Annotated in this window: 56 protein-coding genes (1 of these 56 cut by a window edge); 29 read left to right on the top strand and 27 right to left on the bottom strand. The window is 41.7% G+C overall.

Going from position 1 to position 57,671, the window contains the following annotated elements; genetic code table 11:
- Nucleotides 1-49: 49 nt before the first annotated feature.
- Nucleotides 50-685, bottom strand: a complete 636-nt coding sequence (locus ABWV45_RS09065) for a hypothetical protein (RefSeq protein ID WP_353350841.1) — start codon at nucleotides 683-685, stop codon at nucleotides 50-52.
- A gap of 145 nt (nucleotides 686-830) precedes the next feature.
- Between ABWV45_RS09065 and ABWV45_RS09060 the strand changes: the two genes are divergently transcribed.
- From ABWV45_RS09060 to ABWV45_RS09045, 4 genes are all read left to right on the top strand, one after another.
- Nucleotides 831-1,583, top strand: coding sequence for a GNAT family N-acetyltransferase (locus ABWV45_RS09060; protein WP_353350839.1), 753 nt, complete (start codon nucleotides 831-833; stop codon nucleotides 1,581-1,583).
- Nucleotides 1,584-1,595: 12 nt separating this feature from the next.
- Nucleotides 1,596-2,402, top strand: coding sequence for a lysophospholipid acyltransferase family protein (locus ABWV45_RS09055; protein WP_353350837.1), 807 nt, complete (start codon nucleotides 1,596-1,598; stop codon nucleotides 2,400-2,402).
- A gap of 107 nt (nucleotides 2,403-2,509) precedes the next feature.
- Nucleotides 2,510-2,770, top strand: coding sequence for a hotdog fold domain-containing protein (locus ABWV45_RS09050; RefSeq protein WP_353350835.1), 261 nt, complete (start codon nucleotides 2,510-2,512; stop codon nucleotides 2,768-2,770).
- A gap of 82 nt (nucleotides 2,771-2,852) precedes the next feature.
- Nucleotides 2,853-3,179: a hypothetical protein gene (locus tag ABWV45_RS09045; RefSeq protein ID WP_353350834.1), complete on the top strand. Its 327-nt coding sequence runs from the start codon at nucleotides 2,853-2,855 to the stop codon at nucleotides 3,177-3,179.
- 2 nt (nucleotides 3,180-3,181) lie between these two features.
- On the opposite strand, the gene ABWV45_RS09040 is transcribed toward ABWV45_RS09045, so the two are convergent.
- Nucleotides 3,182-4,081, bottom strand: coding sequence for a GGDEF domain-containing protein (locus ABWV45_RS09040; RefSeq protein ID WP_353350832.1), 900 nt, complete (start codon nucleotides 4,079-4,081; stop codon nucleotides 3,182-3,184).
- Nucleotides 4,082-4,283: 202 nt separating this feature from the next.
- On the opposite strand from ABWV45_RS09040, the gene ABWV45_RS09035 reads away from it, so the two are divergent.
- The 6 genes from ABWV45_RS09035 to cysK all read left to right on the top strand — a co-directional run bounded on the left by ABWV45_RS09035 (nucleotide 4,284) and on the right by cysK (nucleotide 10,363).
- Nucleotides 4,284-4,622, top strand: a complete 339-nt coding sequence (locus ABWV45_RS09035; RefSeq protein WP_353350830.1) for an SUI1 family translation initiation factor — start codon at nucleotides 4,284-4,286, stop codon at nucleotides 4,620-4,622.
- Between the two features lie 62 nt (nucleotides 4,623-4,684).
- Entirely contained in the window at nucleotides 4,685-5,032 is a 348-nt protein-coding gene (locus ABWV45_RS09030) for a hypothetical protein (protein ID WP_353350828.1), read from the top strand.
- A gap of 28 nt (nucleotides 5,033-5,060) precedes the next feature.
- Nucleotides 5,061-6,242 carry an acetate kinase gene (locus tag ABWV45_RS09025; protein ID WP_353350826.1) on the top strand — a complete coding sequence of 394 codons (1,182 nt, stop codon included), beginning with the start codon at nucleotides 5,061-5,063 and terminating at the stop codon, nucleotides 6,240-6,242.
- Nucleotides 6,243-6,271: 29 nt separating this feature from the next.
- Nucleotides 6,272-8,389, top strand: a complete 2,118-nt coding sequence (gene pta / locus ABWV45_RS09020) for a phosphate acetyltransferase (protein ID WP_353350824.1) — start codon at nucleotides 6,272-6,274, stop codon at nucleotides 8,387-8,389.
- Nucleotides 8,390-8,471: 82 nt separating this feature from the next.
- Nucleotides 8,472-9,386 (top strand): 1-acylglycerol-3-phosphate O-acyltransferase, YihG family, encoded by a 915-nt coding sequence (gene yihG, locus ABWV45_RS09015; RefSeq protein ID WP_353350822.1) that lies wholly within the window; start codon nucleotides 8,472-8,474, stop codon nucleotides 9,384-9,386.
- 14 nt (nucleotides 9,387-9,400) lie between these two features.
- Nucleotides 9,401-10,363, top strand: coding sequence for a cysteine synthase A (gene cysK / locus ABWV45_RS09010; RefSeq protein ID WP_353350820.1), 963 nt, complete (start codon nucleotides 9,401-9,403; stop codon nucleotides 10,361-10,363).
- A gap of 36 nt (nucleotides 10,364-10,399) precedes the next feature.
- On the opposite strand, the gene ABWV45_RS09005 is transcribed toward cysK, so the two are convergent.
- The gene (locus ABWV45_RS09005; protein ID WP_353350818.1) at nucleotides 10,400-11,413 is read right to left on the bottom strand and encodes a hypothetical protein; all 1,014 of its coding nucleotides are present in this window, start codon (nucleotides 11,411-11,413) and stop codon (nucleotides 10,400-10,402) included.
- Between the two features lie 2 nt (nucleotides 11,414-11,415).
- Entirely contained in the window at nucleotides 11,416-12,285 is an 870-nt protein-coding gene (locus ABWV45_RS09000; protein WP_353350816.1) for a cation diffusion facilitator family transporter, read from the bottom strand.
- Nucleotides 12,286-12,413: 128 nt separating this feature from the next.
- Here ABWV45_RS09000 and ABWV45_RS08995 point away from each other — a divergent pair, with 128 nt between their 5' ends.
- Entirely contained in the window at nucleotides 12,414-13,205 is a 792-nt protein-coding gene (locus tag ABWV45_RS08995) for a response regulator (RefSeq protein ID WP_353350814.1), read from the top strand.
- Between the two features lie 32 nt (nucleotides 13,206-13,237).
- Here the strand turns inward: ABWV45_RS08995 and ABWV45_RS08990 are convergent, their stop codons facing one another.
- From ABWV45_RS08990 to ABWV45_RS08980, 3 genes are read right to left on the bottom strand one after another with little or no spacing between them, the layout of a single operon-like run.
- Nucleotides 13,238-13,489, bottom strand: coding sequence for a hypothetical protein (locus tag ABWV45_RS08990; protein WP_353350812.1), 252 nt, complete (start codon nucleotides 13,487-13,489; stop codon nucleotides 13,238-13,240).
- A complete protein-coding gene (locus ABWV45_RS08985) occupies nucleotides 13,476-14,606 on the bottom strand; it encodes a 1-acyl-sn-glycerol-3-phosphate acyltransferase (RefSeq protein ID WP_353350810.1) in 1,131 nt (376 codons plus the stop codon). The genes ABWV45_RS08990 and ABWV45_RS08985 overlap by 14 nt, the downstream gene beginning before the upstream one ends.
- Nucleotides 14,603-15,106 (bottom strand): SEL1-like repeat protein, encoded by a 504-nt coding sequence (locus ABWV45_RS08980; protein WP_353350808.1) that lies wholly within the window; start codon nucleotides 15,104-15,106, stop codon nucleotides 14,603-14,605. Before ABWV45_RS08980 ends, ABWV45_RS08985 begins: the two co-directional genes overlap by 4 nt.
- Before the next feature lie 87 nt (nucleotides 15,107-15,193).
- On the opposite strand from ABWV45_RS08980, the gene ABWV45_RS08975 reads away from it, so the two are divergent.
- From ABWV45_RS08975 to ABWV45_RS08960, 4 genes are all read left to right on the top strand, one after another.
- Complete coding sequence (locus ABWV45_RS08975) at nucleotides 15,194-15,574, top strand: hypothetical protein (RefSeq protein ID WP_353350806.1); 381 nt, start codon at nucleotides 15,194-15,196, stop codon at nucleotides 15,572-15,574.
- A gap of 196 nt (nucleotides 15,575-15,770) precedes the next feature.
- Nucleotides 15,771-16,661 (top strand): diguanylate cyclase, encoded by an 891-nt coding sequence (locus ABWV45_RS08970; protein WP_353350804.1) that lies wholly within the window; start codon nucleotides 15,771-15,773, stop codon nucleotides 16,659-16,661.
- A 77-nt stretch (nucleotides 16,662-16,738) separates the two neighbouring features.
- On the top strand, nucleotides 16,739-17,008 hold the full coding sequence (locus tag ABWV45_RS08965) for a hypothetical protein (RefSeq protein ID WP_353350802.1): 270 nt from the start codon (nucleotides 16,739-16,741) through the stop codon (nucleotides 17,006-17,008).
- Nucleotides 17,009-17,017: 9 nt separating this feature from the next.
- Nucleotides 17,018-19,780: an insulinase family protein gene (locus ABWV45_RS08960; RefSeq protein ID WP_353350800.1), complete on the top strand. Its 2,763-nt coding sequence runs from the start codon at nucleotides 17,018-17,020 to the stop codon at nucleotides 19,778-19,780.
- Between the two features lie 205 nt (nucleotides 19,781-19,985).
- Here ABWV45_RS08960 and ABWV45_RS08955 read toward each other — a convergent pair whose 3' ends face one another.
- On the bottom strand, nucleotides 19,986-20,294 hold the full coding sequence (locus ABWV45_RS08955; protein ID WP_353350798.1) for a hypothetical protein: 309 nt from the start codon (nucleotides 20,292-20,294) through the stop codon (nucleotides 19,986-19,988).
- A 78-nt stretch (nucleotides 20,295-20,372) separates the two neighbouring features.
- A complete protein-coding gene (locus ABWV45_RS08950; RefSeq protein ID WP_353350796.1) occupies nucleotides 20,373-21,590 on the bottom strand; it encodes an argininosuccinate synthase in 1,218 nt (405 codons plus the stop codon).
- 168 nt (nucleotides 21,591-21,758) lie between these two features.
- Between ABWV45_RS08950 and ABWV45_RS08945 the strand changes: the two genes are divergently transcribed.
- Nucleotides 21,759-22,088: a hypothetical protein gene (locus tag ABWV45_RS08945; RefSeq protein ID WP_353350794.1), complete on the top strand. Its 330-nt coding sequence runs from the start codon at nucleotides 21,759-21,761 to the stop codon at nucleotides 22,086-22,088.
- A gap of 196 nt (nucleotides 22,089-22,284) precedes the next feature.
- On the opposite strand, the gene ABWV45_RS08940 is transcribed toward ABWV45_RS08945, so the two are convergent.
- Genes ABWV45_RS08940 through ABWV45_RS08930 form a run of 3 tightly spaced genes read right to left on the bottom strand, consistent with a single transcriptional unit; the run spans nucleotide 22,285 to nucleotide 26,174 of the window.
- A complete protein-coding gene (locus tag ABWV45_RS08940) occupies nucleotides 22,285-22,947 on the bottom strand; it encodes an alpha/beta hydrolase (RefSeq protein WP_353350793.1) in 663 nt (220 codons plus the stop codon).
- Nucleotides 22,948-22,956: 9 nt separating this feature from the next.
- A complete protein-coding gene (locus tag ABWV45_RS08935; protein ID WP_353350791.1) occupies nucleotides 22,957-25,467 on the bottom strand; it encodes an ABC transporter permease in 2,511 nt (836 codons plus the stop codon).
- A gap of 20 nt (nucleotides 25,468-25,487) precedes the next feature.
- Nucleotides 25,488-26,174, bottom strand: coding sequence for an ABC transporter ATP-binding protein (locus ABWV45_RS08930; protein ID WP_353350790.1), 687 nt, complete (start codon nucleotides 26,172-26,174; stop codon nucleotides 25,488-25,490).
- Nucleotides 26,175-26,388: 214 nt separating this feature from the next.
- Here ABWV45_RS08930 and ABWV45_RS08925 point away from each other — a divergent pair, with 214 nt between their 5' ends.
- The 3 genes from ABWV45_RS08925 (at nucleotide 26,389) to ABWV45_RS08915 (ending at nucleotide 28,374) form a co-directional block, all read left to right on the top strand.
- Nucleotides 26,389-27,513 (top strand): GGDEF domain-containing protein, encoded by a 1,125-nt coding sequence (locus tag ABWV45_RS08925; RefSeq protein ID WP_353350788.1) that lies wholly within the window; start codon nucleotides 26,389-26,391, stop codon nucleotides 27,511-27,513.
- Nucleotides 27,514-27,582: 69 nt separating this feature from the next.
- Nucleotides 27,583-27,957 (top strand): YkgJ family cysteine cluster protein, encoded by a 375-nt coding sequence (locus ABWV45_RS08920; protein WP_353350786.1) that lies wholly within the window; start codon nucleotides 27,583-27,585, stop codon nucleotides 27,955-27,957.
- Nucleotides 27,958-28,002: 45 nt separating this feature from the next.
- Nucleotides 28,003-28,374 (top strand): hypothetical protein, encoded by a 372-nt coding sequence (locus ABWV45_RS08915; protein WP_353350784.1) that lies wholly within the window; start codon nucleotides 28,003-28,005, stop codon nucleotides 28,372-28,374.
- A 13-nt stretch (nucleotides 28,375-28,387) separates the two neighbouring features.
- On the opposite strand, the gene ABWV45_RS08910 is transcribed toward ABWV45_RS08915, so the two are convergent.
- From ABWV45_RS08910 to ABWV45_RS08875, 8 genes are all read right to left on the bottom strand, one after another.
- The gene (locus ABWV45_RS08910) at nucleotides 28,388-28,702 is read right to left on the bottom strand and encodes a GFA family protein (protein WP_502914674.1); all 315 of its coding nucleotides are present in this window, start codon (nucleotides 28,700-28,702) and stop codon (nucleotides 28,388-28,390) included.
- A 122-nt stretch (nucleotides 28,703-28,824) separates the two neighbouring features.
- Nucleotides 28,825-29,706 (bottom strand): lysophospholipid acyltransferase family protein, encoded by an 882-nt coding sequence (locus ABWV45_RS08905; RefSeq protein WP_353350782.1) that lies wholly within the window; start codon nucleotides 29,704-29,706, stop codon nucleotides 28,825-28,827.
- Between the two features lie 431 nt (nucleotides 29,707-30,137).
- Nucleotides 30,138-30,575, bottom strand: a complete 438-nt coding sequence (locus ABWV45_RS08900) for a hypothetical protein (protein ID WP_353350781.1) — start codon at nucleotides 30,573-30,575, stop codon at nucleotides 30,138-30,140.
- 55 nt (nucleotides 30,576-30,630) lie between these two features.
- Nucleotides 30,631-31,002, bottom strand: coding sequence for a MerR family transcriptional regulator (locus ABWV45_RS08895; RefSeq protein WP_353350779.1), 372 nt, complete (start codon nucleotides 31,000-31,002; stop codon nucleotides 30,631-30,633).
- A 484-nt stretch (nucleotides 31,003-31,486) separates the two neighbouring features.
- A complete protein-coding gene (locus tag ABWV45_RS08890) occupies nucleotides 31,487-31,942 on the bottom strand; it encodes a hypothetical protein (RefSeq protein WP_353350777.1) in 456 nt (151 codons plus the stop codon).
- Between the two features lie 71 nt (nucleotides 31,943-32,013).
- Nucleotides 32,014-32,655, bottom strand: a complete 642-nt coding sequence (locus tag ABWV45_RS08885) for a class I SAM-dependent methyltransferase (protein ID WP_353350775.1) — start codon at nucleotides 32,653-32,655, stop codon at nucleotides 32,014-32,016.
- A 2-nt stretch (nucleotides 32,656-32,657) separates the two neighbouring features.
- A complete protein-coding gene (locus ABWV45_RS08880) occupies nucleotides 32,658-33,737 on the bottom strand; it encodes a murein transglycosylase domain-containing protein (RefSeq protein WP_353350773.1) in 1,080 nt (359 codons plus the stop codon).
- A 165-nt stretch (nucleotides 33,738-33,902) separates the two neighbouring features.
- Nucleotides 33,903-34,673 (bottom strand): TatD family hydrolase, encoded by a 771-nt coding sequence (locus tag ABWV45_RS08875; protein ID WP_353350771.1) that lies wholly within the window; start codon nucleotides 34,671-34,673, stop codon nucleotides 33,903-33,905.
- A gap of 277 nt (nucleotides 34,674-34,950) precedes the next feature.
- Here ABWV45_RS08875 and ABWV45_RS08870 point away from each other — a divergent pair, with 277 nt between their 5' ends.
- The 3 genes from ABWV45_RS08870 (at nucleotide 34,951) to ABWV45_RS08860 (ending at nucleotide 36,960) form a co-directional block, all read left to right on the top strand.
- Nucleotides 34,951-35,337 (top strand): hypothetical protein, encoded by a 387-nt coding sequence (locus ABWV45_RS08870; RefSeq protein WP_353350769.1) that lies wholly within the window; start codon nucleotides 34,951-34,953, stop codon nucleotides 35,335-35,337.
- Between the two features lie 68 nt (nucleotides 35,338-35,405).
- The gene (locus ABWV45_RS08865) at nucleotides 35,406-36,122 is read left to right on the top strand and encodes a tRNA1(Val) (adenine(37)-N6)-methyltransferase (protein WP_353350767.1); all 717 of its coding nucleotides are present in this window, start codon (nucleotides 35,406-35,408) and stop codon (nucleotides 36,120-36,122) included.
- A gap of 37 nt (nucleotides 36,123-36,159) precedes the next feature.
- A complete protein-coding gene (locus ABWV45_RS08860; RefSeq protein WP_353350765.1) occupies nucleotides 36,160-36,960 on the top strand; it encodes a glucosaminidase domain-containing protein in 801 nt (266 codons plus the stop codon).
- A gap of 9 nt (nucleotides 36,961-36,969) precedes the next feature.
- On the opposite strand, the gene rlmF is transcribed toward ABWV45_RS08860, so the two are convergent.
- From rlmF to recC, 5 genes are read right to left on the bottom strand one after another with little or no spacing between them, the layout of a single operon-like run.
- On the bottom strand, nucleotides 36,970-37,875 hold the full coding sequence (rlmF, locus tag ABWV45_RS08855) for a 23S rRNA (adenine(1618)-N(6))-methyltransferase RlmF (RefSeq protein WP_353350763.1): 906 nt from the start codon (nucleotides 37,873-37,875) through the stop codon (nucleotides 36,970-36,972).
- Nucleotides 37,875-38,495: a peptide-methionine (S)-S-oxide reductase MsrA gene (msrA, locus tag ABWV45_RS08850; RefSeq protein WP_353350761.1), complete on the bottom strand. Its 621-nt coding sequence runs from the start codon at nucleotides 38,493-38,495 to the stop codon at nucleotides 37,875-37,877. Before msrA ends, rlmF begins: the two co-directional genes overlap by 1 nt.
- A gap of 13 nt (nucleotides 38,496-38,508) precedes the next feature.
- On the bottom strand, nucleotides 38,509-40,434 hold the full coding sequence (recD, locus tag ABWV45_RS08845; RefSeq protein WP_353350759.1) for an exodeoxyribonuclease V subunit alpha: 1,926 nt from the start codon (nucleotides 40,432-40,434) through the stop codon (nucleotides 38,509-38,511).
- Nucleotides 40,431-44,039 carry an exodeoxyribonuclease V subunit beta gene (gene recB, locus ABWV45_RS08840; protein ID WP_353350757.1) on the bottom strand — a complete coding sequence of 1,203 codons (3,609 nt, stop codon included), beginning with the start codon at nucleotides 44,037-44,039 and terminating at the stop codon, nucleotides 40,431-40,433. Before recB ends, recD begins: the two co-directional genes overlap by 4 nt.
- Complete coding sequence (recC, locus tag ABWV45_RS08835) at nucleotides 44,036-47,272, bottom strand: exodeoxyribonuclease V subunit gamma (RefSeq protein WP_353350755.1); 3,237 nt, start codon at nucleotides 47,270-47,272, stop codon at nucleotides 44,036-44,038. Before recC ends, recB begins: the two co-directional genes overlap by 4 nt.
- A gap of 152 nt (nucleotides 47,273-47,424) precedes the next feature.
- On the opposite strand from recC, the gene ABWV45_RS08830 reads away from it, so the two are divergent.
- The gene (locus ABWV45_RS08830; RefSeq protein ID WP_353350753.1) at nucleotides 47,425-47,790 is read left to right on the top strand and encodes an Hpt domain-containing protein; all 366 of its coding nucleotides are present in this window, start codon (nucleotides 47,425-47,427) and stop codon (nucleotides 47,788-47,790) included.
- On the opposite strand, the gene ABWV45_RS08825 is transcribed toward ABWV45_RS08830, so the two are convergent.
- The gene (locus ABWV45_RS08825) at nucleotides 47,787-48,458 is read right to left on the bottom strand and encodes a class I SAM-dependent methyltransferase (protein ID WP_353350752.1); all 672 of its coding nucleotides are present in this window, start codon (nucleotides 48,456-48,458) and stop codon (nucleotides 47,787-47,789) included. The genes ABWV45_RS08830 and ABWV45_RS08825 overlap by 4 nt on opposite strands.
- Complete coding sequence (locus ABWV45_RS08820) at nucleotides 48,458-49,060, bottom strand: 2-hydroxychromene-2-carboxylate isomerase (RefSeq protein WP_353350751.1); 603 nt, start codon at nucleotides 49,058-49,060, stop codon at nucleotides 48,458-48,460. The genes ABWV45_RS08825 and ABWV45_RS08820 overlap by 1 nt, the downstream gene beginning before the upstream one ends.
- Nucleotides 49,061-49,481: 421 nt before the next feature.
- Here ABWV45_RS08820 and gcvT point away from each other — a divergent pair, with 421 nt between their 5' ends.
- The 6 genes from gcvT to ABWV45_RS08790 form a co-directional block, all read left to right on the top strand.
- Nucleotides 49,482-50,573: a glycine cleavage system aminomethyltransferase GcvT gene (gcvT, locus tag ABWV45_RS08815; protein WP_353350749.1), complete on the top strand. Its 1,092-nt coding sequence runs from the start codon at nucleotides 49,482-49,484 to the stop codon at nucleotides 50,571-50,573.
- A gap of 108 nt (nucleotides 50,574-50,681) precedes the next feature.
- Entirely contained in the window at nucleotides 50,682-51,065 is a 384-nt protein-coding gene (gene gcvH, locus ABWV45_RS08810; RefSeq protein WP_353350747.1) for a glycine cleavage system protein GcvH, read from the top strand.
- A gap of 269 nt (nucleotides 51,066-51,334) precedes the next feature.
- Nucleotides 51,335-51,886, top strand: a complete 552-nt coding sequence (locus tag ABWV45_RS08805; RefSeq protein ID WP_353350745.1) for a type IV pili methyl-accepting chemotaxis transducer N-terminal domain-containing protein — start codon at nucleotides 51,335-51,337, stop codon at nucleotides 51,884-51,886.
- 110 nt (nucleotides 51,887-51,996) lie between these two features.
- A complete protein-coding gene (locus ABWV45_RS08800; protein ID WP_353350743.1) occupies nucleotides 51,997-53,235 on the top strand; it encodes an APC family permease in 1,239 nt (412 codons plus the stop codon).
- 189 nt (nucleotides 53,236-53,424) lie between these two features.
- Entirely contained in the window at nucleotides 53,425-56,325 is a 2,901-nt protein-coding gene (gene gcvP, locus ABWV45_RS08795; protein WP_353350741.1) for an aminomethyl-transferring glycine dehydrogenase, read from the top strand.
- A 240-nt stretch (nucleotides 56,326-56,565) separates the two neighbouring features.
- On the top strand, nucleotides 56,566-57,671 hold the 5' portion of the coding sequence (locus tag ABWV45_RS08790; protein ID WP_353350739.1) for a hypothetical protein. Its footprint extends 70 nt past the window's final position; the window shows 1,106 of its 1,176 coding nt (coding positions 1-1,106); the start codon lies at nucleotides 56,566-56,568; its stop codon lies beyond the right edge, outside the window.

Below are 57,671 nucleotides of genomic sequence, written 5' to 3'. Positions count from 1 at the left end.
GGCTAGGTCTGATCAATTTATTACTATGCTGGCCTCATTTTTTTCGTATTTAAAATAGTTGCTGCTTAACTTTTCTCTCTCCCCTGCCACTCCATAAGTGCCATTCCCCGTCTTTGTTTATTAATTGCACACGTTTCTCAAATGGCCTACTTTGACTTTCTCTTGCTCTGCGCAACATACGATTCTCTCGCTTCTTAAGATTCACTTTGTCCAGCCACTTGGGCAAATCAACGGCATGCCAAGAAAGGTACACTTCACAAAAATATTCCCCAGATATATCAACAACCTGACTCACTTCAAAAATTTTATGCATTTTCGGACGGCCGTAGAAAATTCCTTGATCGCTGACGAGAGGGTTTTCTTGGTTATAACTAAACTTAAAACCACCCACGCTGACTTCTCTGGGTTCACCGTACATGATCTTATCCGCCATAAATCGCGTTTTTTCTTGTGAAACAAATCCAAGTTGCACCCAAGGCGTTAGGCTTTTAATCATGGCCTTATGTGTACGCTCCACTTCAATTGGCAAGTCAAACGGCTTATGAAACAACAAATTTTGCGCCAGCTCTCGGTCAAATACCTGCTGAATTTGATTATTACTCGGTTGAGCCGGTAGTAAATAAACTTCTGCTCCAACCAATACCGTTGCCCACATAACGCTCAACAGTACTGCTAGTACTCTCATAAACACTCCAAACCTCACCAATAGGTACCCCTCTCTAATACTAGAACAAGACCTCTGGTTTAGCCGTCATCAAATGGTAAAAGCTTTGTCACTTGGTTGTCATTTGATCAGCTTAATTTGCTTAAAACGTTACAGGAGCATCAACATGAATCAAGCAGCTAAGTTACAACCAATTACACAGGAAGTGTCACTGAGCGCTCACATCACTAATGACCCGATGGATATTCAAAGCGCATTTGAATTACGCCATCAGGTGTTTACTCAGGAATTTGGTGCCGAACTTCACTCTGAAGAACCAGGCATCGATAAAGATGAGTTTGATGAGTATTGTTATCACTTGGTAGTAAAAGAACAGCATTCACAAAGAGTGGTGGCATATAGCCGCATCATCACCAGTGATATGGCGCGTCAGCATAATGGATTTTACACCGCTGGTGAATTCAAGCTTGACGGTATTATGGATGAATCAAAACGTTATATGGAAATTGGCCGCACCTGTGTAAGCGATGATCATAGAAGCGGAAGTGCCATTGCATTGTTGTGGGGGCAAATCGGTCAGTTCATGTTGGAGCATAATATTGATTGCTTGATTGGTTGTGCCAGCATCCCATTCATTAATGGTTCTCGCCAGACTCTTGCAGTCATTGACTACCTAAGAACCAAACATTTCACCGATGCCTCTAAGCGCGTTATTCCAAAACACACCTTGCCACAAGTACAAAATGACATGGACGGTAAACATCTTGTACCAGCATTACTAAAAGCCTACCTACGCATGGGCTGTAAAGTTTGTGGTGAAGCCCACTGGGATAAGGCGTTCAACGTGGCAGATGTAATGGTTTTATTAGAAAAAGAAAACATCAATATGCGTTATTTGAAACACTTCTTGCGTGCATAAAAAGGACTTGCCATGCTAACTATTCTGACAGCGCCGATACGTGTGGTTATTGGCTTTATGACATTAGTAATCATGATGTTTAATGCCATTATCATTTACTTAGTGATTAACAATGAGGTTAAGCGCAAAGAAATGATTGAAATCTGTCAACGCCACTTATGTCGTTTATTGCTGGTGTGCTTGCACGTGGAAGTACATTACATTGGCCAAGTGGATAAAAATGCGAGGATTTTCGTTTCAAACCATATATCTTGGTTAGATGCCCTGCTATTTATGCCTGCACCTCGTCTGCGCTTTATTGCTAAGTCAGAGGTTAAAAACTGGCCGATACTTGGATTATTAGCACAACTACTGGGTACGGTATTTATTCGTCGAGATAATAAGTTTCAGGTTTATCGTTCATTACCTAATGCACAAAGACACATACAAGATGGTGATAACCTAATGGTATTTCCAGAAGGTACGACAACCATTGGAGTTAAAACTAATACATTTCGACCGATGATGTTCGAAGTAGCCGTACGGGAAAAAAGTTTTGTTCAGCCTGTGGCCATTCGATATTGGAATCATAAAAAAAACATCAGCCAAACTACACCATTTATTGATGATGACGGTATTTTTATGAGCATTATGGCGCTTCTATTTGAACGCAAAACCATTGCCCATGTGCATTTTTTACCTGCTATGGATGCCTCAAAATTAAATAGAAAAGTCATGGCAGCTCACAGCCAGCAAAATATCCAATCCATTTTGAATCAGCCATATAATCACCCTAAGCACGCTGAAGGAGTGGTGCAAAGCTCCCAAGTGAAGGCTTAATTAAAGTAATGGCCCCTACCGAGGTGCGGGGTCAAAATAAAACATCTAGCCTATGACTTCTCAAGTGCGCCCGTACATATGCCCTTCGCTAGTACAATAAAAACTATGTGGGCACTCATTTTGGTGACAGCTTGAACTTCATAGTTGACCCTTTTCTTATACTACTGGTCATGATCCAGTTACGAAAAGAGTACATTGGGTGGGATAAATCAGCTCAGATAGGGGTTATTAGTCCTAGAACAGGCACTGTAACCACCCACTTTGAAGTAACTCAGGCTCAATTTGAAGTTGATGTGGTCAATGATAACGGCAAGCTTATCGCAAAAGCCTTAAAAACCCTCTATATACGAAACAAGCCTAAAAAGTAGCCTAAAAATGGACCGGCAACCTACCAAGATGGCAAAAGCAGGCTAGACTGAAAGACATCACAAACGATATAGAGCCCACCAAATGAGCATCAGTATTTCTCAAGCAACCGTGTTTATTGAAGAGCTATTAGCTGTTTTAGAAGACGTATATTGGGAATGCAGCACCATGGACTTGAAGAACCAATGCTTTAATGCCGTACGGTTACTACAAACAGAGTTAACTGAACTGACCAAGGTTTCTGTGCAGGATCATCACTATGAATATGAAATCATTGCCTACCAAGACAATACCGTCTTAGAAACCTTAAATAATTTAGATCACCTACTGAAAAGTTCGGTGCTACGCACCCGTACTGAGGCCAACCTTAAGCCTCTATTTGCTCAGGCTATGGAAGTATTTTCACATTAACGCTAAAAGATTTCAGCGTCTAACTTCTTGCTAGCACTTGCATCCCATTTTGCTTGATTACGACCGTTTTCTTTTGCGTTATAGAGTGCATCATCTGCGTTTTTCTGCCACTGGCTTAGATTGCGAGTATCATTTGGCAGCACACAGGCAATACCGATACTGACGGATACTCGGCCAAGGGGAGTATCGTCATTAAGAATATTTTTTTCGAAAACAGCTTCAATAATTTGATTCGCTACGAACTGAGCGCCCAATAAAGGTGTATCAGGCAATATTACCGCAAACTCTTCTCCGCCAATTCTAGCTACCACGTCATGTGGGCGCACTGCAGAGGCTTGAAATACCTGTGCTAATTCCCGTAAACACTGGTCCCCAGCTAGATGGCCATAGCTATCATTAAATCGTTTGAAAAAATCCACATCAATGAGTAACAAGCTGCATTGCGACTTCTGACGCTTACCTTGACGCCAAGCAATGTCTAATTCTTGATCAAATTTTCGGCGATTAAATAATCCCGTCAAAGCATCCGAAACAGATAAGCTTTCTAATGCTTGAACATACGTTAATCGCTGAATATGCGTCGAAAGTCTTAACAGCAGTAAGTCAACTTCATCCGGATAGGTGAAAAACTGAGCACCGTGAATCAAAACCGCCTGCTCTTTATAGGGTAAGTAATCTTTTTCGATTACAACCAACTCACAGGGCAGTGGTTCCCCTAATTGTTTATGGTATTCAAACGCTGGCCAATCCCAAATCTGGAAATCTGCCAGTTCGCTCGAAGGTACTTGTACAAGGCCAGCACAATCTTTTACCCATTGTGTTATCGGTCGGGCTAATTGAGCGTCTCCCATTTCTAGGTATACGCTAAAGCCTTTATCCTTATACTTGCTAAGCGAATCCATGCACGTTCCTATATAAAGCAGGTAAAGCAATGTGGAGGGTGAGTTATTACGAGCCGTACTTTACCCCAAAAGAGTAAGTGAAGAATACGCTAACCCCTACCTAATAATAAAAAAATCTAAGAAAATGAAATACTTACCTAGTTTCTTTAAACATACTACAATACACGCCATAAATTTGAACATATTTTAAACAGAGGCTCTCATGGCACTGGTTTATTCCACTGAAAGCGGCCGCTTATGTGAAGGCTGCGAGTACCCAATTAATCAATGCTGCTGCCAAGCAAAACAAGCACCAGAAAATGATGGTGTGATACGAGTGCAACGGGAAAAAAAAGGCCGCGCAGGTAAAACCGTTACGGTTATTAGTGGTCTTCAAGGTGACAAGAAAGTATTAAGTGATTTGTGTAAAAAGGTCAAAAAACGTTTTGGCTGTGGTGGCGCTGTTAAAAATTGGAATATTGAACTTCAAGGGGACCTAGCCGAGCAAAGTGTGAAATATCTGGAAGAATTAGGCCACAATGCCAAGCAAAGTGGTGGTTAATTACTCTATTTAATTCATTAATAGGCTAAAATGTAACAAATACATCACATGGAGGCGACAATATGGAACTCACTGTCAACATGCTAGGTTGGTTGGGTCGCCCTAAAAAAGCGGTCAATGCCCAAATTATTAAATTCAATCGGTTTAATGTGACCTTTAATAGCCGATGCAAATTGAAACCTGATCAGTTGATATTAATTAATATCGCACAAGGCACTCATACTATCCGTGAAGTCAGTGCCCGAGTTGAAAATTGCGAACGCTGCGGCCCTCACTATCAAACCCAAGTACGCTTTGTACTTGAACGTCCTGACAAACAACCATATCGTGAAGCGATTACAATTTTAAAAGCCATTGAGCTAGGCATGCCCGCCTCTATTCGAGCACCGCTACACATGCAAGCCTCTTAACCATCAGTTAAAGGAATGAATTGTCACTATGCCGCAAAATATTTTAGTCCTAAATTGTGGGAGCTCTTCATTAAAATTTGCGGTTATCCAGCCATCAACCGACACCTTTGTTTTGCAGGGTTTAGCCGATCGCCTCAATAGCCCACAAGCACACTTAGACTACGAATTAAATCAATCAAAACAGGCACAATCCCTAGCCGATAACACTCACCAAGGCGCTATTGCGGCTGTTATCCAAGTGCTCGCGGACAATCAACTTCTGAATACATTACTTGGCGTGGGTCACCGTGTTGTACATGGTGGCGAAGCTTTCAGTAAGTCTCAATTAATTCAGCAAGAGAGTTTAGCCAAGTTGGAGTCCTTGAGTCATTTAGCTCCACTGCACAATCCAGTAAATATTCTAGGTATGAAAGCCATATTCTCACTGCTGCCCGAGATACCTCAAGTAGCCGTGTTTGATACTGCTTTCCATCAAACATTGGGCGAAAGTGCCTTTTTATATGCTCTACCTTATGAGCACTATCAACAACACGGTGTTCGTCGCTATGGCTTTCATGGCACAAGTTATCGTTATGTGAGCCAAGAAGCGGCTACACGATTAAACAAGCCCGCAGAAGAGTGCCATTTTTTGATTGCACATTTAGGCAATGGCTGCAGTGCATGTGCGGTTAGAAACGGACAGAGCGTTGATACATCAATGGGATTAACCCCCTTAGAGGGGCTCGCTATGGGCACCCGAAGTGGTGACCTTGACCCCGGATTATTGCCTTTTTTATGTGAACGCTTAAATCTGCCATTAGCTGATATTATGAGCATTCTTAACAAACAAAGCGGCTTATTAGGGCTATCAGGCTTAAGTAACGATATGCGTGAAATTCAACAAGCTGCGCAACAAGGACACATTCAGGCAAACCTAGCCATTGAAGTATTTGCGTTTAAGATTGCCCGCTACCTTGGCGCCTTAGCGGTTTCTCTGCCCAAAATCGATGCGCTGATTTTTACAGGGGGCATAGGTGAAAATGACCGTCTTACTCGCTCATTGGTATTAGAGCACCTAACCATTTTGGGCTTTGAAATTGACGGCGAATTGAATCAAACTAACGGCAACCACATTGGCCAAATCACCACTCAAGACAGCACCCTATCACTAGTGGTTGCCACCAATGAAGAATTAATGATCGCCCAAGATACACTTTCAATTATTCAATAGGTTTCACACACGGGTTAAAAGGATCCTTCATGCATCAGCACACCTTTTTTATTGCCCCTACCGAAATGGGCACAGGATTAACATCCATCACCTTGGGAATAATCCGTGCATTAGATCAACTGGGATTAAAAGTTGGTATATGTAAACCCATAGCCCGCAGTGAACAGGATCAACAACACAGAGCCATCGACTTAATCACATTGGCTAGTGGCATCAAACCGCCAAAAGCCATTAGCTTAGCTCAAGCTCAAAACATGATTAGTAATGGTCAACAAGACCGACTCATGGAAGAAGTCATCGGTATGCAACGTAAAGTGCGTAAAGAAGTTGATGTGGTCATCATTGAAGGAATTGAGCCAGATCGAAGCGAGCCATTCACTGCCAAATTAAATGTGGAAATGGCAAAAACATTAGATGCTGAAATTATCTTAGTAACCGCACCCAAGTCTCGTGATATAGCCGCATTAAATGAACACTTAAATATTGCCAAAGGTTTATTTGGTGGCGATAAAAATCCCAATTTACTTGGCTGCATTATCAATAAAATTAATGCACCGAATACCAGTTACTCGCCGCTTAAAACATCCTTGAATATTGATATTTCAGACCAAGAAGTTAAAAACACCTCCTTTAGTAATTTTGAATCAGAGCACTTTAAGATCTTAGGGCTTATCCCTTGGGACGCTACCCTTATCGCTCCAAGAACCCAAGACATTGCAAACTACCTTAATGCCAGCATTCTTAATCCACAAGGTTTAGAACATTCCCGAGTACAAAGAATCAGCCTGTGTGCCAGAACCGTACCGAATATGGTATCGGACTTACTCCCCGGCACGCTTGTGGTCACACCGGGTGATCGTGAAGATATTTTATTAGCCACGGCTATGGCTTCTCATAATGGAGTGCCGTTATCAGGGTTGCTATTAACCAGTAATATAGCGCCGGATGAACAAGTCATGAACTTAGTGAAGCCTTCATTGAGTAAACTGCCTATTTTATCCGTAACATCCGATACCTTTGAAACTGCATCCTTATTATCGCATATGCCCGACGGCGTAAAAGCCGACGACCCAGACAGGGTTGAATCCATCATGAACCATATGGCAGCTCATATTAATGGGCAATTTTTAAAAGATCGTTTGCAACTAGATATCAAAGCTCGATTAAGCCCCGCTGCATTTCGTTATCAACTGGTACAAATGGCGCAAGCAGCCAACAAACGAATTGTACTCCCAGAAGGGGAAGAACCAAGAACCATTCAAGCCGCTGTCATATGCCAAGAGCGTGGAATCGCTCAGTGTATATTACTAGGAAAGAAAGACATCATAGAGCAACAAGCCACTAGTTTAGGAGTCACGCTGCCCAAAGGGCTGACAATCTTAGAACCTGATCATATCCGCAACCAATACATTGAGCCAATGGTGGAAGTACGCAAACACAAACACTTATCTGCACCAATGGCTGAAGCACAACTAGAAGACACAGTTGTGCTAGGCACCATGATGTTAGCACTGGATGAAGTAGATGGTTTGGTCAGTGGCGCAATACACACTACCGCCAATACCATTCGCCCTGCACTTCAGTTAATTAAAACCGCACCGAATGCCAAATTGGTTTCATCAATTTTTTTCATGTTATTACCAGAGCAAGTTATGGTATATGGAGATTGCGCCGTTAACCCTGATCCAAGCGCTGATGAACTAGCAGACATTGCCTTACAAAGCGCACATAGCGCCAAAGCATTTGGCATAGAACCAAAAGTCGCCATGATCAGTTATAGCACAGGGACATCAGGTAGCGGCAGCGATGTGGAAAAAGTCAGAAGTGCCTGCGAACTTGCTCACACCAAACAACCAGATTTAATACTTGATGGCCCACTTCAATACGACGCTGCCACTACTGCAAGTGTGGCCGCCTCTAAAGCGCCAAATAGCAAAGTAGCAGGCCAAGCCAATGTGTTAATTTTTCCAGACTTAAACACCGGCAATACCACTTACAAAGCCGTTCAACGCAGCGCCAATGTAGTGAGTATCGGCCCCATGTTACAAGGCTTGGCAAAACCGGTGAATGATCTCTCCCGCGGCGCATTGGTAGAAGACATTATTTACACCATTGCCCTCACCGCTATTCAAGCCACCCAAAAATAGCCCCTCGAAAAACCGCTTTAGGGATTAACTTAAAGCGGGCATCACGTATACTAAGCGGAAAAAATAATCACTGAGTTCTCCTATGTTGAATTTTCTGCCTAGTCCTTTAGTAGGATTAATCGCTGGAACATTACTGATATGTAACGTAATGATTTGGTGTAGCTTACTGCTCATTTTCGCCCTAATTAAAATTTTGATTCCAGTTAACACCATTCGTAAATGGATTAACCCCTTGCTGACAAAAATTGCAGAAGCTTGGATTTTTGGAAATTCCACATGGATGAAAATCACACAAAATACCCAGTGGGACGTCCAAGGTGTTGAACATTTAAATTACAAAGGCTGGTACTTGGTAAATGCCAATCACCAATCCTGGGTTGATATACTGGTACTTCAACACGTATTTAATCTTAAAATACCCTTCTTGAAGTTTTTTCTAAAACAAGAACTCATCAAGGTTCCCGTCATGGGATTATGCTGGTGGGCATTAGACTTCCCGTTCATGAAGCGATTCAGTAAAGACTATTTAGAAAAGCATCCGGAAATGAAAGGCAAAGACTTAGAAACCACCCGCAAAGCCTGTGAGAAATTTCAGCAAATGCCAACCAGCGTCATGAATTTCTTAGAAGGAACCCGTTTCACTCAGTCTAAACATGCTAAACAGCAATCTACTTATCAGCACCTATTGAAACCCAAAGCCGGCGGCATCGCATTTGCCATCAACGCCATGGGGGATAAGTTTGATAGTCTTTTAAACGTGACTATCGTATACCCAGATGGCATTCCCACATTTATGGATTTCTTATTAGGGAAAGTAAAAAAGATTATTGTCCGAGTGGAGAAGAAACCGATACCTGCGCATTTCTCACAGCACGATTACAACAATGACCCTGAATTTCGTGCCCAGTTTCAACAATGGACACACGAACTATGGTTAGAAAAAGATCAAACAATTCAAAATCTGCTTAATGGCCAGCCTCATCAGCCATTAACATAACTTAAGGAAAAATCATGCAAGTTTACGACGACATCAGTTTATCCATCGGTAACACACCATTAGTTCGCTTAAAAAAACTCACCAAAGCTAATATTTTATTAAAAATTGAAAGCCGCAACCCTGCCAACTCAGTGAAATGCCGCATTGGTGCCAACATGATTTGGCAAGCCGAAAAAGATGGTTTTCTAAAATCGGGAATGGAAATTGTTGAGCCAACCAGTGGTAATACAGGCATAGCACTTGCGTTTGTCGGTGCAGCGCGCGGTTATCAAGTTACTCTCACTATGCCAGAAACCATGAGCATTGAGCGTCGTAAAGTCATGAAAGCACTAGGTGCAAACATTGTCTTAACCGAAGGTGCAAAGGGCATGCGCGGTGCAGTTGAAAAAGCTCAAGAGTTACTTGAAGCCTCCCCCGATACCCGCTTCATGCCTCAACAATTTAATAATCCTGCAAACCCTGCCATCCACGAGCAAACCACTGGCCCTGAAATATGGAATGACACTGACGGCACTATTGATGTATTAGTAGCAGGCGTAGGCACGGGCGGCACCATTAGTGGCATTAGCCGTTACATTAAAAACACACAAGGCAAAGCGATTACCAGCATTGCGGTGGAACCAGAAGCATCACCCATTATTTCTCAAGCACTCAAAGGTGAAAGCATTTCCCCTGCCCCCCATAAAATCCAAGGCATCGGCGCTAACTTTATCCCTGAAAATTTAGATTTATCCGTTGTGGATCAAACCCAAGCAATCAGTAATGAACTAGCCATTGAAACTGCGCAAAAATTAATGAAAGAAGAAGGGATTCTAGCTGGAATTTCTGGCGGAGCAGCGGTTGCTGCTGCATTAAGAATATCTGAACAAGCTGAATTTAAAGATAAAACCATCGTGGTTATTTTACCAGATAGTGGTGAGCGTTATTTATCTACCATCTTATTTGATGGTTTATTCAGTGCCAATGAAGGCGCATAAGTAAGTCATAATTAGGGTGACACATTAAGTGTTACCTTAGTTATTCACACCTAGAATCATTTCAAACAAAAGTGTAATCGCCGGCGTAAGCTCATATTCGTTTTCTCTTGGCCAAGCTAGCTCAGGTACTACCTCAACAAATAAATGCTGAGAAAACACTTTACGTCGATAACTTAATGAAAGCACAGTGTCACTAACTTTTGAGTAGTCTTGAGTATCACCAAAAAAAGATAAATCCAGCAATAGAGCCGAGCGTGAACTGAGCTCATGAAATATGGAAAAGCTAGTATCTAAGTTAGCGTAATCATCACTTAATAAGTAATCTGCGTTAAACCCCATACGAAAATGATGTTCAATGTCTAGCGGTCTAAGTGCGCTTGCACTAAATCGAGATCCCCACTCTTCATCCGTTCGCCAAGATACGGTTTGAACCAATCGTGTTTTCCATGAATCAAAATAGTCTGTACGCCGAGCACGAACACGGGAGAAAAAAACAGGCTCTCCAGACCAGCGAATACCGTTATCAAAACTCGTATTCCAGTTTTGCCCTTTATCTACCTCAACCCTAATGGCTGTAGAATATGTGACATTTTCTGTGGTACCTAAAACATTGGTTTCTTTATCATTATCTTCATCCTCATCCGTTTCAAGCAACAGTTTAAAACGATCACGGGTACGGGGTAGAACTAATCTAAGGTTTAAGCCAACCCGATAATCAGGATCAACACCGTCTTCACGGCGGCTACTGAAAAATAAACGACCATTACTACCTGATGACTCATCTTCAACGGACTCTTCATCAAAGAATGCCCCCATAAAAAAGGAATCCACCCTATCGTTTAGAGACTCCACATAATCCGATGCAACCGCTTGGCTCCAATCGAAAAATTCGATACTGGTGTAATCGTTCACTTCAGCGTGATCATCTGTTACTTCAAATAGATGATCCGGCGCGGCAGGCTCATTGCCTCCCACTCCTGCTTCTACCGGTGCCGCTAAGCACACACGATAAAAGTAAATTAATATGAAAAAACAAACAACAAAACGCAATATTAGCTCTCTACTTTTACTGGGTCGTGATGAATTAGTATTTCTGAATGAGGGTAAGATTCTTTAATTTTTTTCTCGATTCGATCACCAATCTCATGGGCTGACCATAATGCTAGGTTTTCATCGAGTTCTAAGTGAAATTGAATAAATAACTGAGGACCAGATTGGCGGCAACGAACATCATGACAACCTTCAGGACCAACTTCTTGACCTACTAACTCATCAATGATCTTTTCGACTTCAGGTAAATGTTCGTCCATGAGCTCTTTAAAGGCTTTATTTCCAACATGCCACGCGTTCACACATAAAAACACACCAATACCGATGGCCATTACTGAATCAAGCCAATACCAACCAAAGCCTATTAACGCCATAGCAATCAGTACCGCGCCATTCATCAGTAAATCTCCTTGATAATGTAAGGAGTCGGCTTCCACAATGAGGGATTTAGATTTAGAAATTACATATTTTTGGAAGGTAACCAAAGCCAGAGTCAATACAATGGCTAATACGCTTACGGCAATCCCTATATGGCTATTCACCATTTGGCGATTATCTAACATCACATCAAAGCTATTTAATACTAAAACAACCGCCGAACCCACCATGAAGGCTGATTGCGCCAATGCAGCAATGGATTCCAATTTGCCATGGCCAAATTTATGGTGATCATCCGCCGGAATTAAGGCATAGCGCAATGCGATGAAGTTAATTAAAGAGGTAACACCATCCAACATGGAATCTAATAGAGAGCCTAATAAGCTCACTGAACCTGTTGACCAATATGCCCATGTTTTAGCCAAAATAAGGACCAGTGCTACAATCACGCTAGCAATAGTGGCTTGTCGGCTTAAATGTGCGTAATCAGACATACAAATTCCTTATTCAAACAACTCTAGCATATTACCTACAGCCCAAGTATATATGCACCTGATTAACTTTTAGGCAGATCAAATGGCATCAACTATACTCAAACTAATTGACGATATTTGGGGTCATTATGCCACTAGAACTAAAAGATCTCACGGTACTTCTAATTGAGCCATCTTCTACACAAAGTAAGTACCTACTTAATGTATTATCTGAGCAAACCATAGAAAAAGTAGATGTGTGTTCTACTGGGCTTCAAGCCCTTGCAACAGCTCAAAAACAACAGCCTGACCTCATTATCAGCACCATGTATTTAGACGATATGAACGCCATAGAACTGTTAAAACATCTGCGCCAAGACGAAGCAACGCAAGATTTAAATTTCATGCTGGTCTCAAGTGAAACTGACATGAAGATGCTTGATGATATAAAACAAGCCGGAGTATTAGCCGTTTTACCTAAGCCGTTTGATAAACGTGATTTATCAACGGCTTTAAACGCTGCCCGAGACACCATTGAAGTGGACCAAATCCAACTCAATGACATCGACATAGATTCCCTAGTAGGCCTAATAGTTGATGATTCAAAAACGGCTCGCCGTCATGTATTAAAGCTATTAAATGCCTGTGGTATTGAGAACACTTTTGAAGCTGAAAATGGCCTTGAAGCCATTGAAATTTTAAAAAGTGAAACCGTAGACTTCATTATTAGTGATTATAATATGCCTCACATGAACGGTGAAGAATTGGCCAACTATCTACGGCAATCTGAATATTCTTACTTGCCAATACTTATGGTCACCAGCGAACAAGATAGCAGTCGCTTGAGTGCTGTTCGACAAGCTGGGGTATGTGCGTTATTTGACAAAACCATCGGTCCTGCTTCATTAAAAGATGCCTTACGGGCTGCATTGAACAGCTAAAACCCAATCTAAAGTACAAACATTAGGGTGAGTTACTGAATGCGCAGCTCTTTCATCATTTGAGAGCATGCTTGTTCTTTGCTTTGCGCTTCTACAATATGGGACTGTTGATTAGCAGTCACCAGTAATAGCTTTGGCTCCATCCATCTTAAAAAATAGCCTTGTGTCATATTTTGCTCTAATACCACACAATCACTTTTGCTAAACCATGAATACGCCCAAGTCACGGCTACCAAAGCAATGGTGACAATACCAAATGGCAGCGCTTTTTTATTCCCCATCATGCTTTAAAGCCTCTATGTTTAGCTCCACTGGTTTCGCATAGTATTCAACAATTTTTTTCTGAATATCACTTGGCACACCTTTAAAGCGTTTTTTCCATTTACTTGCTTCAGGTGTAGAAGATAATTTGCTGCCATTTAATAATTGATAAGCAATATGGTTATTTTCAAATAACCGATATTGACTATGAATTGTTGTATCTATCGCATCACTCCACTGTTCGGGTGAATTCGTATCAAGCTGCAACGGCGCACCAAAGTTTAACGCTACTCGCCCTTTTTTGCCCTGTAACCCTTTTACAATGCTGCGGAAGTCTTCATCTTGGGATTTCTCGTAACGGCCAAACTGCGCCAATGCATGACGCTCTTTTGCTTTATCAATATCACATGGGTCCCACTCATAACAAATGGAAACGGGAACAATGCCCAAAAAGTCCATGCTCTGCTTGAACTCCCAGCCAAGTTTACGCCCAGCCATATGCATCATTTTTAATACAGCCGTATCAGTGATATCCATGCCATCTTTGGCTCGGCCTTCTTTCTGTGCAATCCACACATGTTGCTTGCCTTGAATGCAATGATGAATATATTCAGATAACTCTTGTACCGCTTGTAATTTTTCACGTCGGCCAGAAATTGAGCGTTTCACCACAAAGCTCTTGTTTAGTCGCATCAATTTCGCCACAAACTGGCGGCTTAGTAAATTATCGCCTATGGCCACTTTGCTGGTACTTAAACCGGCTTTTAAAAGTGCGTAATTCACCAGCAATGGGTCCATGGCGATATCACGATGATTACTGACAAAAACATAGGTTTTTTCAGGGTCTAATTGATCAATCCCTGTAATCGAAAAGTCATCAATTGTTTTATCAAGTAACTTTTCAACATGAGGGGCCAGCTTTGCCTGCCAAGACTGAATACTATCAATGGCATTAAAGTGCCGACTTAACCCTGCTTGGATCCGTTGCTGTGTCCATTTAGGTAAAAAACGGTTCAAGTACGGAAACTTATTTTGGGCTAAAAAGCTTAGAAATTCGCCATCTTCTAATAACGAACTCAGGACATCACTTACTTCATGGTCGTGATAGGCACGAATATCATCAAAGGACTGCATACTCATGACTCTGAACTCATATTTTGACTGTGCTGCATAAACTGTTGTGACCAATATTCCGCTTGAGAGCTATCTTCTAGCAGCCCAAGCCCACCTGTTTGATAGGCTTTACTTAAACGTAATGCAGCCATTGCATTACCCTGTTTAGCTGCCGCTAAATACCAGCGAACAGCAAGAGATTTTGTTTCAGGTAAAATCACTTGAGATTTCACCAAAGTCTCAGCATATAAAAACTGAGATTGCGCATCACCGCATTCAGCCTGACGAGCCAATAGAGCGACACCTGCACGCTTGTCTAATACATCAACACCGCGGTATGCCAATAGCACTGACATTAGTTTCTGCGCTTTGCCATGGCCTTTATGGCTGGCTCGTTGTAACTGTTTCATCGTAAAATCATGAAGAAGGCGGTGCCAACCCGCTATTCCAGAACGATACAAAATAGACCCAAATCCATACTGTAGGGCCCCAAGCATGTTGGATTTTAAGTTATTGTTCGATTTCATCCAATTACCTTACAAATCCACTGGTTTTTCTTATGGCCACCATGTGGGACAATGCATCTTTGCCTTATCTTCATTTAGGAGAAGTTTGTGTCCGTCGATTCATGGCAACCTGTCAAACCACCAAGCCAGCTTTCACAAGCTCAATTAAATCAACTATTTACTATTTCCCAAGGCCAACCAAAAGAGTGCGACTTTACCTCAGAATTGGAATTTATTCAGCCATTAGCGCACTTGGATAAGAAAATTTGGGAAGAAATCGCCGATTCTTTGGATCAAAACCAACAAATCAACTTAATTGGGTTATTCACCCTTGCCGAAGAACAAGGAAATTGGTATCTGGGAGAAAAGTCACCCGTTATTCCACTGTTCAAAGCCCTGCGCCGGCAACATGGCATAGATAAGCCCTTAGTCAAATGGGTAAAAAGCCACACCCAAAACAAATTTTTGCCATTTGGCCCCTTATTGTAAGCCCCTAACATTTATGGGGCCTATTAAAGCCCCATGCTATTTTGATAACCCTTCTCACATAAAAACCTTTGCACCACCTTGTGCTAGATAGCTTATTCCTGCCAATTTAAGTCTCTGCTCATCATATGAGTTCTACTTCAAATAAAACCTTGATCTTGGGCTATAGTTTAATGAAACACATACGCTAGAAGCACTAATGGCAAGAATTTTAATCGTTGATGATGTCCCTGCTAACCTTCAAATCCTCAATGTACACCTGACGGATGAAGAGTATGAGGTCATCGAGAGTCAATCAGGTCAGCATGCTTTAGAGGTATTAGCAAAAGACCCTGAACTAATCGACCTTGTCTTGCTCGATGTCATGATGCCCGTTATGAGTGGACTGGATGTGCTCGCCCAGATCAAGCGCAACCCTCTAACCGAACATATCCCTGTTATATTAGTAACCGCCAATGCCGATGACCAAAAAGTCGCTGAAGGGCTGGACATGGGTGCCTTTGACTACATTATCAAGCCCTATAGCCTAGTTGTTTTACTAGCCAGAGTCAGAGCGGCCCTCAGAGAAAAAGAGCGGCAAGACCTTTTGGAAAAGTGGGCCACCACCGACCCTCTCACCGAGCTTATGAACCGCCGCCACTTCTTTGAGCTGGCCGACCGTGAACTAGAACAAACTCGCCGATCAAGTCGGCCTCTGTCGTTTATCATGGTGGATATCGACTACTTCAAACAAGTAAACGATGTTCATGGCCACCTTATAGGTGATGCGGCATTAATCAAACTGGCGGAATTATTAAAAGATCAACTCAGAAAAGTCGACTTTTGCGGGCGCTATGGCGGTGAAGAATTTGTCCTTTGCCTTCCTAATACCCCTGCTAAAGGGGCGTTTGAAGTGGCTGAGCGCATTCGAGATGCTCTCGCACACATAAAAATAGATACCCCAAAGGGAGGTCCCCTCACCTTCACCATTAGCTTAGGAATTGCTCAAAATAACAATGACAACAAAGTAGAAGATATTCTCAAACGAGCCGACAAAGCCCTATATGAGGCAAAAGAATCAGGCCGCAACCAAACTAAAACCGCAAACTAACATCAAATAGAATCATTGGTCGTGACGCCTTTCATAATGGGTTAGAATCCCCGTTTTACTCTATAAGACAGACTACCGTGAACAAAGAAAAAGCCTTCAACCGAATTGCCAGTGCCACTATTAAAGCGTTAAAGGAACAAGCCGAGATGGGTAAGGTCAATGCTAAGACCACTGAAACGGTCTATCAAGCCATCGAAACTGCCTTCAACAAAGAATACATGGCTTTATTCGAAAAGCTTGATGACAGCAAAACCGCTTTAGAGTTTATTGCCAATGGGCAAGATTTAAACATAGAACAGGCAACCAAGCTGGCTCAACAAACCCTGAGCAAACTTGCTGCTAAATAAGGAGTATTCATGCCATCACGCAATCGCACGTTTTTCTTTGCCATCTTTTTGGCGATTGTATTTAGCTTCTTTCGCGGCACTTTTGATCCTCAGCCGATTTCCAGTAGCCAAGACACCAAACAGTACCGCTATCTCACCTTAGAGAATCAACTTCCGGTACTACTGATCAGTGATGACAAAGCTGATCACGGTGCAGCCAGCTTAGACGTGCACGTAGGCAGTTTACAAGATCCCCAACACCGCCCTGGCTTAGCCCATTTTTTAGAACACATGCTATTTTTAGGCACTAAAACCTACCCAACTGCAGGTGACTACCAAAGCTACATTAGCCAACATGGCGGAAGCCATAATGCATTTACCGCAGCGGAACACACCAACTACTTCTTTCAAGTGAATTCAGACAAACTTGAAGGCGCACTGGATCAATTTAGCCGTTTTTTTTACGAGCCATTATTTACCGAAGAATACGTTCAACGCGAAAAAAATGCCGTTAATAGTGAGTATCAATCAAAATACCGAGACGACTATCGCCGCATTCAATACGTGAATAAGGCACTAATGAATCCACAACACCCTGCCAGCCACTTTGCAACAGGCAGCTTAGATACCCTAAGCGATAACGATACCAGTAACGTACGAGACGACCTTATTCAATTCTATCAGCGTTATTACAGTGCAAATCTAATGACACTAGTGATATACGGGCCTCAATCCTTAAATCAATTAGAAAACTGGGCAACAACACTGTTCAGCCCAATCAACAACTCCCAAGCAAGCATCGACAACTATCCAAGTGAGTTATATAGCGAATTACCACTGGATGTCTCTGTTGTACCGGTTAAACAATTACTCAACTTAAACTTTGTGTTCCCATTAAACGATGGCGTAAGTGACTACAAGAAAAAGCCCACTCAGTATATTGGCCACCTGTTAGGCCATGAAGGTGAAGGCAGCTTATTAGCTTGGCTAAAACAAAAAGGTTGGGCTGAGGGGCTGGGTGCTGGCGTTGGGAACACCATGAAAAATAACAGCACATTACAAGTGAACATCAGCCTGACGGAACAAGGGTTAAATCACATAGATGAAATCAGTGCCCAATTATTTGCTTACATTCGTCTCATTAAACAACAAGGTATTGAGCAATGGGTATTTGACGAAGAAAAACAATTAAGCCATTTACAATTCACTTTTGCTCAAGGACAAAGCCCTGCCAGCTTAGTGCAACAATTAAGCATGGGGATGCACGAATACAAAGTAATCGATATTCTACAAGGCCCCTACTTATGGGAAGAATTTGATCCGCAGCGCATTCTTAATTTACTTGAAAAATTAACACCAAAAAACGTCATTCGCACATTGGTTGCGCCTAATGTTACGACCGACAAAACTGAAAAATGGTTTGCAGCACCCTATGCCGTGACCCCCCTTTCAACTGAGCGCCAAGATACTTGGATGAGCGCAGAACTCGCGCAAGGATTACATCTGCCAAAGGAAAATCCATTTATTCCTGATGATATCAGCATTCTGGCGGATACCAATGAAACTCACCCAAAACTACTCACACAAGAAAAGGCCATACAACTTTGGCATCTACAGGACACCAGTTTTCATGGGCCGCAAAGCAGCATCTATGTAAATTTGCGCTCACCTTTAATCAAACAAAGTGCCCACAACCAAGTGATGCTAGATGCATGGGTTAAATTATTAAACGATCACCTAAATAGCTTTAGCTACCCTGCACTTCTGGCTGGGCAAGAGTACAGCTTATATGGACACATGCGTGGCCTAGGCATTCGCCTGCACGGTTACCGTGATAAACAAGATGTGATTCTTGAAAAAATCAGCACAGAGCTCACCCAATTTGAAGCCAATGAACAGCAATGGCAACAAGCTCAACAAGAGTTAGTACGTGCCTATGAAAACGCGTTAAAACAAAAACCTTATGAGCGCGCTATTGCCCAATTATCACAACATTTCATCCAGCCCAACTTTGACGAACAAGCTTTATTGGATGCCGTTAATCATGCCAAGCTGTCAGACGTAATTGAATTTAGTAAGCAATTTTTTAATGAATTAGAGGTTGTGGTACTCGGTCACGGCAATATAGATCAAGCTCAACTGTTAAACGCAAATAAAACCATCAAAAAACACATCATGCAGCACAGCCACACCGTTAGTGTACCTCGTAAGTTTGTAGAGCAACTTCCTACTGGCTTAACCAAACAGCAAATAAACGCTCAGCACAGCGACAACGCTATTACATGGTACGTACAGGCCAAAACAGATACTTTAGAAGAACGCGCCACCATAGGCCTGCTAGGACAAATTATCAAAGCCCCTTATTACACTTACATGCGTACCGAACAAAAATACGGCTACATTGTCTTTGCTACACCTTACCCAATGCTTGACCAAGGAGGGCTTGCGTTTATTGTGCAATCTCCCACAGCTAACTCTGCATTGCTAATGAGCGAAAGTCAGCAGTTTTTAGCAAATTACGTTCAAACAATTCGTGACATGAGTGACGAAGACTTTAGTGCTCATCAGCAAGGTCTAATTAATAATCTATTGAAAAAGCCATTAAACTTGAGTGAAAAAACTGGAAAGTTTTGGAGTGAAATTGATCGTGATAACCACGAATTTAATACACAAGCGACATTAGCCGAGTACATATCCAAACTAAATAAAGCGGAAGTAGCCGACTACTTAGAGCAACATGTACTGGCACAAACCAGTAAAAGTTTATTACTGCATTACGATGGTAATAAATAACCTCATTAAGGGGTTACTTAAAACTAAGGGGCCAATGGCCCCTTTTTTTGAGGCTTTCAATCATTCTGCTGACTACACCTCTTGGCTATTTCCAAATCAGAAATAATGTTAACGGTTCTGTATCTACAACCTCCAACAATGCCCAATAAAAAGCCGACTTATACAAGTAAGATTTCTCGTTTCGAGTCCAACTAAAAACCGAAGATTAACGGATACATCTGATTTTTTGCATAAATACGTAGACGTTTGTTGTAAGCGGTTGCCCATTATTATAGGTGGTAATTTTATCAACCTTTGAGGTCATAACGCCTTCCATTGAAAATTTAGATGAACCACAAGCTTCAGTTGCTAGATCAGTGATTTCTGTTACCCGTTTTTGTTTATCCCCGACACTGAATGCATTCATTCTAACAGTAATATCAAACACGCTTGGGTCAGAGGTTTCTTTGTAATTACCAACTGTCGAACAGCCAGTAATTGAAAATACGACTAACACTAATAATAGTTTTTTCATTAATACACCTTTTGTGCCCAAAAAAATGCCCCGCTTCTTTCAAAGCGAGGCTTCTGGCTATTACTCTAATCTGAGGGATTAAAGTAAATCACGACCTTTTTTAGCCGCTGTGCGTAAACGCAATGCATTTAGCTTAATGAAGCCAGCAGCATCTTTTTGATCATACGCACCGGCATCATCTTCAAATGTTGCAATGCTTTCATCAAACAAAGAGTCGTCAGACTTACGGCCAACAACTGTTACGTTACCTTTGTACAATTTCACTTTAACCGTACCGTTTACATAGGTTTGAGTCTCATCAATGGCCGCTTGTAGCATTTTACGCTCTGGGCTCCACCAGTAACCGTTATAAATCAGTTCTGCGTAGCGTGGCATCATTTCATCTTTTAGATGAGCGGCATCACGGTCAAGGGTAATAGACTCAATAGCACGGTGAGCACGTAACATAACGAAACCTGCAGGGGTTTCATAACAACCACGGGCTTTCATGCCCACGTAGCGGTTTTCAACAATGTCTGTACGACCTATGCCGTTTGCACCAGCCACCTTGTTTAAATATTCCATGATTTCAGCGGCTGACATGTCTTTGCCATCAATCGACACTGGATCGCCATTTTTGTAACCAATTTCTAGGTAGGTAGGCTCATCTGGGGCGTTTTCAGGGGCCACAGTCCATAGCCACATGTCTTCTTCTGGCTCGTTCCATGGATCTTCGAGGATATCGCCTTCATATGAGATGTGCAGTAAGTTCGCATCCATGGAGTAAGGCGACTTTTTGCCTTTTTTCTTCTCAACTTGAATACCGTGTTCATCACAGTATGCCATTAGCTTTTCGCGGCTATTCAAGTCCCATTCACGCCAAGGAGCAATTACCTGAACACCCGGCATCAGTGCATAAGCACCAAGCTCAAAGCGCACTTGGTCATTACCTTTACCAGTTGCACCATGGGAAATCGCATCTGCACCGGTTTCTTTAGCAATCTCAATTAAACGCTTAGCGATTAATGGACGTGCAATTGAAGTACCTAAGTAATACTCACCTTCGTAGATGGCATTTGCACGGAACATTGGGAAGACGAAATCGCGGGCAAATTCTTCACGTAAATCATCGATGTAGATCTCTTTAATACCCATAGCTTCAGCTTTAGCACGAGCAGGCTCTACTTCTTCGCCCTGACCTAGGTCAGCAGTAAAGGTTACGATTTCAGCTTGATACTCTTCTTGTAACCATTTTGCGATAACAGAAGTATCTAAACCACCGGAGTAAGCCAAAACAATTTTATTGATCTTGGACATATAATGCTCCTAAAGGCATAAAAGACTGGTTAAAAAAACACCAGAACACTTGAAAAAATAAGGGGGCATATTCTACCGAGAATACTGGCCTTACGCCAGTATTGGGCTAATGTTCAATAAACAACATGACTGTTTATGACTAAATTATTTTTCTAACTGAGGTGACGCATGAAAATAGTGCTTTTTTTCATTTTGTGGAGCTTGCTTACTCCTTTGAGCCTAGCCGCTGACTTAGACAGCACCAACATCAAAGGCTTTCAATTCAGTTACCTAGATGTTGAAAAAAACTGTGAAGCCAAACGAGAGGGTCGCCAGTCCCTATCCATAGAGTGTAAAGGCGACAAGCTAAAACCGGTATCTAGAAGCTGTAGTGGTTACATATCCAGAGGACTAGAAAGTGCCAAGCTCAGCTGTGGTGGCGCCTTATGGGTGTTAAATCAGCGTTGCAAAATAGAAATGCGCGGTGCAAATAAAGGGGAAATTAACTGTAAACTTTAGAAAGCCTTTATCTAAGATAACACGCTTATTTGTCACATTTTTGCGCAAAACAGGGAAAAGAAAGTTAAGCCTTACTAACGCAACAAAGGCCTATTTATCTGGCAATTACAAATAAATATGAGGCCGTGACATCATATTACGCTTAAGCATATTGCTTAAATACAAGTAAGCTATTGTTATAAGCTGGCCTTCTAAGTTAGCCCAAGACCTGATTAATGACTCTTTGCAAGTCCTTCACTTGAGAAGGAGTCACTGTATGAGCCATACGGTATTGATTAAAGCTAGGTGTAAATCCGGCTACTTCTAATAAACCTACGGCTCTTTGCCCTAATTCAAAGGGCACCACATCATCCTCTGTACCATGACTCACCCAAATAGGTGTTTGTTTAAATTGGGCTTGTTCAATGGTTTCTGGGTTTCCGATATAAGTGCTCATAGGAAACGCTGCTGCTAATTGGTGGGAGCAGCGAAACAGCGTCTCATAGGTTACGGCCCCTCCTTGAGAGAACCCCGCAAGAATAATACGATCACTGGGAATACCCTTAGATATTTGACCTTGTATCATATCTAACACGGCCTCACTGGATGCTAATAAATCCCCTTTCACGACACTTCGCTCGTGGCCATGAATCTCTAAGTCATACCACGCTGTCATGGGCATGCCTCCATTTAAAGATACAGGGCGCATAGGGGCGTGAGGAAAAATAAAGCGCATGTGAATACTGTCATCCAGTTTCAACATATCGGCCAACGGTGCTAAATCATCACCACTAGAACCTAGGCCATGCAACCATATCATCACTGCATTGGCAGGTTTTATAGGTTCAATCACAATGGTTTGTAATTTAGAGTTGGTCATAACTTCTCTTTAAGCAATATCTTGCAATAACTGACGTGGGGACGCTTTAAGTACATCTCGATTGGCCCAAAAGCCACTAATGAGAATACTGGTTAACGCCAAAACAGGAATACCCAGCCACAATGAAACATGGGCACGCCAACTCACATCAAAAATAAATACATACAAGGTTAAACTAATAGCCTCAAACGAGGCAATGGCCAAAATACTCGCTACCAGTGCTAGTGTTATGTATTCGCTACGGATACGTGAGCGAATCATGCCTTCGCTAGCACCAAACGTGCGATATAGAGCGGCCTCGTGTTTACGCAGGCTTAGCGTACTTAATAAGGTTGCAAACATCAGCACCATGGCACACACCAGTACTAGCGCAAGAATGGCCTCCACCGCTACACTGGTTTGCGCCAAAATTTCTCGAACTTGTTTTAGTATTTGGTCAATTTCGATAATTGTAATGGCTTTAAACCGCTGATTCATTTCAATTAACCAACGACTATCGTTTGGTGGCAAATAAAAACTGTTTATATAGGTATGATGAAATGCATTTAGTACTCCATCTGCAAACACTACGTAAAAGTTAGGTCGAATATTTTCCCATTTTACTTCTCGTAAATTTTCAACTGTTGTGACGATATCCCTACCAGCAATATTAAAGGTAACTTTATCACCCAGTTTGACGTTTAATCGCTTAGCCAATTGAGCCTCCAAAGAAATACCATTTTGGTCAACCGATTGTCCATTAAACCAAGATCCTTCAACTAGTGTCTCGTCTTGTGTTAATTGGCTATTCCAAGTTAAATTCAATTCACGACGAATGGCGTTTGGACCGGTATCGTCAGGAAATAACTCACTGACGTTTACACCATTAATATGGCTTAAACGACCACGTACCATTGGATAAAACTCACTATAAGCTAGGCCTTTGTCATCCAGCGCCGCTGCATAATCATCTTTGCTTTCTGGGAATATATTAATGGCAAAATGATTAGGCGTATCCGCTGGCACCTGTTGTTGCCAGTCATCAAATAAGTCCCCACGCACTAACCAAATAAGCGCCACCGATGTAAAGATAAATGCAAAAGCGGCCACTTGAGAGCGAGCATAATATTGATGCCGACTTAACTGCGTAAGCCCTACCGTCATGAAATTTGGTAAGTATTTTTGCACCTTAACCAAGGCATTTAACAGTAAAGTGGAAAGTACGCCATACACTAATAATAAAACCGCCAGTCCCACTACAAATATCACCGACAACCAAATACTGCCCGAAAGCAAATAAGCTAATGCCAACATGATGACCACCGCCAAAACAAAAAACACATTAGCTTTAATTGATTGAGGCGCTAATTCGCGACGTAATACCCGCACAGGGCTCACTTGGTTTAAATTTAAAATAGGCGCAAGGGCAATTAAAATGAGTACTAAAGCCGCACACACCAAACTTATTAAAACCGGTAATAATCGAGCTGGCATTAAGTCTTTAGGTAATATATCAGCCACGGTTTCCAACAATATAAAGTGTAAAGCAAAACCCAAAGTCGCTCCTAACACGGCTCCCACTAACGCAGTAAACACCAGTTTATAAATAAACAGGTTTCGAACCTGCGCACTGGATGCCCCAAGACACCGAAACAACGCCGCTGTATTGTAGTGACGTTCACTATATCGTTTAGCACACAAGGCGATGGCCACCGCAGCTAATAACACACTGATTAAACTGGCTAGGGATAAATATTGCTGGGCTTTTTGCAAAGCATTGCCCACATTATTTTGGCTTTCTTCTATCCCTGCCAAGCGATCGGCTTTGCTAAGTTGTGGTTTTAGCCAATCGACAAATTGGCTTAATTGAGCTTCATCACCGGTAAAATATTGTTTATAAAATATCCGGCTACCTTCATTAACAACTCCAGTCTTAGGTACATCGGAATAGGACATCAATAATTGACCAAAAGGACTAAACAAACTACCGGAGCGGTCGGCGTCTTGTTGTAAGATTCTATCAATGGTGAATACCGCATCCCCTATTTCTATAGAGTCGCCAATATTCACCCTGAGTTTTTGTAAAATACGCTCTTCCGCCCATACAGTTCCCGGCTCGGGAGCTTGAGAGATCAGCTCAACCTGTGTGCGTTCATCTGCATAAAAGCCATTAGCCACTTGGTTATAGCCCTTCAATGGGTAGTTGTCCTGTACCGAACGTACGCGAATTAATTGCAATTGATCATTAGCAAATGCCATGGTCGAAAACCCCATAGCCTGTGACACATCAAGTCCGAATGATTTCGCTTGCTCAGCGTATTCGGGGGCAAAAGCACGAGTACTGTGTAAGGTTAAATCCCCTGCTATTAGCTCACTGGCGCGATAATGCATGGTACGCGATAAACGATCACTAAAACTGGAAATCATGGACATACTTAATGCGGCTAATAACGTGGCAATAACAAGTAAGCGGGTTTCACTGCTGCGAAGGTCGTTAAGCCAATGTTTGTATGCTAATAATCCAACTTGATGTGTTTTCATCAGAATTCCTTTGAATTAGATTACTGCGAAAAAGAAACAGCTGGCGTTTCTAGCAACTGGCCGTCTTGCAAATGTACTTGTCGCTGACAGCGCTTTGCTAAAGCTTCGTCATGGGTAACCAAGATCAAGGTGGTATTAAGCTGGGTATTTAAATCAAACAATAAGTCTTCAATCATCTCGCCTGTATGCTCGTCTAAGTTACCCGTTGGCTCATCAGCAAATAAAATATCAGGTGAACAGGCAAAAGCGCGAGCAATGGCAACCCGTTGCTGCTCACCACCACTTAGTTGGTTAGGTTGATGCTCTAAACGTTCAGCTAACCCGACTTTTTCTAACCAGTCAGTAGCGGTTTTTTTAGCATCTACGTTTGTACCACTTAACTCCAGAGGCAGCATCACGTTATCCAGTGCACTTAGATGAGGTAACAACTGGAAATTTTGAAATACAAAACCCACATGCTGTTTACGGATACTGGCCCGCTCATCTTCACTCATACCACTTAAGTCTTGCCCTTTAATGTAAACATGGCCACTTGTCGCTTTGTCCAACCCTGCTAATAAGCTCAACAATGTGGATTTACCTGAGCCACTTTTCCCCACAATGGCCAACGTTTCCCCCGCATTTACAGCCACATTGACATCACTCAAAATAGCTAGAGTTTGCTCACCTAATGTGAGCGACTTACACAGGTTTTCCACTTTAATCATATAAATACAAATCCGCAGACATAAACATCATTAACAATAGGCGTTATTGCCCATATCAGATCACTTATTAGATGGAAAATTCAAGCTAATTTACCTTACTTTGCAGCAAAATCAGACTAACCTTAAAGTTAAACATTCATGTAATGTACATAAACCTTATAGCGTTACTGCATAATAAGGGTGCTGATCAATCATGTTTCATTGGGTGATATAGATGGAATGGCTTAACCTTCCTAAATTGAACAACAGACTAACCCCGGAACAAAAAGCATTATTTGATTCTGAAATTCGTAAACAGCAAATTAATAGCTCCCGTTTATTTACGATTGGTATATTGCTCTTATCTTTGCTCTTTTTAATCCCTGATGCGTATTTATTCCCAGAAGACTTCACTAAAATCGCCAGCATACGCATTTCAATCGTACTATTTTGCACCATTGCCACGCTATTTATTCATCGCTTAAGTATTAACCATGCTTATTTAGTACTGGCGTTCTCTGTTTTTAGCTACAACTTAGTAGTGGTGTATATCAGCGTACTACTTGCCGATAAAGGCATATATGCTTACCAGCAAGGCACTGTGCTACTCATTATATTTTGCTGCACCTTATGTCAGGCCCCCTTTTTACTAACCGTCATCATGACAACGGCCTGCTGGGTCAGCTATCTATTCAGTACCGCATTACTGTCCGAGCCAAATATCTCTGTAATTTTCAATAACACCATTATATTTATTATCGCTTCTTGCTTAGGGCTATTATCCGTCGCTTACAGAGAACACTACCTGTTAGGTTATTTCATATCGTCACAAAAACTAAAAGCCCAAGAACAACAGTCTAAGCATCAATCCCTTACCGACCCACTAACAGAACTGCCTAATCGGTTATCCATCATGGCCAAAATCGAAAAGTACGCCCACCTGATCCCACAAGATATGATTGTAATGATGGCCGACGTCGATGACTTCAAAAAACTGAACGATCAATTTGGTCATAAAAAGGGTGACATCGCTCTTAAGTTAATTGCTTACTCACTGAGTGAAACTTTAAAACCTAAAAACGGCTTTGTTAGCCGCTATGGCGGCGAAGAGTTTCTGATTATCATTGAAAATACCACCCGAACGGAAGGTCAAATGATAGGGGAAGCTTTAGTACAATCCGTTAAAACCATACATCACGAAGAACTACCAAAACTTAGCATCTCCATCGGTGGTTACCTCACCACGGGGAATGAAAACAGCATTAATGATTGCATCGAGCGGGCCGATCAAACCCTGTTAAAAGCCAAGGCTAAAGGAAAAGAATGCTTCCTATTAAACCGTCGTGAATACTCAAATTAACCAACAAACCCAAGCAGTCAATCACGACATTGCGTACACTGCACCCACATACCTCAATATACATAATTCATGAAAGACTGTAACGCCTGCGGGAAGTGCTGTATAAAATACGGAAACGGTGGACTATCAATCAGCAATCAAGAATTGCAAACATGGATAGATGACGCTCCTGAAATTGCCAAATACGCCCATAATGGCGAAATTTGGTTTGACCCACACACCAAGGCGTTACTCAATGCCTGCCCATGGTTAGAAAAGCAATCAAACAGCTCAGCCTATACCTGTGCCATATACCATAACCGACCAGACGATTGCCGTTACTACCCCAGCACACTAGATGAAATGATCCGTGACGACTGCGAAATGATCGAAGCTAAAGACACTCGCAACCCAAAACAAGCCCAAAAGGATTTACAAATCATCATGAGTGATAGTTGGAACTAACCAGCCTATGCTAAAATAAGCACAGAAATTAATTCGGAAAGCCACATGCAAATATATCTACTTGTTGCCTGCGACCGCCTAGAAGACGCACAAGAAGCCCAACTTAAAACCAACCTACCCGCCCTACAATCAGCCTTGCAAACCTATGCAGAAACCCATGCCGACAAAGGCGTCAGTTTAATCAATGAATGCGACAGTGAATACTGTGAAGATTGGCTACTTGGTATCAGTCAAGGTGCTAAAAAAAGCATACACCTTAAATTTCCAGTTAACTTGTTTAACGATTTAGCCAAACAGTACGACATTGATTGTGAGGTCGGTACCATGGAAAACAATAAACGTGAACCTGTGAGTTATTTTGGTAAAGAAGAAGGCAAAGGGGATTCGTTTTTAATTGCCCAATATATGGGTCTGTAGCGTATTGCTGTAGCTATTTGCTTTTATGCGCAATTTTATGAGCATTGTGCTCCCAGTTTTGCCCATCAAATTCAGTGATGTTGACTACCAACCCATCAGTATCTAAACAGTGAACATTCACATCTATGCCATCTGGATTCGAGCGTGGCGTGTAAAACGGTTTAACCCCGCAAATGTTACAAAACGTGTGCTTAGCCACACCCGTGTTAAATGTATAGGTCGATAAAAACTCACTTCCACTGTGCAGCTTAAACTTGCTTAAAGGCACGATTAAATGCAGGTACCCAGATTTTTTGCAAATAGAGCAATTACAATAATCGGCCTTTATTACCTATGGAGCGTCTACTTCAAACCTAATTGCTCCGCAGTGACAACTTCCTTGATGATGCATATTATTTCTTTAAATTTTTCAAATATTTAACTTCAAGCACCCATAAGGGTTGAGCGCTATCAGTACAACTTTGTGCCATCGGGTTGCCTGCGAAAACGCTTATATACCCATTGATATTGCTCAGGGCAGTCTTGAATACATTCTTCTATGCTTTGATTAAGCGCCGTAGCCGAAACTAATAAATCTTTATTACGAATCTCATCATTTGCAGGCTTAAGCACCACGCCGTAATTACCATCATCTAATCGCTTAGCGTAACAACACAATAAATACGCCGGTGTTTTTCTAGCTAAGTCGCCGATAAGTTTTCCGGTTAATGCTTGCTGGCCAAAAAACGGGGCAAACACGCCGCTTTTTAGGCTGGGCTCTTGATCAGGCAAAACAGCAATAACCCCTTTGTTTTTTAATAACTTAAATAATTTAATCACACCACCTTTATCCGCTGGCACTAGCCCCACATCCACTCGTTTTCGAGTTTTAAATATAAATTTATCCAAGGCTGGGATTTTTGGCGCTTTATACATAACCGTCATAAATAGATGTTGACGGAAAAAGTGATTTAATAACTCCCAATTACCCAAATGAGGCGCAATCAGAATAATACCGTTTTGATCATCAAGCGCTTTTTGCAAATACTCCATGCCTTCAACTTGGGTAATTAATTTATTTACCTTAGGGATAGGCCACATCCAAGCAACCCCCATCTCTCCATAGGTTTTACCCAATGCGATCAAGCTACTTTTAGCAAGCTTTTGACGTTCTTGTAAGGTTTTTTCAGGAAAGCAAAGCTCAAGGTTTTTCATAACCACCTTGGCAGAGCCACTGCGGCTATACCATAACATTATGCCGATTAACCAACCGACACCATGAGCACCACCAAGGGGTAAAAGCGACACTAATCGGATAATCCCAATCATTAAATACACAGCTGCTGATTTCAAACTACATCTCCTAAAGTGGGGTTTATCGACTGTAAATACATGTCTTCGTAAAGGCGAGGATTAATATACATAACGTAGATAAGCACCTCCGATAAACCGATATTAACTGTATAAAGTAACAGCCTAAATACCAATATGGATAGTCGGTAAAAAGCGCCATATATCACTAAAACAACCACAATCCCTTTGGACTATTAAGTGGGTGTATAAATATGACATATGACGCAGTGCTTATTTATAGAATCCGTGCACAAAAATATAACATAACCCACATATCACATTGGGGTTTATTACTTAGTGTCACCCTTGTGACTTCCAAACTCAACAAAATACCACTTTATAAACCTTGTTAAATCGATTCCGTATGAAAGACGTATTTTAATACACTAGAGAATAGCTTGGGAGTGAATTACTCCCTTCAAAATCAACGGTTAGTCTTTGCTATTAAGTAACGTCTTAGGTGATTTTCCTTGAGAATAAAAGTATCCAAAAAATTGCACTACACCCCAAGTTATTTCAGGCACAAAAAATAGCCACAATATGCCCGTTATGTCATAAGCTAAAAGATAAAAGAACATGTTAAACGAAAAGAGAAACCGAGCAATACTATCATATAGACCAAAAATGGGCTCTGGGTTAGCAATTCTAAGAGCCGACCATACAAGAATAACGCTTCCCATTAAATTAAGAAAAAATAGATGAAAAGGTAAAAACTCAGGAAAAGAACCAGAAAATGAAAATTGCGTATGAATGCTCGATAGCATATATATATTCAACGACACTAATACAGGAAACGCAAATCCAAATGTCGTTAACACATCATAAATGGCGCTGGCTCTAACTATTTTTTTATAAGCCGATTTATTCATTATACCCTCTTTATTAACTCACAATTAAGTTTGAAAAAAGAGTATAAGCTTTGCCCTATAGGGCAGAGTCAACATTACAAATGGTAGTTTTTAATTCATTTTGTAACTGTAATAGCTGGTTATCCATTAAATTCAGTTTATTAAGCTCTATTTTTAGCTGATCACGCTTTACCCTGATTGCATCAATTATGACCGATGCAGGTAGCCCCCGCTTTATATTCACTCCTTCCATCAGTGCCTTTAATTCTGAAAGCTTAAACCCCAAGTCTTGTGCTCTTTTAATCTGCTTAACTGTTTCTATGTATGTATGATCATAAATCCTATATTTTCCCTTTCTCACTGGTTCGGGTATTAATCCAATGGATTCATAAAATCTAATTGTCTTAGGTGTGGTTCCAGTTAGTTCAGAAAATTTACCAATATACATTGTATGACCTTACCCTTGATACTTATCGTCTGAATCATCGATTAGGTGAAATGACCGCTTTTTTGACACAATCATATTTAACGAAAGGTTTCACGATCAAACCCCTAGCCTTTTATCACCTCACAATACTACAAACCCTATGACACTCAATAAATTTTTAACCACAACCGAATGGCAATCGATTCTATTGAAGATACCTTACTGGTAAGCAAATTTGGTGGGGGAATTAGATTGGTTTAAGCAAAAACAAAGGTGGGATTACAGCCAGTTTTAGTTGCGCTCAGGCCAAGGGAGATTGACACCTTTAAGTAATATAAAAGGCGCCAACAATCTTGTACCGGCTCATACCTTACAACGAATATTCGTTATATGAATACAGAGCAAAGTGAGCAGTAATGAAATGCCACGTTACAATTAATGGTATTAAATTATTAACAGCTGATTTAACCGTCTACCACAACACTATGTAAGTATCTGCCATACATCACATATCTTGTACCGACAAAGCCGTTCGAGCTGTTTTAATTTTTTCTTGCTTCTCAATATCTAATAAATTTTGAAAAACCGATTTCGCATCTGAGGAATGAGAGCTTTCTACCATGTTTTCATACAGCTCGATGAAGTAATCATCTAACTTTAGCGCCATAGCAACCACTTCATCAACACTCATTTGATCATTTATTGCAATGCCGGACAACACATCCGTAAGGTCTTGATCGGGCACATACTGAAACCAACTGTCTAGCACCTTTTGGCTTTTGTCTTGCTCAAAATCACACAGCATCTCTTCGAGGTGCTTTTCATGGCGCTGCAAATAATCCAGCAACATTTTTACTCGTTCTTGAGTGTGTTGTTGGCTCATATCCGCATACAATTGACTAATTTGTTGATGAAGGCGTCGACTGTGATCGACCACATCTTTCACTGTCTTATAGTGCATAATTCTCACCTCAATCCGTGTACATCTAGTATAGACACTATTTCAGCAAGCACCGTTAGATTAAACTGATCTTATAAGCGGTGATGATAAATATGAATGGTTTTATGCTCGTCAAATCCACCTATATTAGGCAGGGTTTCCCCATCAATACTGGCTACAGGGCCATATTCACTGAGTTTGGTTTGAGCACGGCTTTCAGCCCAAATCACACCAAGCTCTTGATTAAATAAGGTTTGTGCTAGTCCGTGATTTCTAGGGTCGTACAGTACATCCCCCACTAAAATGATATCCACACCTGAAAGTTCATCTAGGCTCGTGGCTACTTCAAGGTTCAATTTGTTTAAAGCAGCATTAGCTGTACAGGCTTGCAAAGCGGCGGGGTCAATATCCACAGCTATGGCTCGTTTAGCCCCTGCTTTTAAAGCGGCCAATGCTACCACTCCACTGCCTGCACCAAAATCGGCGATTACTTTGCCTTCAACTAATTGAGGATTCGACAATAGATATTTAGCCAATGCACGACCACTTGACCATACAAAGGCCCAGTATGGCATGTTGCTCCAAATTGCCTCCACTTGGGCTGGACTAAAATCTTGTGACTGGGGAACCTCCATCAACCAAAGTGTAAGCGCTATATCTTCAACCGATATGGATGCTAACTGGGATTGAAACAACTCAGCCACTTGTTGGTTTAATCGGTCAAATTCATTCATGCTTAATACTTTTTTTGGAAGGCCAATACTTTTTCCACATAGCGTCTGGCTTCGTGGCTTGGCTGGTGCTTACGTAAACGCCATAAAACATCCGCAGGCGATAAACTATTAATACGCTGAATCGCTTGTTTTCGGCTACTATGAAAGGTTTTGAACACATTGCCAGCGCCACTATTGTAAGCGCTAATAATGCAATACAACTGGCTCGTTGGGTGTTTAATTTTAGATAAATAACGGTCTCGTAAAATCTTCAAATACGCACTGCCAACAGTTATATTATTTTTTGCATTAAATAAATAATCTCGGCTGGGCTTTCCGGTTTTTTTAAGTACCTTTTGAAACACATCCGCACCAGCAGTGGAGGGGATAATTTGCATTAATCCATAAGCATTTGCATGACTGACAGCAAATGGATTAAACCCGCTTTCAGTTTCGATGATCGCTAGAATAAGAGATTCAGGTAAATTAAATCGGTTACTTGCTTCGCTAACCCAAGCTTTCACCCCTTTTGCCGCCACTTCAGTATGATTACTGACCATGGGAATATTGACCCAGTAACGCACTCCATTAGAAGTCTGTTTAACATTCAGCTGGTTATTTAATAAATACTGGGCAAATTGTTTGGCTCGCCATTCATATGCAATGGATTTACCCGATTGATCTAAGACTTGCCCAAGCAAAAACGGTTTACCAGAAGCTGAAACCTTGCGCGCAGAAAATAACTCCACCGCAGCAGGATCATCTGGCGTTAATAAGGCGGTGACAATGGCATTACTTAATTGTTTTTTCGGCTCACTAGTGGCTAACGTTTCTACTACTAACTGCCCTTTTTCGAAATCGACTGTTGCTCGGCTTAAATAATCATCTAAGTACTTAACATATGCCTTTTGGCTAGCAAAACTGGCTTGCTCTCCCCAATGTTGGTTAACTTGATCGTTAAAGAAGGCGTATTCAAGTAACAAAGCCTGCACGTCATCTGGCAGCTGAGCAAAATTAGAAGGCAGTACGCTACTGACTGCCGAGATTGGCACGCAGATCCATACACTTATAATGACAACAAGCGCAACAAATTTATTCGCCATTTAGCTTCACTTTAATACTCTCACATACAAAAAACCCAGATTTTCATCTGGGGTTTAGATTAGAGCTAGTTTAACCTATCGAGCTTGGCAACGTCATGCAGATAAGCTTAAAACTGGTATTTCAATCATAAGCCCTATTCCATCATCTAAACCTTCTGCAAAGTATCATCCTGCAGGTTTGCCTACTATTGAGTAAAAATTTTGACGACTCACATCTTGTATATGATCGATGCTTTGCCCCCTTAAATTAGCAATATAATGCGCTATTCTGGGGACGTTCAAGGGTGTATTAACCTCATTACGTGCAAATGCTGGCGGCATATCTGGGCTGTCCGTTTCTAGGGTGAACCCGTCATCCGGTAAAGCGGCCACCATTTTATGCATGGCTTTAGCCCGCTCATAGGTCAAAGCCCCGCCTAACCCTAAAACAAACCCTTGCTCTATATAACGCTTAGCTTGTTGAAGTGAACCAGAAAAACCATGAATAAACCCGCCATGTTGAAATTTAGCCCGTTTCACTTCACTGATGATTTGATCATGGGCTTTTCGGCAATGTATGACCAAAGGTAAACTGTATTGTTTCGCTATCTCCACTTGAGCTGTGAAGTAAAAGTATTGTCGTTCAACGCTATCCGGTGAAAGCATAAAGTCTAATCCGCACTCACCTATTGCATGTGGTTTGTACTGAATCACGTATTTTTCTAATTGTTCAAGGTGAGATGCGTCGTGTTCCGCCAAGAAAAACGGATGTAGACCTAAAGCGACACGCACCAAGTGAGGATATTGATTTTTCAGCGCTATTACATCAGGGAAGAGTTCCACTTGAGTTGCAGGAACTAAAATAGCCTCGAAATTATGAGCCAGTAAGTCTGGCACCAATGCATGCGCATCAAGTGCTTTGAAGTTCAAATGGCAATGACTATCAACCCAACCCAAACCGACCTCCTATCCCTTTAAAACTAAATCTAACAAGGAGTTTGTCACGTATATTCAAGTATGAACACTTGAAGTTTAATGTGTTAGCACTATGTTCTATATAAGGACCAATACAAAGGACTTAATATTCCGGCGGTTTGGTCGATAGTATTAATAACAACGCCAAAGCTTTCAGTTCGAAAGTGTTATTGATATTAGGGATTTAGGCAGGGTTTTTGCACTTGTTTTATATGTAGTCAATAACTAGCCGATCCTAGGGCGCCCGAGGAGGTAAGCCATGGATATCAGCAAACAAGAATTACGTGACCAAATTATTCACCCAACCCTTGAATATTTGAACAAAGGCGGCACAGCTGTCGAAAATCTACTTGTCGCCATTGCCACCCAAAAACAACTTCATCCACATAAGAAGCAGTCCAATCAAAAAGGGTTAGGCCCTTATGGCATAGATAGCTACACACACCAATTAATATGGGATAAGTATTTGGCATTTCATCCAGATTTAGCCAGTCGCATTCGAGGGCTTGCGTCCCAGCGAGCATTCTTAGAAGATCCTCACAGTGAATTGGCCACCAACCTGTGTTATGCAACGGCCATCGCATGGGTGTTATATATCCTTCATCCACAAGAGTTGGCTCACTGCACCAGTAAAAGTGCCTGCTAAATAATCACATTAAAGCTTACCTAAATACCCTTAGACTTTTATACTAAGGGCTTTTTTTGGGTTGCATTTTGTCCAACAGCTTTCAATTTAAACAATTCAAGATTCAGCAGGATCAATGCGCAATGAAGGTCAGCCTTGATGCCTGTTTATTTGCTGCTGTTTGCGATGTATCAAACGCTAAACGAGTTTTAGATATTGGTGCCGGAACCGGATTATTATCCTTGATGCTTGCTCAGCGCACGCCAGCGGAAATTGAAGGGGTTGAACTGGACCCTAGAGCCTATCAACAAGCTCAACAAAATGCTTTACAAAGCCCATTTCATAATCAAATCGAACTATTCAACTGCACCATTCAAGATTTTCAAACAGCATATAATCACAAGACATTTGATACTATTATCTGTAATCCGCCATTTTTCTCTGGTCAACTCGAAGGCCCAAATACACAACGGAACCTTGCAAGGCATAATTCACAATTAAGCTTTGAAGATTTAAGTAATGTTATTGCTAAGTTTTTAACACCTACAGGTAAAGCTTGGTTATTACTGCCTCCTGATGAACAGGAATACTTTAATCAATATGCCAAGCAACATGGTTTACATTTACAAAGCCACACTCAAATCGTGCCTCGTAATAATAAACCCTCAAAATTGGGAATTTGGGTTTATTCTCTTTTACCATGCGAAGACATAGAAAAAGACAACATCACTATTTACCAGTCACAAAGCAACGAATACACACAAAAATTTAAAGGCTATTTAAGCGACTATTATCTAAAACTGTGAACTGATAGACTACTAAAAATTTTTAATAGGATCAGTTATGAGCACTTTTTATAGCATTGTTTTAGTTAGTTTATTGTTGCTGTCATTTTTGACGGGGTACTTTTTCCCCAGCAATAATCAACAAGTACAAATACAAACCCAATACAAAACCGATGGTTTTACTCCGTCTAGCTCGATGCCTGATTTTTCCAATTACCAAGATGTTAAAAAGAAGAAAAACGATTTCTTTTCTTTTTTATTACCTAAGGTAAAACAATCAAATGACAATATCTTAATCGAGCGTCGAGGCGTTTTTGAATTACAATCTGCACTGCCTAATTTAACTCAAGCTCAGTTAACGACTTTGTCTCACCTAAAAGATAAATACAAAGTGGACTCTGAGGACAATCACTCTTCTATTAATGAATTAATCAAACGTATCGATATTATTCCCGCTTCATTAGCTCTGGCACAAGCAGCCAATGAATCTGCATGGGGAACCTCTCGTTTTGCGCAAAAAGGCAACAATTTATTCGGCCAGTGGTGTTATGTAAAAGGCTGTGGACTTGTTCCAAAACAAAGAACAAGTAGCGAGCGCCACGAGGTAGCTAAGTTTAAAGATATATTAGCATCCATTGAAAGCTATATGCGCAACTTGAATTCACAAGCCGCTTACGAGAAATTACGTGATTTAAGAGCAGAAGCTCGGGAAGATGAAAGCATGATAACGGGTATTTCATTAGCAAAAGGCTTATGGAGCTACAGTACTCGTCGCGAAGCGTATATCCATGAAATACAGGCCATGATTCGCCACAACAACCTACAACAATTTAATCGCACCATACGTGATAGCGAATAATAAACTCAACTAAAAACGCCAGGCAATAAATCGGCTGATTTTATTGCCTTGCTTCATTGGCACTTCTTTAAACTGCCCATTAAGTTTGTTTAACAACCGCTTAATATGCGCAATAGTTTCCTTTTTAGACACCAAGCAAGTAAACCAACCAACTTGCTGTTGAAACATTTTTGATTCACAAATCATGTCGGCAATAAATCGTTTTTCACCACCCTGACACCACAATTCATTCCCTTTACCTTGAAAATTAAGCGTTTTAGTTTGCTCTATTTTCTTTAGGTTCGATTGTCGTTTTTGCTTATTACGATTTAGATTAGTATTTTTTCGCTCGCTGCCTGCCATTGCCGCAGCGCGAGATTCATGGAAAGGAGGGTTACATAAAGTCACGTGATAATATTCGCCAGGCATAATGATATTTTCAAATACTTTATTGCTATCTGGCTGTTTACGAACTTGAATGTTTAAATTTAAGCTTAAGTTACGCTGAATATTGTCTTCGGCGCTTTTAATCGCCCCTGAGTCAATATCGCTTGCTACCATATTCCAATGTAAATGGCGGCTTGCCAGTAACGGATAAATCAAATTGGCACCGGTGCCGATATCCAGCCCAGTTATACCTTTGTGTTGTGATATTTCAGAGGATAAATGGGATTGTAAGAACTCATCTAAAAAACACAGATAATCTAAACGACCGGGGATAGGTGGACATAAATACCCTGCTGGAATATCCCAATCCAATAAACCATAGTGCAGCATTAACAACGCTTTGTTTAATAGCTTAACGGCTTTATCGTTAGAAAAATCAATCGTTAAACGATCATGTTTGGCCTTAATAATGAAAGGCGTTAACTCAGGTAACACCCGAGTTAGCGCGTCCATATCATAACCGTTTTGGTGGGGATTACGTGAATGCATTAAACAAACGGCACACCGGTTCCGCCCAAGCCACAATAGCCATTAGGGTTTTTATGAAGATATTGCTGGTGAGTATCTTCGGCAAAATAAAACGACTTGGCTTTGATAATTTCAGTGGTAATGGCCGGCAAACCGGCCTTAGATAAATTCTCTTGATAAAGTTTTAAACTTTTCTCTGCAAACATTTTTTGCATATCATCTTCCCAGAAAATCGCCGAACGATACTGAGTACCTTTATCATTCCCCTGAGCCATTCCCTCGGTTGGGTTATGGCTTTGCCAAAAGATTTCAAGCAGAGTCCAAAAATCAGTGATTTCTTGATTAAATACCACCATGACGGTTTCCGTGTGTCCTGTTTGTCCTGAACATACTTCTTCATAGGTTGGGTTCTTAGTAAAACCACCCATGTAACCAACCGCAGTACAATACACACCGGGGGTTTGCCAAAATAAGCGCTCGGCGCCCCAGAAGCAGCCCAAAGCGAAAAATGCTTTTTTCGCATGAGTTGGCCACGGGCCTTCCATTGAACGACCAAATACTGCGTGTTTATGCGTAATGGGCATTTTATCTGCACGACCAGGCAAGGCCTGATCTTTTGTAATCATGGTTTGCATACCCATAAACTTTTACCTTTTAAAATAACGAATACTGAGAGTCATCTGAACCCGAGGTCTGGGCCGTTACATCTACGGAACTTAATTGACGCCATAAACGATCACGCAAACCACTGGCTCGCTGCACCTGACGCGTTAACGCCTGTTGCAAAACCTTGGGGTGACTAATGCACGTCAAATGGGATTTTGCGCGGGTAATGCCAGTGTAGATTAACTCTTTACTTAATACCTGCGTATCATAGTCAGGTAAAACAAAAGCACAATGGTCAAATTCAGAACCTTGGCTTTTATGCACTGTCATGGCGTAAACAGTTTCATGTTGAGGCAAGCGAGAAGGCTGTAGCCAGCGCACTTGTTGATCTGTTCCCACAAAAACGGCCTTAAGTTTGATCTCTCCACTGGCTTCCTGCCTTGGCAATATCAAACCAATATCCCCATTGTATAAATTAACGCCATAATCATTTTGCATGATCATCACTGGTCGACCTAAATACCAAACCGATTCTGTTTCGATTTGACCTTTTTTGCTCAAACCTTGTTCAATTCGCTCATTCAGACCACTTACACCCAAAGGCCCTTCTCTTAAGGCACACAACACCTGAAACCGATTAAACTGTTGATGAACTTCCAAGGCCTGTTCATCACTTAAGCCAGTTACTGCGTTTATTTTAATGGTCTGTATATACTGCCCATAAATAGATACGGCTTGTTGAGTAAATTGATCGAAGTTGGCATCACTTAAATCCAATAAAGTTAGATCTGAGTACCCCTTTGCAAGAACCTGTTGCCATTGCTGAGCATCTCCTGCATTAGCCGCTGCGGCTAAATAGCCAATGCCGCTTTGTTCATGGAAACGATAACTTTTACGTAAGTGACAAATGTGTTGGCGCAGCTGAGCCCCTTGTTCTTGCGAATATGGGGCTAAATCCATTTTCAAAATGCTCTGTAAGTCATTACGAGTATTTTGGTCATATCCATGCAGGGTATTACCATCACAAATATCGGCTAAAACACTACCAGCTTCCACAGAAGCCAGTTGATCTTTATCCCCCAATAAAACCACTTGCGCATGACTGGGCAACGCCTGCAGTAATTTAGTCATAAGCGGTAGATCCACCATGGACGCTTCATCTACCACCAATACATCCAAATGCAATGGGTTGTGTGCATCATAACGGAAACCGCCACGGCCATTAGATTGCAACAAACGATGAATCGTACTGGTTTGTTCAGAAATGGCTGATTTAATTTTATCATCCACATCTAATTTTTGTTTGGCTAGGCTAATGGATTCCGTTAAACGCATGGCCGCTTTACCCGTTGGTGCCACCAATTTAATTATAGGTTGATGATGTAACTGACTTTGATGCAATTTCACCAGCAGAGCTAATAAACGAATTACCGTAGTGGTTTTACCTGTGCCGGGGCCACCACTGATCACTGAAAAACCATGCTTCGCAGCAATACAAGCGGCAATGGCCTGCCAGTTAACTGTATTATTTTCATCATTCAATAAAAATAATTGCTGAATAAACGACTTTTCTTGCAATAAATCCCATTTATTTTCAGTTAAACCTTGTTCAATACACAATTGTAATTGTGATTCATATAACCAATAGCGTTGTAAATATAATCGATCACCATCCAAAACCAGTGGCAAATCTTGCAAGACACCTTTTGTTGATTGGCTTTGAGCCTGAAATACGATTTCAGAGGTTTGCGCATTGGCTTTTAAAAGCTGCAATTCATCTTGGTTTAAGTGCTCATGTGTTTGAGCAAAATCCAAGCACACATGGCCTTTACCTAATTGAGCACTTAACACATACCCTAACCAAGAAATAACAGGGTTATTTGGTTCTAATGATTGTAAAAAGTCAGCAAATGCTGAATCAATAGGACGAGCCACCGTAGACTCTAAGCGTGATAAATAGTTTTGATAATTCATAATAAGCTCCCTTGTGAGGGAACTGATAATGGTGATGCCTCAGATTGAGCAATCAGCAATGCCTGCTCAAGGGTTTCACCTTTTAATAACGCATCTAAGGCCAATATTAATGATTTTTCCGGCTTACAATAAAACTGCCCGCTTTGGCTGTTTTGTATATCTAACCCTCGTAAGAATAAATAATATCCGCCACCAATATGGGCATCATAATCGTACTCCTGAATCCGCAACGATAATAAACGATGCAACGCCAATGTATAAATGACTAACTGAACATCGTATCTGTGTTCAGCCATGGCCGAATGTAAACTCGGAGTTTGATAATCAGAAAGCTCATCACCTAAATGATTTGATTTATAATCCAAAATAAAATATTGATTACCCCACTCAAAGGTTAAATCAATAAACCCCTTCAACATGCCCTTTAATTGATTAAAATTAAGGGATGCCCCTGATACATCCACACATGGGTATTGGCCCAATAATGCGTTAAAGTCCTCGGCATTTAATTTTTCAACTGGAAAATAAAACTCCATTTCTACTTTTTTCAAATCAGGTGTTAAATCCCCTAAGCACAATGGCTCACCTTCATGTTGCGCCATAGGACTCGTCAGAATTATATCCAACCAAGGTTTGACTAATGGCTGATGTTCTAGATCAATACCAAATCGAGCCAATAAACTTTCAATTAACGTATCAACATCATCAGGGACATCAGAAAAGTCTATTTCTTCTAACAATGTATGTAAAAAGTTACCCGCATGGGCGCCTCTTGGAAATAAGAATTGTCCCGCTAATTCTGTTCTATCAATTGGGGTTGCTTGTGCATATGCATCATCATCCATTTCAAACCTAGGTGTATGAGCCACGTGTAAGTTACGCACCAAACTTGAAAAACTCGACATTTGCCATTGTTGCTTAATATGACCAGTAAACTCACGCACAACCAAAGAGGCTTGTGAGTCCTGTATTTGAAACAGTGTGACCTCATCCGAGGCTGGCTCAATGTTAAAGCTTTCTGGCAGAGCCGTTTTTAGTGCTTCAATTTTTGCTAGCTTGGGCTCATCGGCTAATGCTTCGGAAAATAACACATGGCTAAGCGCACTGGATTTAACACTTTCATCTAGACGTTTAGTACCTGAGACTTCTGGCATAGTTACATAACACTTACTGGCTGCCCGAGTCAGCCCTACGTAGAGTAAACGAACCTCCTCTGCTAAGCCTTCTTGAATTCGCTGTAGTTGAAAGTCACCAACTAAATCACACACATTACTTTGAGTTGCTTCGTCAAAAAATAACTCGTCTTTTGATTCCTTACCGTCCCAATTAAACGGTAAGAACACAATGGGATACTCCAAACCTTTTGATTTATGAATGGTAACAATTTGCACAAGGTTAGCATCGCTTTCTAAACGTAATTGTTTTTGTTCTGCGTCTCCATCCGCTTGAGTGATTTGATGGGTCAACCACGTAATCAACCCTTGCATGCCCTGAACCTGCGTTGAACTATGTTGTAAGATTTCAGCTAAATGCATCACATTAGTTAGGCGACGCTCTCCCTCTAACTCTGACAACCATATCTGTGGTAATCCGCGGGTATGTAGCCAATACATTAACATGGCCATAATGCCCTGCTGGGACCAAATATCATAACATTTATATAGTTGCTCTAATTGCCCTTCCCACGCGCTTTCATCTAAATTCAGATGAGTTAAATCCGCTAACGTTAATGACCAAGTGGGGTAAGCAATCGCATTACGAAATTGTCGTTCACTCAGTTCATGTACCGCTTGAAGCAGCATAAGTAAGGCCATGGCTTCGTCACCGTCATATACACTTTCTTGCCCCACATATACACAACTAATGCCACGTTTGGCCAGACTGATTTTTACCAATGCCGCTTGCATTCGATTACGAACCAATACTGCCATATCCCCTGCTGACACCGGTTGCTGTTTTAGTGTTGCTTGATTTTGTTGCGAGTGATTAAGTAAAACACTGATTTTTTCTGCACAACTTTCCGCACACATGGCATTTAATGAGGGCTTCGAGTCAAACTGTTCCGCCTTAACGTGAACCCAAGTAAGTGCTGGTTCTGGTTTATGCTCTAACACCAAAGCAGGGGCTGTATTGTTAGCCTTAACCTTTAAGAACGGAATACTCTTATCATAAATAAACGGATGATCATGTTGCGTGAACATGTGATTAATCGCTTCAACCATATCTTTACTTGAACGATAGTTAGTATCAAGAGTGTACTGTGCATCCACTTGTTGTTTAGCTTGAATATAAGTGAAAATATCCGCACCACGGAATTTATATATAGCCTGTTTAGGGTCGCCTATCATAAACAAAGCATGTTGTTTTTCGAGCTCTAGTAATGTGCTGGAATACACTTGATAAAAGACTTGGTATTGATCGTGATCGGTATCTTGGAATTCATCCACCATAGCCACAGGATATTGCTGGCGAATATGCTGTATCAAACGTTGTTGATTAGCCCCTTGTAAACTGACATTTACTTGTGAAAGTAAATCATCAGTGGATAATATTTGCTTCTGTTGTTTCAATTGTTGCAAACGTTCACGTAATACATTTAATAACGAAACACGCTTTTCTCTTACTGCAAAAACTTTGGCTTGTTCAAAGGCTTCTAATACATTGGCTAGGGTTTCACATTTTAAACTTAATTCGTGTTCAATTGGCTCCCCGCCTTTTTTAACCGATTTTAATAAACCATTAGGTGATAAACTTTGAAAAGCACTGATCACATCACTGGTCTTTAATTTAAGTTTACCATTTACATACGCCTCAATATTGGCCACTTTTTTATCCAAGCCCTTTACAAACGTGCCATTGGCTTTTGGATGAGATTTAAGATCTTGAACAAAGTTTTGTCCATGCATTTGCCATGGTTCTAAAAAATCATGAAGTGCATCACTGACCATTTGCTGACAGTGAGTTATCTCACCCTGAGGCTCGCCTAAGTGGAACCTCACTTGCTTATAAATAAGCGGCCTTAAACTTTGCAGTAATACGTCTGGGCTTGGCCACTGCCCCAATATCAATTGCAGCTCAGCACCGGTTAACGGATACACTTCATTACGCCAAACATCATGTATGGCTTGCTCAAGTAACGGACTTTCATCCAGAATTAATTCAAATTCACCATTCAAACCAGTTTCCACTGAATTTTGTCTTAATAAGCGCTGAGCAAAACCATGAATGGTATAGATAGCCGCTAAATCCATAAGTTGCTGAGCATCTTTTAAACGTTGTTTAGCTTGCTCTGTATCGCCTAATTTAGCTTTGATTTCGCTGATTAAGTCATCCTCTGCTTGATCACTTAACGCCATATAGGCTTGACGTAAACGAGTTCGAATACGGTTGCGTAACTCTTCAGTTGCCGCCCGAGTAAAGGTTACTACCAAAATATTTTCAGGGGATAATGGCTCACAGCCATGACCTAATACCAAGCGTAAATACAAACCGGTTATGGTATAGGTTTTACCTGTACCTGCACTGGCTTCAATCAGGGAAATACCACTAAGAGGCACTCTTGCAACATGTAATGGCTGCATGGTTAACCCTTGAGAATCACTCATGATAAGGCCTCCATTTCAATCAGCTCATTATTCAACCAAACATCAAATAAACTATGACTCAGTTGCAGAGTTTGTGCTGGAATTTCATTTAAATCTTCAATACATCGTTGAACATGAATATCATCCCGCTCTCCTGCATAACCCCAAGCGGAACTGCCTTGGCTGCCTATAAATTTTTCAAAAGCTAAGTCTTCTGGTGTTTTTTTACTACGACTACTAATGGGTGCCTTCAATTGCCATGCGGTTTCAATGAGCAAGGGTAAAGGCTGACTTTGACCTTTGATAAATACCTCAACTAATTGCTGTAAGTAATCTTTAGCGATTTGCATAGCCATAGGTTTTACCTGAACAATCTGATCTTGGCATATTAAACGACTGTGCTTTTGTAAACCCATGGCACTTAAACTGGCCTGTTCAATTAACAAAGCAATCAAATGTTTGGCTTTAAAGCCACTAGGCACCAGCACAATATGGTATTGATCAAAAATTTGATATTGCCAGCCGAACAAACGTGGCAAACCTGCACTAAAACCTACATTTATTTCAATTGGTGAGATGGGACTGTGAGATTGGTAATCATGATATTGATGAATCATGGGCTCTAACTGTTGTTGCAGTCCTTGTAGATGTTGCTGCCCGATTTCGCCAAAAGCCAAAAGCCCTTCTGTTTTCGCTAGGCTATTACCCGTTTTATGCACCACGTCATTTAAAATACTTTGCTTGATTTTAAATTGCTCTAAACCATCTAATATAAACGGTTCATGATCAATCAGTTCATCAAAATATTGGTGCAGGTTAATGTTAAGCACTTGGTTTAAATAATATTTTGTCGGATGCTGATAAAAGCGAATAAGTTGCTCTAATAAAATATCATCTTGCGGATCAGTCTTAGAGGGCAACTGTATTGTATTGTTTGTATGATGCAAAGCTGGTGCTGATGACTCTATGGCAGACAACCAATCTTGATTAAAACTAAATAAATCCGAAGCGTCATTGTAATACTGAGGGTTAAATGGCTGTAATGGGTGTTGTTGCACTAGGTCTAACGGTGAATCCCCTTGATGGATGTAATCTAAAAATTCAGCTAACACCACTGAAGGTGTTAAGGGTTCGTCGTTTTGTTGGCTTTTACTGCGATAGCTTAACCACAAGAATTCACGGGCAGATAAAATGGCCTCTAAAAATAAGTAACGGTCTTCATTGCGTCGACTTCTGTCACCAAGCCTGTGCTGTTTACTCATTAAATCTAAACTATTTGGAATGACACTTCTTGGATATTCACTGTCATTTAATCCTAATACCGCCACCATTTTAAAAGGAATACTTCGCATTGGAAGTAAGGTACAAAAATTTACTTTCCCGACCATAAAGTGTTGCGAGCCATTGCTTTTTTGCAAGCCTTGCTTAATGGAATCGCTGAAAATTTCGTAAGGTATGGTTTGTGAATAATGAACCGCTTGAACGCTTTCTACCCAGTTTTCTAAGGTTTCGTAAACGTGCTCGATTATGCTTTGTTCTTCATCATTCGGTTGTAAAAAATGTTGCAACCATTGACTAAAAAATGGCGACCACTCATCACAATGGCGTGACTGCTGTGATGCTTGTGCATAGTGATGCAGGTCATTCACAAACTGTATCAGCGGCCCTAAAATAGCGGCGTCTAATCCTTCCACGTTTTCCACAGGAACAATACCCAAAATAGGTTGGGTACTTTGAGCTGCATATCCCATTAGTAATCGCTTAAATCCATACAACCACGTATTTTGTTGCCACTGGGGTAACCCCATGCCCTCACGGGTTTGACCATCAAATCCCCAGCGTACACCAGCAGCCACCAGCCATTGCTTAAGTGGCGCTAGATGTGTTTCTTGTAATTCATATTGGCGATAAACCGCCGGAATTTCCAACAACGTAATGACATCAGAAAACGGCATGCGTGATTGGGGCATGCTCAATAATAGTTGTACACCATTTAAAATAGGATGCTCCGCCTGTAAAGGTCGATCCGATACAGAATACGGAATGCGCATGTGAGCCGGTTGCGCATTAAACACCGCATCTATAAACGGTGCATAACTGGCCACATCAGGAATCATCACCACAACATCCTGCGCAGTAAGGTCTGTGGTTTCAAAAATATCTAATAAATGATCATGCAACACTTCAATTTCACGCATAGGGCTATGGCAGCCCACTACTTTTAGACTGTTGTCATCGTCTATTTTTATGGGTGATGTAGGTTGCTGTAATTTTAGGATTTGGTTTTGAATGTGCGCTAAAGCATGTGTAGCGTGAGATTCTAAAAATAATGGCACATCTTCTATCTCACCCACTTCCATTAACAAACGCTGAAAATCTTGCCCAAGTTTTCCTAATGAAGCTAACAAGTCGTTACCGGCATCAGCCATTGGCAGTTCAATTTTTCGCGCTCGCAGCTTTGCTTGCATGGTTTCACTGACCACATCCCCCCAATAATATTCACAAGGATTTGGCGTGAGTAAATGCACATTTACTTTTGAAGCCAGTAAACTAATGGCTTCAACCTGCTGCTTGGGTAAAGAGGTAAAACCAAAGAAGATAACGCGTTTAGGTAGTTGTGCTTTCTGGGTGCTTTCTAATTCTTGCAAAAAGTCACTGACCAAGTTCGCACGATGACGCTCAGACAAACCTTTGCTTTTTACTTTTTCAATCAGGTAATGCCAAAAAATCCCCTGCCAAGCTTGATCGGCAAGCGGCTTGCCGTCTATTTCAAAGGTTTTGGCTTGCCATTGTTCGATCCAATCTGGACGATGCACTAAATATTGGTCATATAAATCGGCAATGGTACTGGCTAAACGGTATGCTCTGAGGGCCTGTTCATTCTCTGAATCTGAATCATGGCCTTGAAGATAGTGACGCAGCAACGCAAATTCATCTTGCTGCATTAAGGCTTGGTCTTCTAAACCCTCTAGAATCAACCACGTAAGACTGGCTTTGGTGAATACGCTTTCATTGGCAATATCCGGCATCAGGTTGCGCTGGATTTGCCATAAAAACCGAGAAGGCATGGGAAATTCGATATTCGCAGCTATGCCCAAACTATGGGCCAGTTGCATTTTTAACCAATGAGCCAGACCTGGGTTTTCGACCACTATGATATCTTGCTCAAGTGGTGCCACATCACGCTCAAGCAGAAGCTTGATCAGCTGAGCTAACAATCGCTCCACTTTATTTGACTGATACAATTTGAGCATGGAAAACCGCCCTAAAAATTAAACACTTTCATTTAAAAACAGATATTTATAAAACATCAGAGACTTAAAACTAAAGCGTTATATCCTATCATGTTTGACATTTATGTATGCTGAACCAAACTTAACATTATGCATTTAAAAAGGTATTTTCTGTGTCTGACTGGCCCGATTCACTACCCGGTTTAAACCTCAAGCAAGCCTTAACTCAGTTGGGTGGCAAAAAGACGCTATATGTGAGGCTTTTAGGCATGTTTGAAGGCAGTCACACAAATGACGTCAACCGCCTAATTGAAGCCGCTCAAGCTGAAGATTGGAGTGCCGTACATGACATTAATCATGCTTTAAAAGGGGTTTCAGGGAATCTAGCTGCAGATGAGCTATATGGCCTGTGTACAGCCATTGATCACAAAATAAAAGATAACAACCATGAGTTTCAAGCGGAGCTAGATGCCATGCCACAAGCCATGGAAACCCTGATAGCATCTGTTAAAGAAGCCCAACTGCTGCCGACCGATTAAGCGAGTTTTTTAAAGATAATCACATCCTTGCCTATTATGGATAACTCCAAGGCATAAGTACGGGCTAACCAGTTAAAACATTCCTCACTAAAAAAACACACATGGGTTAAATCATTTTTGTAGTGCCAATTGGCAAACGCAGATTGTTTTGTCACCAGTTTAGTCATTAAACCCAGATAACCTTGCGGTTTTAACCAAGATAACCATTGTTCAAATACCTGCTTTGGCTCATGTAGGTGCTCTATCACTTCTGTTGAGGTGATTACGTCATAATGGCTTGGTTGTAAAACAGATTGATCCGGTGCATAAAAGTGATCATAGACTTTTACGTCAAAACCATCTTCACTCATCATTTTTGCTAATAATGGCCCGGGGCCACATCCAAAATCTAGAACCTTTTGGCTAGCAGCCTCTAATGGCAAGCGTGGTCGTAGTTCACTCCACAAGCGATTTAGAAATCGCTCATACCCTGCGTCATTTGTATCGTTCTCATGCTTGTCGTATTCCGCTTTCTCCATTGCTGAAGTCAAATAATACTGGCAAGGAACAAAAACCAAATAACATTGCTTACATTGAAGATACTCACGCTGACTGCGCTTATTATTATCTTGATGAAAAAGCAGATGCTCTCGCCCTAAGCATAGAGGGCAGCTCGTGGCTTGAGTCATTACTCTTGAATGTCCGCTAGCGCTTGCTCCACAAATATTAACCTATCTTGCCCAAAAAACACGTCATCGTTCACTTTAAACGCTGGCGCGCCAAACATACCTAACCCATGGGCATCACTGACACTTTGCTTAAGTGCATCTTTTACGGATTGCTGCTGGCAACCTTGTTGAACCTCGTCAACATCTAAGCCTAAGCTCACTAAATGGGCTTGCACTGAGGATTCATCATTCACGTCTAAGCCTTGCTGCCAAATAGCATTAAAGGTTTGCTCCACGAATTCGGCTACCTTTGACGGGTTAGATTGCTGTAAATACAAACAAACACGCAGTATAAACATGGTATTAAACGGGAATTGTTTAGGCCAGATTAATGGTACATTTAAGTGCTTTGCCCACAAGTGACAATCTTTATAAATCCATTTTGCTTTATTGGGAATAAACGCCGGAGAAGGCATATCCTGAGCCTGATGAAGCGCTCCAAGTAGTAACGGCTTAAACACTAAATCAGCCCCTTGTTTCGCCACCAATTCTGGTAGTTGCGTCATGGCTAAATAACTATATGGACTGACAAAATCAAAATAAAACGCCAACGATTTCGACATAATTACCCCCTAATGTGCAAATTGAAAAAAGATAAAAACCACAGCCCATTGCATTGTTAAAGCACCTTAACAGAGCCGCTAACGTTCAGATGCATAATCCCAGCGCGACAGCTAAAGCGTTAGTATGAAGTAATGGTAAGCACTCATTCAATAATCAACTCAAAAGTACTAAAATCTAGTTTATATACACGCACAAATTTACCATAAAGGGCCTTTTCCACACACAAAAAACGATGACAGCTCCGTTCCAAGGTATTTAACCATCGGTTTTATTGATAGCGGTGTAGGCCGTTGGAAGGTCGCCATCCAATAAAACCTAGCGAATTCATCCTATCTTGAAAACTGCTCGTTTCACCTAGGCCCATCACTGGGTATAATGCCGCCTCTGAAATTAAACCATCTCAACATTAGGATCATATCCATGGGTCAACGCACCGCTTTATATGACGCACATTTAGCCGCAGACGCAAAAATTGTGGATTTTGGTGGCTGGGATATGCCCATCCATTACGGCTCGCAAATTCAAGAGCACAATGTAGTTCGCGAAGATGCAGGCATGTTTGATGTGAGCCATATGACAGTTGTGGATATAACTGGCCCACAAGCGACCCAATACCTGCAATACCTACTTGCTAATGATGTGGCCAAGCTTCAAGAAGAAGGTAAAGCCCTTTATAGCGGCATGCTAAACGACAAAGGCGGTGTCATTGATGACTTAATCGTATACCGCGCCGACGCACTAGGTGGATACCGCGTTGTAGTAAACTGCGCCACTCGTGAAAAAGACTTAAAGTGGATGAACGAACAAATCGCCAAATTTGATGCCACTCTTACTGAACAACCTCAACTTGCTATGATTGCCGTACAAGGCCCTGAAGCCATCGCAAAAGCACAATTGGCCGCCTCCGCTGATCATGCCAACATCATTGAGCAACTATCAATTTTCCAAGGTCTTCCATGTGGCGACTGGTTCATTGGTCGCACCGGATACACAGGTGAAGACGGCCTAGAAATAATGATTCCTGCCGATGAAGCACCAGCTTTTTGGGATGCCTTGTTAAACGTGGGTGTCAAACCTGCTGGACTTGGTGCCCGTGATACCTTGCGCCTTGAAGCCGGTATGAACCTATACGGTAATGACATGGACGAAACCATTACCCCATGGCAAGCAGGTATGGGCTGGACATTGGCCCTAAAGGACGACCGTGAATTCATTGGTAAAGAAGCCCTATTAGCTGAAAAAGCCGCAGGCATTGAGTACAAACTGGTTGGCTTGGTGTTAGAGACTCGCGGCGTGATGCGTAGTCACCAAAAAATCATTTTCACCGCCAGCGACAAAACCGGCGAAGTAACCTCTGGTACTTTTAGTCCAACCTTACAGCAATCAATCGCCATGGCTCGCATTCCTGCGGATGCTGGCAATGAATGTGCCGTAGACATGCGTGGTAAAGCGGTTCCTGTACGCATTGTGAAAATGCCGTTTGTTCGTAATGGCCAAAAAATATTCGAATAGCCTCTATAGGCTTTGTTTAGGTTAAATCCCCTAGACAAAGCCCTTTAAAAATAAATTATTCGGGCTAAACTAGCCCAAAGTTTTCAAAACCTATTTAAGGACCATAAAATGGCTCAAATCCCAGCTGAACTAAAATACGTTGCCTCTCACGAGTGGATTCGCAACGAAGGCGACGGCGTTGTGACGGTTGGTATCACTGACTTCGCTCAAGAACAACTTGGCGACGTAGTATTCATCGAGCTTCCTGAAGTAGGCTCTGAAGTGAACAAAGATGATGCCATTGCTGTGGTTGAATCAGTTAAAGCCGCCAGCGACATCTATGCTCCAGTGTCTGGTGAAATCATCGAAATCAACGAAGAACTTGCAGATGAGCCAGAAAAAGCCAACAGCGAGCCATATGACGGCGCTTGGTTCTTCAAGGTGAAGCTTTCTGAAGAAAGCGAGCTAGAAGACCTATTATCTGCGGATGACTACTCTAACGAGTGCGAATAAGCCCTAACAAGCCCTTTCACTCTTTAAAAAGCAGCCTTTGGCTGCTTTTTTTTATGCCTTACAAAGACTGCCTTATTCCTTTTAGCCCTTCTAATTTCGTCTAGTATTAACTCAGTACACCTTGAATTTACTGGCTTGTAGCCAATTTACCAAATGGACCTTTCTTGACCGAGCATGACGCGGTAATCCAAAAAACGAAGCTGAAGCTTATATTGTCCTTAGTGATTATAGGGCTCTTGTCCAGTGCTTCGTATTTAGGTTTGAATCTAATGGCAAAAAACCAAAAATTAGACGCCCACCTCATTAATGAGGCGGGACGCCAGCGCATGCTTTCACAAAGGGCGGCATTAGGCGTCGCGACACTGTTAAATAAGATATACCTCAAACAAGACATTGATGAATTAACTCGAACTTACATTACTGATTCTACTAATTTACTTCTCACCAGCCACAAAACACTTATTGCTGAAAACACAACCGAAGAAATAAAAACTTTATACTTTTCAGGAGACCCGTCACTGAATGACGAAGTTCTAGCCTATTGCGCAGCCGCCCTTTCTATTAGCCAAGCCAATAAAATGAGTGATATTAATCCAAGTGACCTAAGCTATTTTGAAGCAGAAAATGTAAGTTACTTGTTGTTTCGATTAAACATCATGGTTATTGCCTATGAAGATGATGCCCAATCTAAACTTCAAGATGGTATTTTTGTAGGAACGATCTTATGGCTCATTCTACTTATCACATTAATTTCCGAATATAACTTTCTATTAAAACCAACCATAAACTTGATTCAAAAAAGCGTTAATAAACAAGGGTAAATTCCATCATGGCTGCCTTTTTAATAAATAACAAAATACACCTGATGTGACGCAAGACTTAATTTCCTAGCCACGATATGCTTAGAAAAATCCCATGGCTTATTTTCATTATGACCAACCACCAGCTCAAACGTACTCTTAATTTTCCCATGCTTACCCTATATGGCTTAGGCACGATTTTAGGCGCTGGAATTTATGTACTTGTAGGAAAGGTTGCGATACATGCAGGTATTTATGCACCCATTTCCTTTTTATTTGCAGCGTTATTAGCAGGTCTAAGTGGTTATAGTTATGCCGCTCTAAGTGCTCATTTGCCAAAAAGTGCAGGGGAAGCGGTTTATATAGAAACCGCCTTTCATTTTCGCCCCCTATCTATTTTAGTAGGATGGATGGTGGTGTTAACTGGCATTGTGAGTGCTGCGACTATCGCAAACGGATTTGTAGGATACCTTCAAGTGTTTGTCCCTATTACAGACTTTTGGGCCATCACTTTATTAATTTTAGCCATGACAGGCCTGGCTTATTGGGGGGTGAACGAATCGGTATGGGTCACAGCTGCCACGACTATATTAGGCATAATTGGTTTATTAATCATTTTGGCTTATAGCGTTCCTGCGTTTACCACCCTACCTGAACGCTTACCTGATCTCACTCCTCCGAGCAGTGATGGCAATATCTGGTTTGGTATATTACTGGGGGCATTTTTAGCGTTTTATGCCTTCATTGGTTTTGAAGACATGGTGAACATGGCAGAAGAAGTCAAACAGCCAGAGATTACTCTACCAAAAGCCATTATCGCTGCCATCATCATAAGCAGTGTATTTTATTACCTAATTGCATTGGCCGCAGTATTGCAATTACCTCAAGCTGAACTCATAGCCAGCAAAGCTCCCATGGCTGACATCCTTAAACAGCACAATGAAGATATGGCTTGGTTTGTAAGCCTTATTTCATTGGCCGCCATTGTAAATGGGGCATTAGTACAGATTATTATGGGCGCAAGGGTGTTGTATGGCATGGGCAAACATCAAATGGCTCCTTTATGGCTGGCAGCCATACACCCTGTGCGTAAAACCCCCTATATCGCCACCCTACTGATTGGTTTAATAGTATGGCTATTTGCCTCCCAGTTTCACCTTGCAACACTGGCCAGCATTACTAGCTTTATCATTATTATGGTTTTTTTACTGGTCAACATTGCTCTGATAAAGCTGATTTATAGCCCCGCAAGCAAAGATAAATTCACCGCTAAACCATGGGTGCCCATTACCGGCGTATTAATGAGCTTAATGTTTTTAGGTGTGCAGGTTTACCAACTCATCAGTGGAGCCATTGTAATTGGCCATTAGCCCTGTATTTTTGTAGGCCAAAGTGCATTTTATTCACGGCAACTTGAACGCCCTTTGTAATCGCATCTATGGGGGCTGAAAACAGGGAATTCCCCTGACAAATTGGCCCCTCGCTGATACAATCCGCCCCAATATTTTCCAGCTAAAGTTTACGGATATTTCCGTAACATTGACTCAAAGGCACTCTGCATGGCGACATTGTCTCAATCCAGTTTAAGCGAACTTGAAAACCGTAATGAATTTATTGGCCGTCATTTAAGTTTAGATGTGGCCGATATCAACGCCATGCTGAGCGAAGTAGGGGCTGATTCTCTTGATGATCTAACTGCGCAAATTGTACCTAAGTCCATTTTACGTGAACCATTTCTACAAATGGCCGATGCCGTGCCAGAAGCCGAAGCACTCGCCAACCTAAAAGCGCTGGCTGACCAAAACAAAGTCTACAAAAGCTTCATAGGCATGGGTTACCACGATACGCGCTTACCTAATGTTATTACCCGTAACGTATTAGAAAACCCAGGTTGGTACACAGCTTACACCCCGTATCAGCCAGAGATTGCCCAAGGTCGTTTAGAAGCCTTATTAAACTACCAGCAAATGGTCATCGACCTAACTGGCATGGAGCTAGCCAACGCATCTTTGTTGGATGAAGCCACCGCCGCTGCTGAAGCCATGGCGTTGATCAAACGCCAAGTGCGCAAAAACAAATCTAACGTCTTTTTTGTGGACGAGCTTTGCTTACCACAAACCATCGACGTACTAAAAACCCGCGCTGACGGCTTTGGCTGGGAACTGCACATCGGCCCAGTGGAAACCGCCGCCGAGGTTGAGTGTTTTGGTGCCCTACTGCAATACCCAGCCGTAGACGGCAACATCAACGATTTTGGTGAGCTGATTGATCTGCTACACGAGAAAAACGCCATGGTGGCCATGGCTACCGACCTAATGGCCTTAACCATGTTGAAATCTCCGGGTGAATTAGGTGCCGACGTTGCTCTAGGTAACAGCCAACGCTTTGGTGTGCCCATGGGTTTTGGTGGCCCGCACGCTGCGTTTTTTGCTACGAAAGATGCGTTTAAACGCTCCATGCCGGGCCGCTTAATTGGTGTGTCCATTGATGCATCTGGCAACCGCGCGCTGCGCATGGCCCTGCAAACCCGCGAGCAACATATCCGCCGCGAGAAAGCCACATCCAACATTTGTACGGCTCAGGTTTTATTATCGAACCTTGCCTCTTTCTTTGCGGTATATCATGGCCGCGATGGTTTGATCCGCATCGCCAACCGCATTCACCGCATGACGGAAATCATGGCCGCCGCCATTACCGATGCAGACATCGAAGGCTTAGTCATCGTAAACCAAAGTGCATTTGATACATTGACCATCGAAGTACCGAACAAAGACGAGATTCTAGCCCGCGCGGACGCCGCTGAAATCAACCTGCGTACTCAGTCTCAAGTGGATGTTGATGGCGTACTGGGTTTCTCCATCAGTGAAACCACCACCCGTGAAGACCTTGAAGCTTTGTATCAAGTGATCACAGGTCGTACGGATATCGACATTGCTATGTTAGACGAAGAAGTAGAAAGCTCGATCCCTGAGTCTCTACAACGTACCAGCGACTTTTTAACCCACCCAGTATTCAACAGCTACCAAACCGAACACGAAATGCTGCGTTACATGAAGCGTCTTGAAAATAAAGACCTTGCCATGAACCACAGCATGATCACCCTTGGCAGCTGCACCATGAAGCTAAACGCCACCGCTGAAATGATTCCAGTCACTTGGCCAACCATAGGTGGCATCCACCCATTTGCTCCTAAATCACAAACACCGGGCTACGAGCAACTGATTCAAAACCTAGACACATGGTTACGTGACATCACAGGCTTTGACGCCATTTGTATGCAGCCTAACTCAGGTGCTCAAGGGGAATACGCAGGTTTAATGGCCATTAAGCATTACCACGAAAGTCGTGGTGAAGGTCACCGCAACGTGTGTTTGATTCCACAATCAGCCCACGGTACTAACCCAGCCTCTGCACAAATGGCAGGCATGCGCGTGGTCGTAACCAAGTGTGATGAACAAGGCAATGTAGACTTTGCCGACCTAAAAGCCAAAGCCGAAGAGTTAAGCGAAAGTTTATCGTGCTTGATGATGACCTACCCATCCACCCATGGTATTTACGAAGACGGCGCCAAAGAAATTTGTAACCTGATTCACGAACACGGCGGCCAAGTATACATGGACGGCGCCAACCTAAACGCGCAAGTGGGCATCACCGCGCCGGGTTACATCGGCGCAGACGTATCACACATGAACCTACACAAAACCTTCGCCATCCCACACGGTGGCGGTGGTCCGGGCATGGGCCCAATCGGTGTGGCCAAACACCTAGCCCCCTTTATTGCGAACCACGCAGTACGTGAAATTGATGATGAATCCGTAGGTCAAGGTGCAGTCAGTGCGGCCCCTTATGGCAGTGCGTCTATCCTGCCGATCTCGTACATGTACATCAATATGATGGGCGCTAACGGCTTACGCCAAGCCACACAAATGGCCCTGTTAAACGGCAACTACCTAAGCAAAAAATTGGGCGAACACTATCCAATTTTGTACTCTGGTCAAAATGGCCGCGTGGCTCACGAATGTATCGTTGACCTACGCCCAATTAAAGCCGAAACCGGCATTTCTGAAGTAGACATCGCCAAGCGTTTAATGGACTACGGCTTCCACGCCCCAACCATGAGCTTCCCTGTGGCGGGCACCTTCATGATTGAGCCGACAGAATCGGAAAGCAAAGCCGAACTAGACCGCTTCATCGAAGCCATGGTATCTATCAAAGCGGAAATCAACGCCGTGAAATCCGGCGAGCTGGACGAAAACTCTAACCCGCTAAAACACGCACCCCATACGGTGAAAGACATCGCAGGGGAATGGACACGTCCATATTCTCGCGAACAAGCGGCCTTCCCAGTACCAGCGGTTTACGCCAACAAGTTCTGGCCAACCGTTAACCGTATTGATGATGTGTACGGGGATCGTAATCTGATTTGTAGCTGCCCTGCCATTGAAGAGTATGAGGACTGATTAAAGCTGCGCGTACCTTGCATCTTTAGAAATGTAGGAGCGCGCTCCCGCGCGATTCTATAAAACAAAAAAACGGCCTGCGGGCCGTTTTTTATTTCCAGAAAACCCTATTTCTACCTGCCTCTAGTAAATCAGATATTATTAATAAATTTATTCAAAGAGGCATATTAAAACTGTATAGTAAACACACTTCAATACGCTAGGTTAAGCAGAAGATGATATTCGAATATCGGAGCTAATATGAGAGTTTTAATTTTTGTTTTCGCTTATTTATTTAATCCCTATGTGTATTCAGAGCAATTTAATACTCTATACAATTTATCTTTAGGTGATTCTATTGATAAAGCCTTGAATTTGCTAGGTCAACCTAGTGAAGTTGTAACCCAAAACAATGCAGTATTTAGAGCTTTTATTAAAGAAAATCACTACATTGTCATAATGGAAAACCCATCTGGTAGTAACTTTATAAGTTCCATTCAAGTGACAGGCGTGTCTCAACCAACTGATACATTTACAAATAAGATTGGATTAGGTGTATCAATTGAAAAAGTAATTCAAGATTTTGGGGAACCGAGTTCAAGTAAACCAGCCATTGACCAAATTACACAAGACCCAGTATCTAATACTGATATCCATTATTTTGGTGAAAATATTAGTTTAGAAACTCAAAACGGATTAGTGACCAGTATTAGAATCCAGTTTGATGAAACACACTCCTCAGATTCTGAAGCGGATAGAAAGAACTTTGAAGCGACAATGCCAGAAGAGATCCAACTTGTTCAAGATTACATTTTAAACACAGAATATCCTGAGGTCTTTAACGAAGAAAAATATCGTATATCTGTTTCTAATTTCAAAATAATTGATTTGGATTTTGATAATCAAAACGATGTGGTTGTCTCATACAAACCTCATTATACCCAATCTCCCACTATCGTTTTATTTAAAATAGATGAAAATAAAAAAGTTACCAGAGTTACTGAAGGTTTTGCCCCTGGTCCATTGGTACAAAGAGGCGATTATTTCTTAGATCCTCACAGCACCGATAAAGCAATAGATATACAAGTTAAAGAAGAAAAGAAAGATTCACTAATTGGTGCGATCTCTCTTAAAAGTACAAAGTTCACAATGGCCATTGATTATCCAAATTTTACCCATTTAGACATGAGAGAGGGCTTTAAATCATATATTAATTTAACTCATGTCAATGAGTTTGTAACGGAATCGAATTGTTATCAGTTTGAATTCTCATACATAGAAAATATGTTTGTTGGCTATATTGAAGGTGAAAAGAAAGAACCTTTTATTTCGTCAATTATTGGCGAAAAAATGTATACATATATCAT

The sequence above is a fragment of the Oceaniserpentilla sp. 4NH20-0058 genome (assembly GCF_040371755.1).
In the GTDB taxonomy this organism is placed as follows: Bacteria; Pseudomonadota; Gammaproteobacteria; order Pseudomonadales; family Oceanobacteraceae; genus Bermanella.
This window is presented reverse-complemented; position numbering and strand designations above follow the sequence as displayed.

Bases quoted from the DNA above. Each gene is read 5' to 3' on its own strand.
- ABWV45_RS09065 (WP_353350841.1), bottom strand. From the start codon at position 685: ATGAGAGTACTAGCAGTACTGTTGAGCGTTATGTGGGCAACGGTATTG.
- ABWV45_RS09060 (WP_353350839.1), top strand. From the start codon at position 831: ATGAATCAAGCAGCTAAGTTACAACCAATTACACAGGAAGTGTCACTG.
- ABWV45_RS09055 (WP_353350837.1), top strand. From the start codon at position 1,596: ATGCTAACTATTCTGACAGCGCCGATACGTGTGGTTATTGGCTTTATG.
- ABWV45_RS09045 (WP_353350834.1), top strand. From the start codon at position 2,853: ATGAGCATCAGTATTTCTCAAGCAACCGTGTTTATTGAAGAGCTATTA.
- ABWV45_RS09040 (WP_353350832.1), bottom strand. From the start codon at position 4,081: ATGGATTCGCTTAGCAAGTATAAGGATAAAGGCTTTAGCGTATACCTA.
- ABWV45_RS09035 (WP_353350830.1), top strand. From the start codon at position 4,284: ATGGCACTGGTTTATTCCACTGAAAGCGGCCGCTTATGTGAAGGCTGC.
- ABWV45_RS09030 (WP_353350828.1), top strand. From the start codon at position 4,685: ATGGAACTCACTGTCAACATGCTAGGTTGGTTGGGTCGCCCTAAAAAA.
- ABWV45_RS09025 (WP_353350826.1), top strand. From the start codon at position 5,061: ATGCCGCAAAATATTTTAGTCCTAAATTGTGGGAGCTCTTCATTAAAA.
- pta (WP_353350824.1), top strand. From the start codon at position 6,272: ATGCATCAGCACACCTTTTTTATTGCCCCTACCGAAATGGGCACAGGA.
- yihG (WP_353350822.1), top strand. From the start codon at position 8,472: ATGTTGAATTTTCTGCCTAGTCCTTTAGTAGGATTAATCGCTGGAACA.
- cysK (WP_353350820.1), top strand. From the start codon at position 9,401: ATGCAAGTTTACGACGACATCAGTTTATCCATCGGTAACACACCATTA.
- ABWV45_RS09000 (WP_353350816.1), bottom strand. From the start codon at position 12,285: ATGTCTGATTACGCACATTTAAGCCGACAAGCCACTATTGCTAGCGTG.
- ABWV45_RS08995 (WP_353350814.1), top strand. From the start codon at position 12,414: ATGCCACTAGAACTAAAAGATCTCACGGTACTTCTAATTGAGCCATCT.
- ABWV45_RS08990 (WP_353350812.1), bottom strand. From the start codon at position 13,489: ATGATGGGGAATAAAAAAGCGCTGCCATTTGGTATTGTCACCATTGCT.
- ABWV45_RS08985 (WP_353350810.1), bottom strand. From the start codon at position 14,606: ATGAGTATGCAGTCCTTTGATGATATTCGTGCCTATCACGACCATGAA.
- ABWV45_RS08980 (WP_353350808.1), bottom strand. From the start codon at position 15,106: ATGAAATCGAACAATAACTTAAAATCCAACATGCTTGGGGCCCTACAG.
- ABWV45_RS08970 (WP_353350804.1), top strand. From the start codon at position 15,771: ATGGCAAGAATTTTAATCGTTGATGATGTCCCTGCTAACCTTCAAATC.
- ABWV45_RS08960 (WP_353350800.1), top strand. From the start codon at position 17,018: ATGCCATCACGCAATCGCACGTTTTTCTTTGCCATCTTTTTGGCGATT.
- ABWV45_RS08955 (WP_353350798.1), bottom strand. From the start codon at position 20,294: ATGAAAAAACTATTATTAGTGTTAGTCGTATTTTCAATTACTGGCTGT.
- ABWV45_RS08950 (WP_353350796.1), bottom strand. From the start codon at position 21,590: ATGTCCAAGATCAATAAAATTGTTTTGGCTTACTCCGGTGGTTTAGAT.
- ABWV45_RS08945 (WP_353350794.1), top strand. From the start codon at position 21,759: ATGAAAATAGTGCTTTTTTTCATTTTGTGGAGCTTGCTTACTCCTTTG.
- ABWV45_RS08940 (WP_353350793.1), bottom strand. From the start codon at position 22,947: ATGACCAACTCTAAATTACAAACCATTGTGATTGAACCTATAAAACCT.
- ABWV45_RS08935 (WP_353350791.1), bottom strand. From the start codon at position 25,467: ATGAAAACACATCAAGTTGGATTATTAGCATACAAACATTGGCTTAAC.
- ABWV45_RS08930 (WP_353350790.1), bottom strand. From the start codon at position 26,174: ATGATTAAAGTGGAAAACCTGTGTAAGTCGCTCACATTAGGTGAGCAA.
- ABWV45_RS08925 (WP_353350788.1), top strand. From the start codon at position 26,389: ATGGAATGGCTTAACCTTCCTAAATTGAACAACAGACTAACCCCGGAA.
- ABWV45_RS08920 (WP_353350786.1), top strand. From the start codon at position 27,583: ATGAAAGACTGTAACGCCTGCGGGAAGTGCTGTATAAAATACGGAAAC.
- ABWV45_RS08915 (WP_353350784.1), top strand. From the start codon at position 28,003: ATGCAAATATATCTACTTGTTGCCTGCGACCGCCTAGAAGACGCACAA.
- ABWV45_RS08900 (WP_353350781.1), bottom strand. From the start codon at position 30,575: ATGAATAAATCGGCTTATAAAAAAATAGTTAGAGCCAGCGCCATTTAT.
- ABWV45_RS08895 (WP_353350779.1), bottom strand. From the start codon at position 31,002: ATGTATATTGGTAAATTTTCTGAACTAACTGGAACCACACCTAAGACA.
- ABWV45_RS08890 (WP_353350777.1), bottom strand. From the start codon at position 31,942: ATGCACTATAAGACAGTGAAAGATGTGGTCGATCACAGTCGACGCCTT.
- ABWV45_RS08885 (WP_353350775.1), bottom strand. From the start codon at position 32,655: ATGAATGAATTTGACCGATTAAACCAACAAGTGGCTGAGTTGTTTCAA.
- ABWV45_RS08880 (WP_353350773.1), bottom strand. From the start codon at position 33,737: ATGGCGAATAAATTTGTTGCGCTTGTTGTCATTATAAGTGTATGGATC.
- ABWV45_RS08870 (WP_353350769.1), top strand. From the start codon at position 34,951: ATGGATATCAGCAAACAAGAATTACGTGACCAAATTATTCACCCAACC.
- ABWV45_RS08860 (WP_353350765.1), top strand. From the start codon at position 36,160: ATGAGCACTTTTTATAGCATTGTTTTAGTTAGTTTATTGTTGCTGTCA.
- rlmF (WP_353350763.1), bottom strand. From the start codon at position 37,875: ATGCATTCACGTAATCCCCACCAAAACGGTTATGATATGGACGCGCTA.
- msrA (WP_353350761.1), bottom strand. From the start codon at position 38,495: ATGGGTATGCAAACCATGATTACAAAAGATCAGGCCTTGCCTGGTCGT.
- recD (WP_353350759.1), bottom strand. From the start codon at position 40,434: ATGAATTATCAAAACTATTTATCACGCTTAGAGTCTACGGTGGCTCGT.
- recB (WP_353350757.1), bottom strand. From the start codon at position 44,039: ATGAGTGATTCTCAAGGGTTAACCATGCAGCCATTACATGTTGCAAGA.
- recC (WP_353350755.1), bottom strand. From the start codon at position 47,272: ATGCTCAAATTGTATCAGTCAAATAAAGTGGAGCGATTGTTAGCTCAG.
- ABWV45_RS08825 (WP_353350752.1), bottom strand. From the start codon at position 48,458: ATGACTCAAGCCACGAGCTGCCCTCTATGCTTAGGGCGAGAGCATCTG.
- ABWV45_RS08820 (WP_353350751.1), bottom strand. From the start codon at position 49,060: ATGTCGAAATCGTTGGCGTTTTATTTTGATTTTGTCAGTCCATATAGT.
- gcvT (WP_353350749.1), top strand. From the start codon at position 49,482: ATGGGTCAACGCACCGCTTTATATGACGCACATTTAGCCGCAGACGCA.
- gcvH (WP_353350747.1), top strand. From the start codon at position 50,682: ATGGCTCAAATCCCAGCTGAACTAAAATACGTTGCCTCTCACGAGTGG.
- ABWV45_RS08805 (WP_353350745.1), top strand. From the start codon at position 51,335: ATGGCAAAAAACCAAAAATTAGACGCCCACCTCATTAATGAGGCGGGA.
- ABWV45_RS08800 (WP_353350743.1), top strand. From the start codon at position 51,997: ATGACCAACCACCAGCTCAAACGTACTCTTAATTTTCCCATGCTTACC.
- gcvP (WP_353350741.1), top strand. From the start codon at position 53,425: ATGGCGACATTGTCTCAATCCAGTTTAAGCGAACTTGAAAACCGTAAT.